Origin of the sequence: Pseudoalteromonas sp. 0802 (assembly GCF_013350085.1) — a bacterium.
GTDB lineage: Bacteria > Pseudomonadota > Gammaproteobacteria > Enterobacterales > Alteromonadaceae > Pseudoalteromonas.
The window spans coordinates 1-57,671 of record NZ_JABVXE010000003.1 but is presented as its reverse complement, the minus strand read 5'-3'; the positions used below and the strand labels follow the sequence as shown (position 1 = coordinate 57,671).

General features: G+C 41.6%; 54 protein-coding genes, 2 rRNA genes, 1 pseudogene and 1 riboswitch (1 of these 58 running past the window's edge). Of the genes and pseudogenes, 19 read left to right on the top strand and 38 right to left on the bottom strand.

The features are described 5' to 3' along the window. Positions 1-726: the 3' portion of a M14 metallopeptidase family protein gene (locus tag HUS61_RS07910; protein ID WP_175082296.1), read on the top strand. The gene continues 630 nt to the left of window position 1, outside the view; the window shows 726 of its 1,356 coding nt (coding positions 631-1,356); the start codon falls outside the window, past its left edge; its stop codon occupies positions 724-726. Between the two features lie 213 nt (positions 727-939). Here the strand turns inward: HUS61_RS07910 and HUS61_RS07905 are convergent. Beyond that, positions 940-1,916 (bottom strand): annotated as a pseudogene (locus HUS61_RS07905) (transposase). Positions 1,917-2,192: 276 nt separating this feature from the next. Here HUS61_RS07905 and HUS61_RS07900 point away from each other — a divergent pair. Further along, complete coding sequence (locus HUS61_RS07900; RefSeq protein ID WP_220094657.1) at positions 2,193-3,521, top strand: alpha-L-fucosidase; 1,329 nt, start codon at positions 2,193-2,195, stop codon at positions 3,519-3,521. Positions 3,522-3,709: 188 nt separating this feature from the next. Here HUS61_RS07900 and nqrM read toward each other — a convergent pair whose 3' ends face one another. The 11 genes from nqrM to HUS61_RS07845 form a co-directional block, all read right to left on the bottom strand. Continuing rightward, positions 3,710-3,922: a (Na+)-NQR maturation NqrM gene (nqrM, locus tag HUS61_RS07895; protein WP_036966498.1), complete on the bottom strand. Its 213-nt coding sequence runs from the start codon at positions 3,920-3,922 to the stop codon at positions 3,710-3,712. 340 nt (positions 3,923-4,262) lie between these two features. Beyond that, a complete protein-coding gene (locus HUS61_RS07890) occupies positions 4,263-5,294 on the bottom strand; it encodes an FAD:protein FMN transferase (RefSeq protein WP_175082295.1) in 1,032 nt (343 codons plus the stop codon). Between the two features lie 112 nt (positions 5,295-5,406). Beyond that, complete coding sequence (nqrF, locus tag HUS61_RS07885; protein WP_054562303.1) at positions 5,407-6,633, bottom strand: NADH:ubiquinone reductase (Na(+)-transporting) subunit F; 1,227 nt, start codon at positions 6,631-6,633, stop codon at positions 5,407-5,409. A gap of 19 nt (positions 6,634-6,652) precedes the next feature. Then, positions 6,653-7,261: an NADH:ubiquinone reductase (Na(+)-transporting) subunit E gene (gene nqrE, locus HUS61_RS07880; protein WP_016708692.1), complete on the bottom strand. Its 609-nt coding sequence runs from the start codon at positions 7,259-7,261 to the stop codon at positions 6,653-6,655. Positions 7,262-7,271: 10 nt separating this feature from the next. After that, on the bottom strand, positions 7,272-7,904 hold the full coding sequence (locus HUS61_RS07875) for an NADH:ubiquinone reductase (Na(+)-transporting) subunit D (protein WP_054554281.1): 633 nt from the start codon (positions 7,902-7,904) through the stop codon (positions 7,272-7,274). Further along, a complete protein-coding gene (locus tag HUS61_RS07870; protein ID WP_054562304.1) occupies positions 7,904-8,656 on the bottom strand; it encodes a Na(+)-translocating NADH-quinone reductase subunit C in 753 nt (250 codons plus the stop codon). The genes HUS61_RS07875 and HUS61_RS07870 overlap by 1 nt, the downstream gene beginning before the upstream one ends. Continuing rightward, positions 8,649-9,851 carry an NADH:ubiquinone reductase (Na(+)-transporting) subunit B gene (locus HUS61_RS07865; RefSeq protein WP_062566711.1) on the bottom strand — a complete coding sequence of 401 codons (1,203 nt, stop codon included), beginning with the start codon at positions 9,849-9,851 and terminating at the stop codon, positions 8,649-8,651. The genes HUS61_RS07870 and HUS61_RS07865 overlap by 8 nt, the downstream gene beginning before the upstream one ends. A 4-nt stretch (positions 9,852-9,855) precedes the next feature. Further along, positions 9,856-11,199: a Na(+)-translocating NADH-quinone reductase subunit A gene (locus HUS61_RS07860; protein WP_054562348.1), complete on the bottom strand. Its 1,344-nt coding sequence runs from the start codon at positions 11,197-11,199 to the stop codon at positions 9,856-9,858. A 348-nt stretch (positions 11,200-11,547) separates the two neighbouring features. After that, on the bottom strand, positions 11,548-12,741 hold the full coding sequence (gene fabV / locus HUS61_RS07855; protein WP_054562305.1) for an enoyl-ACP reductase FabV: 1,194 nt from the start codon (positions 12,739-12,741) through the stop codon (positions 11,548-11,550). Positions 12,742-12,940: 199 nt separating this feature from the next. After that, positions 12,941-13,252, bottom strand: coding sequence for a BolA family transcriptional regulator (locus HUS61_RS07850; protein ID WP_054554277.1), 312 nt, complete (start codon positions 13,250-13,252; stop codon positions 12,941-12,943). Between the two features lie 72 nt (positions 13,253-13,324). Next, complete coding sequence (locus HUS61_RS07845; RefSeq protein ID WP_175082294.1) at positions 13,325-13,912, bottom strand: alpha-ketoglutarate-dependent dioxygenase AlkB; 588 nt, start codon at positions 13,910-13,912, stop codon at positions 13,325-13,327. Positions 13,913-13,953: 41 nt separating this feature from the next. Here HUS61_RS07845 and HUS61_RS07840 point away from each other — a divergent pair, with 41 nt between their 5' ends. Genes HUS61_RS07840 through HUS61_RS07825 form a run of 4 tightly spaced genes read left to right on the top strand, consistent with a single transcriptional unit; the run spans position 13,954 to position 17,688 of the window. Then, a complete protein-coding gene (locus HUS61_RS07840) occupies positions 13,954-15,087 on the top strand; it encodes a methyltransferase (protein ID WP_175082400.1) in 1,134 nt (377 codons plus the stop codon). A 13-nt stretch (positions 15,088-15,100) separates the two neighbouring features. Further along, entirely contained in the window at positions 15,101-15,652 is a 552-nt protein-coding gene (locus tag HUS61_RS07835; protein WP_054562307.1) for a YajG family lipoprotein, read from the top strand. A 2-nt stretch (positions 15,653-15,654) separates the two neighbouring features. Continuing rightward, positions 15,655-16,272, top strand: coding sequence for a peptidylprolyl isomerase (locus tag HUS61_RS07830; RefSeq protein WP_054562308.1), 618 nt, complete (start codon positions 15,655-15,657; stop codon positions 16,270-16,272). 36 nt (positions 16,273-16,308) lie between these two features. Then, positions 16,309-17,688, top strand: coding sequence for an AmpG family muropeptide MFS transporter (locus HUS61_RS07825; RefSeq protein ID WP_054562309.1), 1,380 nt, complete (start codon positions 16,309-16,311; stop codon positions 17,686-17,688). Positions 17,689-17,806: 118 nt separating this feature from the next. Here HUS61_RS07825 and HUS61_RS07820 read toward each other — a convergent pair whose 3' ends face one another. From HUS61_RS07820 to erpA, 4 genes are all read right to left on the bottom strand, one after another. After that, complete coding sequence (locus HUS61_RS07820) at positions 17,807-18,046, bottom strand: helix-turn-helix transcriptional regulator (protein ID WP_054562310.1); 240 nt, start codon at positions 18,044-18,046, stop codon at positions 17,807-17,809. Between the two features lie 524 nt (positions 18,047-18,570). Next, a complete protein-coding gene (locus HUS61_RS07815; RefSeq protein ID WP_175082293.1) occupies positions 18,571-21,645 on the bottom strand; it encodes an efflux RND transporter permease subunit in 3,075 nt (1,024 codons plus the stop codon). Between the two features lie 2 nt (positions 21,646-21,647). After that, positions 21,648-22,739: an efflux RND transporter periplasmic adaptor subunit gene (locus HUS61_RS07810; RefSeq protein ID WP_252949125.1), complete on the bottom strand. Its 1,092-nt coding sequence runs from the start codon at positions 22,737-22,739 to the stop codon at positions 21,648-21,650. Positions 22,740-22,843: 104 nt separating this feature from the next. Continuing rightward, a complete protein-coding gene (erpA, locus tag HUS61_RS07805) occupies positions 22,844-23,182 on the bottom strand; it encodes an iron-sulfur cluster insertion protein ErpA (RefSeq protein WP_054562313.1) in 339 nt (112 codons plus the stop codon). Positions 23,183-23,554: 372 nt separating this feature from the next. On the opposite strand from erpA, the gene HUS61_RS07800 reads away from it, so the two are divergent. From HUS61_RS07800 to hemL, 6 genes are all read left to right on the top strand, one after another. Further along, on the top strand, positions 23,555-25,738 hold the full coding sequence (locus HUS61_RS07800) for a diguanylate cyclase domain-containing protein (RefSeq protein WP_258535983.1): 2,184 nt from the start codon (positions 23,555-23,557) through the stop codon (positions 25,736-25,738). A 71-nt stretch (positions 25,739-25,809) separates the two neighbouring features. After that, positions 25,810-27,141, top strand: a complete 1,332-nt coding sequence (locus HUS61_RS07795) for a transporter substrate-binding domain-containing protein (protein WP_175082291.1) — start codon at positions 25,810-25,812, stop codon at positions 27,139-27,141. Between the two features lie 99 nt (positions 27,142-27,240). Next, positions 27,241-28,923 (top strand): chloride channel protein, encoded by a 1,683-nt coding sequence (locus HUS61_RS07790; protein ID WP_175082290.1) that lies wholly within the window; start codon positions 27,241-27,243, stop codon positions 28,921-28,923. 20 nt (positions 28,924-28,943) lie between these two features. Beyond that, complete coding sequence (locus HUS61_RS07785; RefSeq protein WP_054562318.1) at positions 28,944-29,378, top strand: CopD family protein; 435 nt, start codon at positions 28,944-28,946, stop codon at positions 29,376-29,378. 104 nt (positions 29,379-29,482) lie between these two features. Beyond that, entirely contained in the window at positions 29,483-30,499 is a 1,017-nt protein-coding gene (locus tag HUS61_RS07780; protein ID WP_054554265.1) for an aspartate carbamoyltransferase, read from the top strand. 71 nt (positions 30,500-30,570) lie between these two features. After that, the gene (hemL, locus tag HUS61_RS07775) at positions 30,571-31,851 is read left to right on the top strand and encodes a glutamate-1-semialdehyde 2,1-aminomutase (protein ID WP_054562319.1); all 1,281 of its coding nucleotides are present in this window, start codon (positions 30,571-30,573) and stop codon (positions 31,849-31,851) included. A gap of 105 nt (positions 31,852-31,956) precedes the next feature. On the opposite strand, the gene mrcB is transcribed toward hemL, so the two are convergent. From mrcB to HUS61_RS07750, 5 genes are all read right to left on the bottom strand, one after another. Next, positions 31,957-34,284: a penicillin-binding protein 1B gene (mrcB, locus tag HUS61_RS07770; RefSeq protein ID WP_175082289.1), complete on the bottom strand. Its 2,328-nt coding sequence runs from the start codon at positions 34,282-34,284 to the stop codon at positions 31,957-31,959. A gap of 91 nt (positions 34,285-34,375) precedes the next feature. Continuing rightward, complete coding sequence (locus tag HUS61_RS07765; protein ID WP_082401591.1) at positions 34,376-34,537, bottom strand: YqaE/Pmp3 family membrane protein; 162 nt, start codon at positions 34,535-34,537, stop codon at positions 34,376-34,378. A gap of 161 nt (positions 34,538-34,698) precedes the next feature. Continuing rightward, a complete protein-coding gene (locus HUS61_RS07760) occupies positions 34,699-35,928 on the bottom strand; it encodes an ammonium transporter (protein WP_054562321.1) in 1,230 nt (409 codons plus the stop codon). 9 nt (positions 35,929-35,937) lie between these two features. Continuing rightward, a complete protein-coding gene (locus tag HUS61_RS07755) occupies positions 35,938-36,276 on the bottom strand; it encodes a P-II family nitrogen regulator (protein ID WP_054554260.1) in 339 nt (112 codons plus the stop codon). Positions 36,277-36,457: 181 nt separating this feature from the next. Then, positions 36,458-37,687: a diguanylate cyclase gene (locus tag HUS61_RS07750; protein WP_175082288.1), complete on the bottom strand. Its 1,230-nt coding sequence runs from the start codon at positions 37,685-37,687 to the stop codon at positions 36,458-36,460. A 244-nt stretch (positions 37,688-37,931) separates the two neighbouring features. Between HUS61_RS07750 and HUS61_RS07745 the strand changes: the two genes are divergently transcribed. From HUS61_RS07745 to serA, 5 genes are all read left to right on the top strand, one after another. Then, positions 37,932-39,449, top strand: a complete 1,518-nt coding sequence (locus tag HUS61_RS07745) for a S10 family peptidase (RefSeq protein ID WP_054562323.1) — start codon at positions 37,932-37,934, stop codon at positions 39,447-39,449. Positions 39,450-39,567: 118 nt separating this feature from the next. Further along, a complete protein-coding gene (locus HUS61_RS07740) occupies positions 39,568-40,137 on the top strand; it encodes a hypothetical protein (RefSeq protein WP_175082287.1) in 570 nt (189 codons plus the stop codon). Between the two features lie 13 nt (positions 40,138-40,150). Further along, on the top strand, positions 40,151-40,747 hold the full coding sequence (locus tag HUS61_RS07735) for a 5-formyltetrahydrofolate cyclo-ligase (RefSeq protein ID WP_175082286.1): 597 nt from the start codon (positions 40,151-40,153) through the stop codon (positions 40,745-40,747). A 54-nt stretch (positions 40,748-40,801) separates the two neighbouring features. Next, entirely contained in the window at positions 40,802-41,455 is a 654-nt protein-coding gene (gene rpiA / locus HUS61_RS07730) for a ribose-5-phosphate isomerase RpiA (RefSeq protein WP_054554255.1), read from the top strand. Positions 41,456-41,469: 14 nt separating this feature from the next. Then, entirely contained in the window at positions 41,470-42,699 is a 1,230-nt protein-coding gene (gene serA, locus HUS61_RS07725; RefSeq protein WP_167659130.1) for a phosphoglycerate dehydrogenase, read from the top strand. A 238-nt stretch (positions 42,700-42,937) separates the two neighbouring features. On the opposite strand, the gene HUS61_RS07720 is transcribed toward serA, so the two are convergent. From HUS61_RS07720 to yaaA, 4 genes are all read right to left on the bottom strand, one after another. Beyond that, a complete protein-coding gene (locus HUS61_RS07720; protein ID WP_054554253.1) occupies positions 42,938-43,231 on the bottom strand; it encodes a HigA family addiction module antitoxin in 294 nt (97 codons plus the stop codon). After that, on the bottom strand, positions 43,231-43,509 hold the full coding sequence (locus HUS61_RS07715) for a type II toxin-antitoxin system RelE/ParE family toxin (RefSeq protein ID WP_175082285.1): 279 nt from the start codon (positions 43,507-43,509) through the stop codon (positions 43,231-43,233). Before HUS61_RS07715 ends, HUS61_RS07720 begins: the two co-directional genes overlap by 1 nt. A gap of 370 nt (positions 43,510-43,879) precedes the next feature. Further along, positions 43,880-44,815, bottom strand: coding sequence for a mechanosensitive ion channel family protein (locus HUS61_RS07710; protein ID WP_175082284.1), 936 nt, complete (start codon positions 44,813-44,815; stop codon positions 43,880-43,882). A gap of 117 nt (positions 44,816-44,932) precedes the next feature. Then, complete coding sequence (gene yaaA / locus HUS61_RS07705) at positions 44,933-45,712, bottom strand: peroxide stress protein YaaA (protein WP_175082283.1); 780 nt, start codon at positions 45,710-45,712, stop codon at positions 44,933-44,935. Between the two features lie 222 nt (positions 45,713-45,934). On the opposite strand from yaaA, the gene tal reads away from it, so the two are divergent. Both tal and HUS61_RS07695 read left to right on the top strand, forming a co-directional pair. Then, a complete protein-coding gene (tal, locus tag HUS61_RS07700; RefSeq protein ID WP_063530158.1) occupies positions 45,935-46,885 on the top strand; it encodes a transaldolase in 951 nt (316 codons plus the stop codon). Positions 46,886-47,071: 186 nt separating this feature from the next. Beyond that, entirely contained in the window at positions 47,072-47,260 is a 189-nt protein-coding gene (locus HUS61_RS07695) for a DUF3545 family protein (RefSeq protein ID WP_054562330.1), read from the top strand. Here the strand turns inward: HUS61_RS07695 and ung are convergent, their stop codons facing one another. From ung to rrf (HUS61_RS07630), 13 genes are all read right to left on the bottom strand, one after another. After that, positions 47,261-47,953: a uracil-DNA glycosylase gene (ung, locus tag HUS61_RS07690; protein WP_175082282.1), complete on the bottom strand. Its 693-nt coding sequence runs from the start codon at positions 47,951-47,953 to the stop codon at positions 47,261-47,263. It abuts the gene before it with no gap. Next, positions 47,950-48,807, bottom strand: coding sequence for a cobalamin-binding protein (locus HUS61_RS07685; RefSeq protein ID WP_175082281.1), 858 nt, complete (start codon positions 48,805-48,807; stop codon positions 47,950-47,952). Before HUS61_RS07685 ends, ung begins: the two co-directional genes overlap by 4 nt. 1 nt (position 48,808) lies before the next feature. Further along, entirely contained in the window at positions 48,809-49,408 is a 600-nt protein-coding gene (gene cobO, locus HUS61_RS07680) for a cob(I)yrinic acid a,c-diamide adenosyltransferase (protein WP_063527779.1), read from the bottom strand. Positions 49,409-49,417: 9 nt separating this feature from the next. Next, on the bottom strand, positions 49,418-50,902 hold the full coding sequence (locus HUS61_RS07675) for a cobyric acid synthase (RefSeq protein WP_175082398.1): 1,485 nt from the start codon (positions 50,900-50,902) through the stop codon (positions 49,418-49,420). Continuing rightward, positions 50,902-51,429 (bottom strand): bifunctional adenosylcobinamide kinase/adenosylcobinamide-phosphate guanylyltransferase, encoded by a 528-nt coding sequence (gene cobU / locus HUS61_RS07670; RefSeq protein WP_175082280.1) that lies wholly within the window; start codon positions 51,427-51,429, stop codon positions 50,902-50,904. The genes HUS61_RS07675 and cobU overlap by 1 nt, the downstream gene beginning before the upstream one ends. After that, positions 51,426-52,232, bottom strand: coding sequence for an adenosylcobinamide-GDP ribazoletransferase (locus HUS61_RS07665; protein ID WP_175082279.1), 807 nt, complete (start codon positions 52,230-52,232; stop codon positions 51,426-51,428). Before HUS61_RS07665 ends, cobU begins: the two co-directional genes overlap by 4 nt. Before the next feature lies 1 nt (position 52,233). Beyond that, positions 52,234-53,295 carry a nicotinate-nucleotide--dimethylbenzimidazole phosphoribosyltransferase gene (gene cobT / locus HUS61_RS07660; protein WP_175082278.1) on the bottom strand — a complete coding sequence of 354 codons (1,062 nt, stop codon included), beginning with the start codon at positions 53,293-53,295 and terminating at the stop codon, positions 52,234-52,236. Between the two features lie 3 nt (positions 53,296-53,298). After that, a complete protein-coding gene (locus HUS61_RS07655) occupies positions 53,299-54,288 on the bottom strand; it encodes an iron ABC transporter permease (protein ID WP_175080471.1) in 990 nt (329 codons plus the stop codon). Further along, positions 54,281-55,111: an ABC transporter ATP-binding protein gene (locus tag HUS61_RS07650; protein ID WP_058586526.1), complete on the bottom strand. Its 831-nt coding sequence runs from the start codon at positions 55,109-55,111 to the stop codon at positions 54,281-54,283. The genes HUS61_RS07655 and HUS61_RS07650 overlap by 8 nt, the downstream gene beginning before the upstream one ends. Before the next feature lie 103 nt (positions 55,112-55,214). Next, positions 55,215-55,282, bottom strand: a riboswitch (cobalamin riboswitch). A gap of 60 nt (positions 55,283-55,342) precedes the next feature. Continuing rightward, positions 55,343-55,960 carry a histidine phosphatase family protein gene (locus HUS61_RS07645; RefSeq protein ID WP_175082277.1) on the bottom strand — a complete coding sequence of 206 codons (618 nt, stop codon included), beginning with the start codon at positions 55,958-55,960 and terminating at the stop codon, positions 55,343-55,345. Between the two features lie 84 nt (positions 55,961-56,044). Further along, complete coding sequence (locus HUS61_RS07640) at positions 56,045-56,473, bottom strand: FKBP-type peptidyl-prolyl cis-trans isomerase (protein ID WP_054562340.1); 429 nt, start codon at positions 56,471-56,473, stop codon at positions 56,045-56,047. 819 nt (positions 56,474-57,292) lie between these two features. Then, positions 57,293-57,407, bottom strand: a 5S ribosomal RNA gene (rrf, locus tag HUS61_RS07635). 137 nt (positions 57,408-57,544) lie between these two features. Beyond that, a 5S ribosomal RNA gene (gene rrf / locus HUS61_RS07630) occupies positions 57,545-57,659 on the bottom strand. Positions 57,660-57,671 lie beyond the last annotated feature (12 nt).

Below are 57,671 nucleotides of genomic sequence, written 5' to 3'. Positions count from 1 at the left end.
GGTGAGGCTATGCAGTTTATTGCCCACTTAGCCAAAACGGTTGAAACCATGATCCCGGGGCACTTAGGCAAGTACAACGACAGTTACTCTTACCGTAGTTTTGGAGATACTTTTTCGGAAAAAGGTATCCGAACTATATTAATTGAATCAGGCGCTTACCCAAACGACCCAAATCGCCAAATAGCACGTAAGGTTAACCGTGTTTTATATAAAAAGGCTATTGATTCAATAACTTCACAGGAATGGAAAAGCGCTAAAATGGCCCAGTACCACGCTATTCCATTTAATACTAAAGACAATTGGGTAGACTTACTAATAGACGATGTAACAGTAAAGAGTGAACTTGGTGATTACCAGATAGATATTGCAATAAACAACAAAGGACAGTCACCCATTATTAAAGAGTTGGGGGATATAAGCAGTATCCGCCAAGGTTACACCAGTTTAGATGCAAGCAGCCTGAACTTTAAGGTAGGTAACAGCTTTGTTTTAAATGAGTCGTTAACGCTTACCGTAAATAAATATAAAGAGCTTTTAATACAAGGATATAGTTGCTTTTCTGGCGATATTAATATGCTAGAAAACGCCACAAATTGGCCAGTTTACGCATGCAAAAGTGTATTTACATCAATACCTTCACTTCATGCACCTGCCGCCTTTTTCTTACAAGCAAATGGCAAAAATAAGTACGCAGTTTTAGGAGCTGAGCTAATTAATTTAGATTAAACACGATTTAAAAAGACAGGCACTGTTAAAAGTGCCTGTTAAATCTCCAAATACCTTAAATTTGTTACCTAAAATAATCTTTGTGTAGGCAAACTATCCTATTAGCTTAATTTAACAATAAAAACTAAGATAAAAGATTTGGCTTTATGAGAATTAAAAGCATAAGTTAGCTGCAAGCGTTTGCAAAAAATAAAAGTCGAGAGAAAATTAAGATTAACTAGCAAGTAATAACTTACAGCTTGCTAGGTTACTTCGTCGCTTACGAGCAGTTTTACTGCAATAACTTTCGATAGCCCCCACTCGACCTGCAGCTCCACGAAATAAGTTTTCAAATTGAGTTGTTAGTGTTAACCAGTTTTCAGCTTCGAAATTTAGCCTTTCAAGAATAGGAGGTAAATGATGCTCTATATATCCCGGCTTATCCGCGCTGATACAACGCCCAGTTTGCTCTACCAGTAACAAGTATGACTTTAACTCAAAAGGTATACCCTTTGATTTATACTTACTCATGCCACCAACAAAACGAGCTAGTAACTTAGGTTGTTTTGAATCCTTTACACTTTGGCATCGCTTTTTAAAGCTAGTATAGTCCGATTGCTCCGGCGTGCTCGCGACCTTTGCACGAACAGGGTTTAAATCAACATAGGCCATACATGCTAATAGAGCAGGTTCATCAAGGAGTGCTTGGCTTTTAAAACGCCCTTCCCAAAAGTGGCCTGTACACTCGTCTTCTTTATTTGCCCGTCTGGCTAAATATTCATTTAGCATTCGCATGAACCAACTAATACTCGAAAGGCGCGCTCTGTATTCTGCAACCTCTTTATTTAAGAAGACTTGTTGGCCGTCACTTAAAGGCTGACCATGAAGAAATTTTTGACCTAAAGGCGTTGCTTTACTGAGCTTAAACCAACGCAAAAGAATGGCCTTATCAGATAACCTATTTGCTTTTTTATCATCAACATAAAACACAACATGAGTATGGTTACTCATCACCGCATAAGCACACACATCAATGCAAAATACCTTTGCAAGAAAAAGTAGTCGCTTCTCAACCCACCCTCTGCGGTGTTCATATGATTTACCAGTGAGTACATCTTTCCCACAAAGGTAAGCGCGTCTAACGCAACGGGATACGCAGTGATAATACTTGGTGTTCGAAAGCAGATTTGCCGCTTCCTTGCTAAAGCCATCGTGCACTCCTTGAACTGATAATTTGAAATGCATTAGCTGTAACTAAAGTGTAGACAAAATCCGTTTTGCCGCAAGATAAAGTTAACAGATAAAAGTGACTGTCCATTTAAAAACTTTAGTTAAAGTGACTGTCCGTTTAAGTGAGTTTTACTTTTAACGTCGTATTTCTATGTTTCTGCATATATAAAATTTTCGAATATGCATAATTGCCTTTATTTTTGGGCCAATGATTTCCTGCTACTTTTAAGTAAAGAACCTAGTTTATAAGGTATAAAGTGAATACATTTAACTGCTTACTGATAATAGCTTTGCTTATATTTTCAAGTGTAGGGAATGCTGGGACAGGCGTCGCAATTGACCCAGATAAAGCGCAAGCCTACACACCCGCCCCTGAAAACTTAAAAGCTCGGGAACGTTTTCAAGATAATAAGTTTGGCATCTTTTTACATTGGGGGCTGTATAGCCAGCTTGGTGGTGTAGGAAGCCCATATGGAGCCGAGTGGATCATGGAAGACTTACGAATTTCAGGCCCTAAGTATCAGCGTTTAGCTGAATTTTTTAATCCAACAGGCTTCAATGCAGAGCAATGGGTTAAGGCGTTTAAAGAAGCTGGAGCAAAGTATATTGTTATTACTTCAAAACATCATGATGGGTTTGCTATGTACGACAGTAAAGTTTCTAACTTTGATATTGTCGATAGTACACCTTATAAAAAAGACCCTATAAAAGAGCTTGCTAATTCAGCTCATAAACATGGTTTACAACTTTTCTTTTACTACTCTCAGCTTGATTGGCATCACCCAGATTACTACCCATGGGGCCGAACAGGCCATTACACTAAGCGAGAAAAAAGTGGTGACTGGGAAAAATACCTGCAATTTCAAGATGCACAACTAAAAGAGCTTTTAACTCAATATGGGCCAATTGGTGGTATTTGGTTTGATGGTTGGTGGGATCAAGAAGACTCCCACAATTGGGATAACTGGCAACTACAACGCACTTATAAAATGATCCATGAATTACAACCAGCAACCTTAATCGTAAATAACCATCACAGATTTACTGTTCCGGGAGAGGATTATCAGGGCTTTGAACAACAGCTTCCTACTAACCAAGAACGGTTAGGTGAATTACCATTAGAAATGGCACAAACAATGAACGGTAGCTGGGGATTCAGTCTAACTGATGATAATTACAAAACGACTAAAGAGCTCGTACAAACATTAGTAAGTGCAGCAGGAAGAAACTCTAATTATTTACTAAATACCGGGCCTATGCCTAACGGCAAGATCCAACCTGAAAACCTAAAAACTTTTGCTGAGATTGGTCAGTGGCTTAAGGTGTTCGGTAAAAGTATATACGGTACTCGAGGCGGCCCTATTTCCCCACAAAGCTGGGGAGTTAGTACCCATAATGATGAGAGTATTTTTATTCATATTCTTAACTGGCAAGCAGATACATTAAGCATTGAGCTTGCAACTCCTATCAAGTTTGCAACTAATTTAAGAACCTCAGAACCGGTTAACTTTAAACAACTTGAAGGCGCAATTACTTTAGAAAGTTTGAAGTTTGATAATGACGAGTACGTTCAAGTCATCGAGTAAAAGTTAAAATGATCAACGTCTAAAAGCTGTCAAAAAACTAATTTTAAAATTAAAGATGACTGTCCACATAAAATATATTTAACAATGACTGGGCTTAAAAAGAGAGTGGTTGCCTCAGAAAATTTAACAGTGACTGTCCTTGTAAAATTTAGGTATTAAAAAAGCGCCTTTGGGCGCTTTTTCTGTGGTTAAAGAATTTGATTCTCTTTCCAAGCTTGTTCTTTTGCCATGCGCTTTTTACGCTTGTCACATGGGTCGTCGCAGTCGCAGGCTTTGTCGATACCAACAGCGCCTAGGCCACCACAACTACTGGCCATAGATTTCTTTTGCACAATCATGCCGACAGCCATCGCTGCCACAATTAAAATGAGTAGACCAAATGTAAGAAGAAAAAGTGACATTGCTTTGCCCCTATCGTCAGCAATTAAATCGAGCCCAACTAATTAGGCTGCATGTATTATATACCCAAACCACCTCAAGGTGCGAGTTTCAGTTGGAATTAAAAGCGATTTAGGCAAGGCATTGATTGCAAGCAATAGTGGTTCTATTGTTAAAATCAATAACGCAGTATAAATCGCTTTTAAACCAACCCTTTGGGCGCTTCATAGGCGCTTAGTCTCATAGTTGTTACTTCTTAAAAGGGACTGCCATTGTTGCAAAGTAACGCCTTGATATTAAAAACCTGTGAAACGCTGAATTCTGCATCTTAGATGGCTTGGGTATGCACTGCTTCTTGCCCTGCTACAAATATGGTTTAAATGCAGGGCTTGAATAAGTTACTAAGCCATTGTCTGACTTACCAATTAAATACACTGGCAAATCGTGCTCTTCGGCGTATTTCTGCGCCTTTTCCATGCCCATCACAGTTATTGCCGTCGCTAAGCCATCTGCAGTCATCGCTGATGGGTGTAAAACAGTAACTGATACCAAATCATGACGACTCGGCATACCTGTTACAGGATCAATTAAGTGGCTATAGGTAACACCATCCATTTCGTAAAAAATTCGGTAATCACCTGATGTCGCAATACCATTAGTACCCGGCTCAATTACTTTATGTACTTTACGCACGCCAGGCTCAGCATCAGGCTGTTCAATTGCAATTTTCCAGGTGATGTTGTTTGGCTTAATACCCGATACACGCAGCTCACCGCCAATCTCAACCATATAATTAGTGAAACCATGGCTTTCAATCACTTCTGCGACTTTATCAATACCATAGCCTTTTGCTGTAGCAGAAAACGACAGCTCTAAACCATCAATTGTTTTCATCAGACCCGCATCTGTAAGTTCAAGCTTATCAACACCAATTTTGGCAACCATTGCAGCCAAAGCTTCATCGCTTGGGCGTTTAGTCGGCTTTTTATCTGGACCAAAGCCCCACAAGTCAATAAGTGGCCCCATGGTCACATCTAACGTTTTTGTTGATTCGCCAAGGCGAATTGATTCAGCTACCACGTTTCTAAAATCAGCGCTTATTGGCATTACTTGCCCTGCTGGTAACTGGTTGAACTGGTTAATTTCTGAATCGGGAATGTAAGTCGACATAGATTGATTTACATCTTTAAGCACTTGCTTAATTTCAGGATGTAAATCAACACCTGCAACCTTTGAAGACTCTGCAAACACCTTAATATGATAAGTGGTGCCCATTGTCTTACCTTCAAAATAAAGCTCTTCAGCCTTATCAGCTTGGCTGCAGCCAGCCATGAGTAAAGTCATAGTTAATAGAAAAAAGGCCATCAAGCCTTGGCGATAAAACACTCTATTCATAGCATTCACCTTGTAGATACCACGGAGTTCGGTATAGAAATAAAAAAGCCTCGTAACACTAAGTGCTACGAGGCCTGTATTCTAACCAAAACTAATTGTTTTGTGTATGGTGTTAGCCACCGAAGTCATCTAATAAGATGTTTTCGTCTTCTACACCAAGATCTTTAAGCATGTTGATAACAGCCGCGTTCATCATTGGAGGACCACACATGTAGAACTCACAATCTTCTGGCGCTTCATGATCTTTCAAGTAGTTTTCATAAAGTACGTTATGGATGAAGCCTGTGTAACCTTCCCAGTTATCTTCTGGTTGTGGATCAGACAGTGCTGTATGCCATACGAAGTTATCGTTTTCTGCTGCTAAGCCGTCGAAATCTTCTACGTAGAACATTTCACGCTTAGAACGCGCACCATACCAGAAGCTCATCTTACGCTTAGATTTTAAACGCTTAAGTTGGTCAAAGATATGTGAACGCATTGGTGCCATACCTGCACCACCACCTACGAATACCATTTCTGCATCAGTGTCTTTCGCGAAGAACTCACCGAATGGGCCAGAGATAGTTACTTTATCACCTTCTTTTAATGACCAAATGTACGAAGACATTTTACCACATGGAAGGCTTAGGTCTCTTGGCGGCGGCGTAGCGATACGCACGTTAAGCATGATGATGCCTTCTTCTTCTGGATAGTTAGCCATTGAGTATGCACGAATTGTTTCGTCGTCTACTTTAGACTCCAGATCGAAGAAACCGAAGTGGTTCCAGTCGCCACGATACTCTTCTGGAATATCGAAATCAGCGTATTTAACGTGGTGAGCTGGTGCTTCAATTTGAATATAACCACCGGCACGGAAAGGTACTGACTCACCATCAGGAATTTGTAACTTAAGTTCCTTGATGAACGTTGCCTTGTTATCGTTAGAGATAACAGTACAGTCCCACTTCTTAACACCGAAAATTGACTCTTCAAGTTCAATTTCCATGTCGTTCTTAACATTTACCTGACACGCTAAACGGCACCCTTCACGAGCTTCACCTTTAGAGATGTGATCAAGTTCTGTTGGTAAGATATCGCCGCCACCTTCTTTGATGTGTACACGACACTGACCACAAGAGCCACCGCCACCACATGCAGATGAAACGAAGATACCTGAATCAGCTAGCGCGCCTAATAGCTTGCTACCTGCAGATGTTTTAATAGCTTTTTCTGGGTCGCCATTAATTCCGATGATGATATCGCCGCTTGCTACTAATTTAGATTTAGCACCAATGATAACTAAAACTAAAATAACAACGATAGCGATGAAAACACCAACGCCTAAGAAAATCTCATTCATGATTTATCCTCGCTACCTATTAAAGTGAAATACCAGAGAATGACATAAAGCCAAGACCCATAAGACCAACAGTGATGAAAGTAATACCTAAACCACGTAAGCCATCAGGAACGTCTGAGTACTTCATTTTTTCACGGATACCAGCAAGTAAAGTAATTGCTAGTGCCCAGCCCACACCTGAACCGATACCATAAACAACAGACTCGCCGAAGTTATAGTTACGCTCAACCATGAAAGATACCGCACCGAAGATCGCACAGTTAACTGTGATCAGTGGTAAGAAGATACCTAACGCGTTGTAAAGTGCAGGGAAGAACTTATCTAATGCCATTTCAAGAATTTGTACAAGTGCTGCAATAACACCGATGAAAGTCAAGAAACGTAAGAAGCTAAGGTCTGCTTCTGGGTAGCCAAGCCACTCTAATGCACCAGGTGCAAGAACAGCGTGATAAACCAAGTTATTTACAGGTACTGAGATACCTAGTACCACGATAACTGCCACACCTAGGCCGATTGACGTTGTTACTTTCTTTGATACAGCAAGGAAAGTACACATACCTAGGAAGAAGGCTAAAGCTAAGTTTTCAATGAAAACTGCTTTTACAAATAAACTAATATAATGTTCCACTGCTCGCCCCTTACGCTTTTGCTTCTACTTGGTCTTTCTTGAAGGTACGAAGTACCCAGATGAATAAACCAATAATGAAGAATGCACTCGGTGGTAAAATCAATAGACCCATTGGTTGATACCAGCCACCATTTTGTACTAATGGAATAATATCAACACCGAATAGTGAACCTTTACCGAATAACTCACGGATGAAACCAACAGTTAGTAGTACTACTGAGTAGCCTAAACCGTTACCGATACCATCTAAGAAAGACATTAACGGTGGTGACTTCATTGCGTATGCTTCAGCACGACCCATTACGATACAGTTTGTAATGATTAGACCAACGAATACTGAAAGCTCTTTAGCAGTTGCATAAGAGAATGCTTGCAGTACTTGGTCAACAACGATTACAAGTGATGCGATGATCGTCATTTGCACGATGATACGTACAGATGATGGGATGTGGTTACGAATTGACGAAATAAACAAGCTAGAAAACGCAGTTACTAGTGTCAATGCGATTGACATGATTAGTGCATTTTTTAAGCTTGATGTTACCGCTAGCGCAGAACAAATACCTAGTACTTGTAATGCGATCGGGTTATTTGCGAATACCGGGCCAAATAGGACCGACTTCATTTCTTTAGTATCAGCCATTATTTCAACGCTCCTTCACGTACTTTCGCAAGGAATGGACCAAAGCCATGCTCGCCAGTCCAGAAGTCAACTGTGTGATCAACACCGTTTGAAGTTAATGTTGCACCAGAAAGACCATCGATTTGATGTTCGTTCTTCGCACCGCTCTTCATGATATTGATTGGTAACTCTTTACCTTGCCATTTAGCAGTCCATTGTGGATTTTGAATTTCACCACCTAGACCTGGCGTTTCGTTGTGCTTGAAGAAGTTGATGTTTTTAACTGTTTCACCATCGCTTTCAAGCGCTAAGAAGCCGTACATTACACCCCAAAGGCCGTAACCTTGGATTGGTAGAATGATTGCGTCTGTAGAACCATCAGGTTTCTTCGAAATATATACAGGTGAATTTTTTGTCATACGCTGAATACCAGCGATGTCTTTAATTCCTTCCGCTTTCAACGCAAAGCTACGAGCTTGGTCGAATTTTGTTTTCTCGAAGTCAAATGAGTTAGGATCAGCACCTTCAACAAACTCACCTGTGTTCATGTCTACAACACGTGCTTCAATTTTTGAGTTAAAGGTATCTGACACAGTACCTGATACTTCAATGCCTGCAGCCGCTAAGATATTGCGTTGAATATCTTGTGTTTTGTTAGCTTGCTGTAAAGGACGAAGCTGAACTGAAGCAAACGATACGATGATTGCACACACTAAACATAGTGCAACAACAACGGTTAGCGTTTTGCCGATTGATTCGTTATTACTAGACATTACGTGCCAACCTCCGCTTGATATTAGCTTGCACTACAAAGTGATCGAATAATGGTGCAAATAAGTTAGCAAATAAGATTGCTAGCATCATACCTTCTGGGAATGCCGGGTTAACAACACGGATCATTACAACCATAAAGCCGATTAACGCACCGTAAGCGAACTTACCTTTGTCTGTGAATGATGCAGATACTGGGTCTGTTGCCATGAAGAACATACCAAATGCAAAACCACCAAGAACTAAGTGCCAGTGCCAAGGCATAGCAAATACAGCATTGGTTTCTGAACCAATTGTATTTAGTAAGAATGCCGTTGCAACCATACCTAGGAATACACCTAGTACGATACGCCAAGAAGCGATACGCACATAAATTAGGAATAAACCACCGATTAATAGTGCTAGTGTTGACGTTTCACCTACAGAACCTTGAATGAAACCGTAGAACGCATTCCACCATAGCTCCATGTTGCTGTAATCAAGTGAACCAACAACAGCTTGGCCAAGCATAGTTGCACCAGAGAATGAATCTACTGCAGTCCATACTGTGTCACCTGAGATTTGCGCTGGGTATGCGAAGAATAAGAATGCACGACCGGCAAGAGCAGGGTTAAGGAAGTTACGACCTGTACCACCAAAGATTTCTTTAGCGATTACAACACCAAACGTAATACCTAGTGCAACTTGCCATAAAGGAATCGTTGCAGGCAGGATTAGTGCGAATAATACAGATGTTACGAAGAAACCTTCATTTACTTCGTGCTTACGCACTGAAGCAAATAGCACTTCCCAGAAACCACCCACAGCAAATGTTACTGCGTATATTGGTAGGAAGAAGCAGGCACCGTAAAACATTTTCGCGCCCCAACCAGAGTCAGCAGTTAATTCACCACCGAATAATTGGAACAGACCAACTTGCCATGTGTTTGCTAGTTCAAAACCTTGCGCTAAAGCACCAGCGGCCTGATGACCGATGTTGAACATACCAAAGAACATTGCAGGGAACGTCGCCATCCACACTAAAATCATCATACGTTTTAGATCGATGTTATCGCGAACGTGCGTTTTGCCTTTATTTACATAACCTGGCGTGTAGAAAATAGTCGCTGCAGCTTCGTAAAGCGCATACCATTTTTCGTGTTTACCACCCGGTTCAAAATGCGGCTCAATATCTTCTAGAAATTTCTTTAAACCCATCTCTCTAGCCTTCCTTCTCGATCGTAGTCAAGCAATCGCGTAGGATTGAACCGTACTCGTATTTACCTGGACAAACGAAGGTACATAATGCTAAATCTTCTTCATCAAGCTCTAGCGCACCTAACGAAATAGCACCATCAAGATCACGTGCGATTAAATCACGTAACAATAGTGTAGGTAGGATGTCTAAAGGCATAACACGCTCATAGCTACCAATTGGAACCATTGCACGCTTCGAACCACCTGTTGAAGTCGTCATGTTAAATAGACGGCTAGGAGCAAGGTGAGATAAGAAGGTACGTGTTACTGAGAACTTGTTAGCACCTGGTGCGATCCAACCGAATAGCTCTTTTTCGCGACCTTCAAGTAAAACAGATACTTGAACATGGTAACGACCTAAGAACGCGTGTGGACCTTGAGAGATAGCGCCTGATAATACAGAACCAGAAATTACACGGTTATCACCGTCTTCTAATTCACCAGCAACTAAATCATCTAAAGATGCACCTAGCTGAGTTTTCACTAAGCGTGGGTTTTTAACACGTGGACCAGCAAGAGAAACAACACGGTCTGTGAAGATTTCACCTGTTAGGAATAAATTACCAAACGCGATTACGTCTTGGTAACCTAAGTGCCAAACCTGCTTGCTTGCAGAAACTGGGTCTAAGTTATGAATGTGTGTACCAACAAGACCTGCCGGATGCTTGCCACCAAACTCATGTACTTCTACTTGAGGGATTGATGAACTAGGCACTTGGCTACCAGCTTGTTTACAAACAAATACTTTGCCGTCAGTTAAACGAGATACCACAGCTAAACCAGCTTCAAATGCTTGAGTGTTTTCAGCAATGATTACTGCAGGATCTGCAGCTAGCGGGTTAGTGTCGATAGCCGTTACAAAGATAGAGCTAGGATTTGCATCCAAAGCAGCTACTCTGCTGAATGGGCGAGCACGTAGTGCTGTCCATTGACCTGACTGAACTAGTACTTCTTTAACTTTTTCACGGTCTAAGCCCGAAAGCTCGTCGGCCTTGAAAGAGTCAAAGGTGATTTGCTCACTGCCATTAACTTCAATAACAACAGATTGCAGCACACGTTTAGCACCACGATTGATTTCTTTAACTACCCCAGAAGCTGGTGCAGTAAATAAGACGCCTGGGTTCTTTTTGTCTTCAAAAAGTACCTGGCCTTTTTTGACTTGGTCATCCACGCGAACATGCATGGTTGGACGCATACCAATATATTCTTCACCTAGCACAGCTACACGTTTGACGGCAGAACCATCGTGAATAACTTGCTGAGGTGCGCCCTCTATCGGTAAATCCAGACCTTTTTTTATGTTGATCATACGCACTTGCATTACATTAACGGAAAGAAACTGAAAAATCGTACCAACCACGTCGCCATTTGATATGCTCAAGTTAAACTCTAAGTATCAAAGAATAGCCTGTTTAACACCCCAAACAAGCAACGCAGTAAACTCCTCACATATATTGCCCGAATTTTAACATCAATCAGGGTGACTATGCGAGAGCAAATATGAAATTTATACGACAGATACGGTTATTTAGACTACAAAAACCTTTTGAATAAAATTCAATATAGACCAAAGTGCTATTGATGATGTTTTATTTTCACCCATAAACAAAAAAGTCGCTTAAAAAAGCGACTTTACAAAATCAAGTTTGTTCAGTGATTAATCGATCAGCTGTGAAATCGCAACATCAGGATTCACATCTTGCTCGTAATCTACGCTGTCGATACCAAAGCCGAATAAACGTAAAAATTCATTGTGGTAACCCACGTAGTCCGTTAATTCGTCAATCGTATCTGTATCTACTGTATCCCAAACATGTTGTACACGAGCTTGAACATCATCTTCTAACTCTTTGTAGTTTTGGAATAAATGACCACCTTCGTCAAAACGTGGGGTTTCACCGTAAAGGTTTTCAGTAAATAGTGAGTGAATTTGCTCAATGGTACCTTCGTAAGTCCCGTCTGCTTTCATTACTTTGAATAAAGCAGAGATATATAAAGGCATAATTGGAATTGCCGAGCTTGCTTGTGTCACAACCGCATTTAATGAAGAAACATACGCTTCACCATTTAAGCCTTTTGTAGACTCTTTGATTGCTTGAGTTGCACGGTCAAGATCTTCTTTCGCTTTACCAATTGTCGCATGACCGTAAATTGGCCACGTTAACTCTTTACCGATATAAGTGTAAGCGGTTGTTTTGAAGTTATCAGCGAGCACATCCGCTTCTTTTAATGCGTCAATCCACATTTCCCAATCTTCACCGCCCATTACTTTAATTGTATTGTCGATGTCTTCTTGGCTTGCTGCTTCAACGGTTACTTCATCAATCACACGTTTTGAAGTGTTTAGGTTCTTCGTAGTGATATCTGAGCCAATAGGCTTAAGTGTTGATGAGTAAGTTTCGCCTGTATTTGGATCAGTACGACGAGGTGACGCAAGGCTGTAGATAACTAAATCAATTTTACCTAAATCAGCTTTGATAGTATCAATTGCTTTTTGCTTGATTTCGTTAGAAAACGCATCGCCATTGATATTTTTAGACCATAAGCCTGCTTCTTCAGCGGCTGTTTGGAATGCTGCTGTGTTGTACCAACCTGCAGAACCCGTTTTGCGTTCGCTACCTTCTTTTTCAAAGAAAATACCTAACGTTTTAGCACCGCCACCAAATGCAGCCGTGATACGTGATGCTAGGCCGTAACCTGTAGACGCACCAATCACTAATACATTCTTAGGTGCATTGCTCAGTGGTCCTTGCGCTTTCACATAATTAATTTGTTCTTGTACGTGCTCAGCACACCCTACTGGATGCGCGTTAGTGCAGATAAATCCACGAATTTTCGGCTTAATGACCATTGATCATCCTATATCTATCACAATAAAAATTAGCGCTAGTTTAAAGGCTAATAGTTAAAATACAGGTCTGATCAGTAAAACTTTTCAGACCCACTTAAATCTTTCGAGCTTAAAACCCCAAGTGACAAGCAGTTTAGAGTGACTGTCCTGCTAACTTTAGGTGACTGTCCTTCTAACTTTGAGTGACTGTCCTGCTAATTTAGTCGAACTTTGAGCCACCTAAGCATTTTGGTGATTCAGGTGCCTGTCCATGTTGTTCACTAAACTCTTCTGGAGTAAATGTGTGAATCGCTAATGCATGAATGTGGTTTGCTAATTCATCTTTTAATAGCTCATTAATTTGACGGTGACGGGCAAGCAAACGTTTACCTGCAAATTCTTCGCTCACAACCACCACTTTAAAATGCGATTCAGTTCCACGGCTATGCATATGGCTTTCATTGACAACATTCAGGTGTTTACATTCGATACCCGCAGCAAGCTTTTGCTCTATTTGTTGTTGCATTGACATGTGTCATAGACCTTTAATAAGAAAATAATGCCAGCTACTATATCAAGGGCATGAGTCATTTTGCCAATGATTTTATATGATTGAACGAAAGGTAAGGTTAATTCGAGGGTGTTTAAGTCTTTGCTGCTTTGGCAAACTATGCTGGTAATCGCGCTGGCTAAAACCATTCATGATTAAACAGCTACCACTTTGCAGCACAATGCTATGTTGTTCATTATTATGTTTGTGCTTTATTTTAAATATCCGTTCGGCCCCTAGTGATACAGAAGCGATTGTCGGTTGCTCCCCAAGTTCTTTCTCATCGTCACTATGCCAGCCCATACAATCATGACCATCTCGATACAAATTAACTAAAAGCGCATTGAATGGTATCTGCAAAGTTCTTGATAAGCGTACACGCATGGCATCAAGCACCTCTGGCCATGGCTCAACGATTAACTGTGAACCCGAGTAGCCATAACTTACGTTCTGATCAGCAATAAAGCATTGCAAACGTGGGATCACATGGCTTTTTCCGTACACCTTTATAGTTGGTTGTTGCCAATTAAGCTGTTGCTGAAGATAGTAAAATAATTCGAGGCTTTTTTGTGCACTCAATGCATTGGCTTGGTAAGAAAACCCATCAGGTAAATGATTAGGGTTGGCGTTTGGCTGTTGCATGTTAGAATTTACCTATACATTAATACATTCGTAAAATCATGATGACCACCCAAGCACAGCTCGGTGATAACACCTATACCCTAGAACGCTTTCCGTTAGATCAAAAGAATCGCAGTCTTCAAGCGTGGGACTCAGGCGATGAGTACCTTGTCAATTATGTACAAGAGCACTATCCAGATGCAAATTCAATCCTGATACTCAATGACAGTTTTGGCGCTTTAGCCTGTGCCTTTAATACGTTAACAGTTTATTCAGTTAACGACTCGTATATTAGTCATCAAGCTACCCGTTATAATTTACAAGCCAATGAGTTATCAACAGATTCTTTAACGCAACTGGACTCATTAGCTGCGTTACCTAGTCAGGTTGATTTAGTGATATTAAAAGTGCCACGCAATTTAGGCTACCTTCAGCATCAACTTGCCGCAATCAGTGCAGCTTTACCTGCCGACATTGATGTTATTGCAGCTGGAAAAACAAAAGACATTCATAACTCAACAATTAAGGCTTTTAGTCAGTATATCGGTGAAACCTCAACCAGCTTAGCGGTTAAAAAGTCCCGCTTAATTATCAGTAAAACCAGTGGTCTTAATAAAGTTGCCCCCTTCCCTGTTAACTGGCCACTTGAAGGAAGTGAGTTTGAAATTCAAAATCATGCTAATGTTTTTTCTCGAGATTCACTCGATATTGGCGCGCGTTTTTTCTTTAACTATTTGCCACAAACTAGCAAAGCTCGCAGCATCATTGATTTAGGCTGTGGCAATGGTGTTGTTGGCTTAATGACCTTAAAGCGCTGCCCTAAAGCCCATGTAACCTTCGTTGATGAGTCGTATATGGCCGTTGAATCAGCCAAGTTAAATATCACTCACAATCTACCTGAGCAATTAGAACAGTGTGAGTTTGTCCAAAACGATTGCTTAACCGATTTTCAACCTAATAGTGTTGATCTTGTTTTATGTAACCCACCATTCCACCAAGCACAAGCGGTTACTGATCATATTGCTTGGCAAATGTTCAAACAGGCAAAACACACATTAAAGCACGGTGGTGAATTAAGAATTATTGGTAATCGTCATCTAGACTATCATGAAAAGTTAAAACGCATGTTCGGCAATTGTAAGTTGTTAGGGTCTAACAAAAAGTTTGTCGTACTAAGTGCAACAAAGAATAATTAATGGAGCTAACTAAATGAAAAAAATACTTCCTTTATGTGCGGTGCTTGCGCTTGCGGCATGTAGCAACCAACCCAATCAATTAATTTTGAATCCAGTCTATCAAGGCGGCAAAATTTCAAACCTTAGTACTAGCGTTAGTACTAGCGTAATTGATTTACGCGGCGACAACGTGACCCTAAAAATTATTGAATCAGATAAAACTAAAACGCTTGCCAGCCCAGGTATAACTGATTCAGTTAAAAGCGCTCTAGACAGTGCATTAAGCCGAAATGGAGCAAGTATCTCAAACCTGGCGACAACACGCTTTGAATTAGATATTCATAAGCTACAAGCAGTTGTTACTGAAAAGATGATGACTCACACAAGTGACGCAACTATTGAATTAGGCTTAAGAGTAATCAGAAATTCAAGCACTTTCAGCAAGATATACCGTGGTAATGCAAACTTAGAAGGGCCACTCAGCCATGACCGTGCAAAAGTAGAAGGTCAGCTTAATAAGTTGACTGAGCAAATAATTACCCGCATTGTATCTGACCCAGAATTAATCGCCTATTTAGAAGGTTAACTATGAAGCGTATTTTATTACTTAGTTTTATATTGTTTTTTGCTCACAGTTCATTCGCAGCGACTGAGGGAAAATTTATTCAAAAAGATAATATGTTTCCACGCGTAGAAATTGTCACTACGCTTGGCAGTATTGTGGTCGAAATGGATCGTTCACGCGCACCAATAACCGTAAATAACTTTCTAACTTACGTTGCCGACGGTAGCTATCAAGGTAGTGTGTTTCACCGTGTAGAACGTGATGAAGACAACGAACGTGATTTTGTTATTCAAGGCGGTGGTTACGATAAAGACTATGATGGTCTGTACGAAGGTGACCCTATTTTTAATGAAAGTGGCAACGGGTTAAAAAACGATATGTATAGCATCGCAATGGCATATCAAGACCGTAAACCTCACTCAGGTACTCGTCAGTTTTTCTTTAATATGGACGATAACGATCATCTTAATCCTGGTCGCGACTGGGGCTTTGCCGTATTCGGTATGGTCATGGATGGCTATGACACACTAGACAAAATCATGCGTGTCGAAACCGCTTTTAACGAAAAAATCGGTTACAGCTTTGTACCCAAAGATCCTGTTGTTATCTTAAACGTAAAAGTGCTTGACGCTAATCAATAATAAATAGGGGCGCACGCCCCTTAAACTGGCAACACTATGACAAAACCCCTTTCTATTTCAGAGTATTTCTCGTACTTCAAAGATAAACGTTTAATCAATATATTCATCTTTGGTATCAGTAGTGGCTTTCCTTGGGTATTGATTGGCTCAGTCATGTCGGCTTGGCTAAAAGATGAAGGTCTAAGCCGCAGTATGATTGGGTTATTTGGCATCGTGTTTGGTGCGTATAGCATTAACTTTTTATGGTCACCGCTCGTTGACCGTGTAAAGTTACCTGTTTTATTTAACTGGCTAGGCCAGCGCCGTAGCTGGATTTTACTTTGCCAGTCAGTGATTTTTATTGGCACCTTTTCACTTGCTGGGCTCGATATCAAGGCCAACCTCTGGTTTGCTGCCGCGCTGTGTTTAGTTATTGCTATCGCTTCTGCGACTCAAGATATTGCTATTGATGCATTTCGTATCGACACTTTAGCCGAAAACGAAAGCCACAAAGCCACCGCAGCAGCTGCAATGGCCACTTCAGGTTGGTGGAGCGGTTACGCCCTATTAGGCGCCCTGCCATTTTATATGGCCGACATCCCTTCAATTGATTGGCCACAAGTTTACTTTTTCTTATCTGTGGTAATGCTACTATTAATGAGCAGCGTATTGTGGGCAAAAGAACCCGAATCAAACCGTGACGCTGTTCAAGCTGAGCTTGAACAAACCTATCAACAAAAGCTGGCTGGTAGTACGCAGACTCGCTTTGCTAAAGTTATTGCATGGCTTGCTGTAACCGTTTTTGACCCTTTCAGAACCTTCTTTGCCCGTAATGGCGTAAAAACAGCATTGGCATTATTGGCCTTTATTTTCTTATTTAAAATCGGTGAAGCCTTTTTAGGGCGAATGTCTATCGTGTTTTATAAAGAAGTGGGCTTTTCAAATAGTGACATAGCGACCTTCTCAAAAGTGGGTACTGCAGTGCTCACCATTGCTTTTACTTTTTTAGGAAGCTTATTCAATCAACGCTATGGCATTGTAAAAGGCTTGTTTATTAGTGGTATTGCGATGGCAGCCTCAAACCTTGCCTTTGCTTGGATTGCGATTGCAGGTCCTAAACTAAGCCTGTACGCGTTTGCTATTATTATTGATGGTTTTACCCAAGCTTGGTCACTCGTTGCCATGGTGGCGTTTATATCCATGTTATGTGATAGAGCATTTAGTGCGACCCACTATGCACTACTTGCTTCATTGGGTAATTTAGGCAGAACCTTACTGTCGAGCTACAGTGGCGTGGTTATTGATGACTGGTTAGGTGGAAACTGGGCGATGTTCTTTGTGCTAACTGCATTGATGGTGATCCCATCACTGGTATTTTTATTCTTAATCCGCCATAAGCTTTATGCGTTAGAAAACAACTATCATCAAAACAATTAACAAATTTGATACGTATGTGATTAGTATGATGAAAATGCAAGGGAGGGGCTTTAAATAGCGCTTCCTTGCACTATTTGTATTACTTTAAAAGCGGCGTTTCGCTTTTAGTAATGAATAATTAAGCGTCTTTAAGTAAGTTAAGACCTTCGTATGGGTCAACTTCTAAAGCATCGCAATAACGCATGAATTCAATTACATCTAAACGACGTTCTTGGTTTTCAATTTTACCAATAAAAGAATGTGGCGTACCTAAAACCTGTGCAAGGCTACGCATTGTGTGACCTTTTTCATGACGCTTAGTTTTAAGCCATTTCGTTAATTTCGAGTTTTCTTCAGAAGAAACTGTTTTACCCATCATAAAATACATCTCCTACTAGATGATTCAAGTTAATAATTTAAGAGTGAAATTTGCCCGTCTCACTCTTGGACACATTATATACTAATAATTTTCAGTTTGAATGATTAATTATACAAATGTCCACCTTTTAGGTATGGACCGTTTTAGTATACAAGCTTAAGTGTAGCTAAAATTAAAGCATGTGCTCTATAGTTAACTGGTTAACTGTACCAAAAAATTAATCAATTGGAAGTGTAACAAGATGAAAGTATCACTTTAAAATCTGCATATTTATGCTTAAAGTGTATGTAAATACTGAAAAAGGCTAGGAAATGTTTCGTATATTATTTTTGTTGCCAATTGTACTGTGTGTAGCGTGGTACCTTTTTTTAAAACAAAATCGTGTACCAATTAAGCAAGGCAAGAAGGGGTTTGTGTATATTTTAATCGCCTCTGCGTTAGTTTTAGGCTTCTTTTTACTGATGATTAAAGTGACCCAACACTAGGGTCACTCATTTTTAATTAATCAGTAACGAATTTACCGATTACCGACGACGATCTCGCATCATTAACAAGCAAGGCGTAAGTACCAGTGTCAATACAGTAGCAAATGTTAATCCACCCGCAACAGCCGTGGCCAATTGCACCCACCACTGAGTAGATGGCGCACCAAAATCAATATGACGGTTAAATAAGTCAATATTCACTTGCAGTACCATCGGCATTAATCCCAATATGGTGGTTACGGTAGTTAATAGTACTGGCCTTAAACGCTGAGCACCAGTTCGTAAAATCGCATCTTTTGCAGCAAGACCTTGGCTACGTAAAACATTATAGGTATCAATCAATACAATATTGTTATTAACCACAATACCTGCAAGCGAGATAACCCCGATGCCTGACATCACGATACCAAACGGTTGCTGTAATACGATTAAGCCTAAGAACACACCCACAGTTGAAAACAGTACAGCACTTAAAATCAAAAATGCCTGATAAAAGCTATTAAATTGCGTTACCAGAATGATCCCCATCACAAACAGGGCAACCACAAAAGCCTGCTCAAGGAAGGCTTCTGATTCATCTTGATCTTCAGTTTCACCGCGCACTTTAATTTTCACGCGCGGATCTAACCCTTGCTCCTCTAGTTGCGCTTGTAAGCGTGGCAACGCTTTAGCAAGTTGTTCACCCGGTTTCATGTCTGCATTAACGGTAACAACGCGCTGAGAATCAACACGGCGAATAGTATCAACTTTAGGAGCTGCTTGACGCTCAACAAAGTGACTAATTGGCACTTGCCCGTGCATAGTTTTTACACGCAACGTTTCAAGACGTCCTAAATCTCGCTTGTCATGAGGAAAGCGTACGCGAATATCAATCTCGTCATCAACATCATCAGGGCGGTATTCCCCTAGTTTTAAACCATTAGTAATAAGCTGAACATTCGCCCCTAGCATACTGGCATCCGCACCAAAACGAGCCGCATCCGAACGATTCAATTTAAGTTGCCACTCAATGCCCGGTTTTGAAGCACTGTCATCAACATTTCGGAACGCGCCATCATTTTCGATGGCTTGCCTTACTCGTTTAGCTTCACTGTTAAGCACATCAACAAATCGAGAGCTCAGCTCAATACTTAGCGCTTTACCACCACCTGGGCCGTTTTCATCTTTACGAAGTTCAATTTCTACACCAGCATAACTTGCCGTGATTTCGTTAACTTGACTGATTATATCTTCTGCAGGTGGGCGCTCATCCCAATCTTTTAGATTCATTCTAAACGTGCCTACCTGATCTTTACCGCCAGTACGGGCATACAAGGTTTTAATACCTTCCACTTTTAAAATGCGTGACTCGATGTCTTTCATGATCACGTCTTTTTCAAAAATAGATAAGTCACTGTAAGAACGTACTTTGATATTAACGCCATTTGGCTCAACATCAGGAAAGAACTCAACCCCTAGTTTAGAAACCGCAAATGCAAAGAACACCAAAATAGAAAACACGATTGCAGCAGCTAGGCTCCACCAAGGGCGCTCTGTTGCATAATCAAGCACTCGAATATAACGCCCAAGCATCCCTTTGATTTGCGTTAAATCGCCGCACTCTGCTAACTCTAAATCCTGTTTTTGCTGTTCAGAGAGCGGCCGTGACTTTCCTATTAATCCACCAATAGTTGGCACAAACACCAATGCCATAAGTAATGACGCAGACAAGGTGGCAATAAGCGTAATCGGCAAGTATTTCATAAACTCGCCCATCATTCCCGGCCAAAATATCAATGGTGCAAAGGCCGCTAATGTCGTTGCCGTAGAAGCGATGATTGGCCACGCCATGCGCTCAGCAGCCAATTTATAAGCAGCCTTGCGCGGTTTGCCTTCACTCATTGCTCTATCTGCAAACTCACTAACAACAATTGCGCCATCCACCAGCATACCGACAGCCATGATGAGTGCAAAAAGCACCACGATATTCACCGTTAAACCAAACACAGAGATCACTAAAATCCCGGTTAAGAATGAGCCTGGAATGGCAATCCCCACTAAGAAGGCGGTGCGCGCGCCAAGTACCGCCACAATAACGATAACTACCAACAATACAGCAGACAGCACATTATTTTGCAGATCAGAGAGCATCATTTTCACGTCTTTTGACATGTCGCCGGTGTAATCAACTCGTATATGCTCAGGCCAAATTGTCTTGGCCTCATTAACCACTTTTTTAACTTGATCGACCGTATCAATAATATTTTCGCCAGCACGTTTTTTCACTTCCAGCGAAACCGCATGACGGCCATTAATACGTGCGATTGAGGTTGGGTCTTTATATGCTCGGCGAATTTTTGCTACGTCCATAAAACGCACCACCCTATCGCCAACAACTTTCACAGGTTGCTCCATCACATCTTGAATAGTCTCAAATACCGACGGAATTTTTACAGCAAAGCGGCCTTTACCAGTATCAAGGGTACCGGCAGCAACTAAGCGGTTGTTATTTGATAGCAGTTGAATAATATCATTCGGTTCAAGGCCATAAGAAATCATCGCCAATGGTTCGACCTCAATTTCGACCATATCTTCGCGGTCACCACCTACATCAACTTCTAATACGCTAGAAATGCTTTCTAGTTCATCTTTAAGATTACGGGCAAGAGTGAGTAAACCTCGCTCTGGCGCATCACCTGACAAGGTTAATGTAATGGTTGGCTGCTCATCTTCCATCAAGATTTCATGAACTTCTGGCTCTTCTGATTCAGAAGGCAGTTTTGCCTTAGCTAAACTAACTTTATCTCGTACATCAGCTAAGGCTTCTTTTGGGTCCATACCCGCGATAAACTCAAGGGTCACAGAGGCATGCCCTTCACTTGCCACCGCTGACATTTCTTTTACGCCTTCAATCGAGCGGAGCTCAATCTCCATTGGCCTAACTAATAGCCGCTCTGCATCTTCAGGGGAAATACCGTCATGAATAATCGACACATAAATAAAAGGAATGGTGACATCAGGATTCGCTTCTTTAGGGATGGTTTGATATGTCACCCAGCCCGAGATCAGCAACAAGATAAAAATAGATAAAACTGTACGCGTGTGAGTCAACGACGCTTCAATTAAGTTTTTCATACTTAGTTGCTCGTTGCTTCAGTAAACACAGGCTCAACTTTATCACCAGCACGTACAAAGCCTTGACCAAGGGTAATAACATTCGCTTGCTCACCTAAGCCCCAAAGCCAAACGCCTTGCTCGGTGCTTTTAGCTAGATTTACCGACTTAAACTCTACAATATTGTCGTCATTCACGACTTTTACGCCGATATTACCTTGTTCATCTAGGGCCATAAAAGCCGGGCTTAATAACATGGCAGGCTCAGTTGGCAACTCAATATTAAGCTGAGTCGAAAAACCTGCTTTATATTTCATACCTGGGTTTTCAAACGCCGCTTCGATGCGAAATGTATTGGTGCTGTCATCAGCAACAGAGGCAATATAACGAATTCGACCCGGATAGGTTTTGTCATTTAACACATGAGCAAAGGTAGCTTGCCCAACTTCTAAGCCTTGCACTTCTTTTTGAGTCGCATCGGCTCTGACAATTAACGGGTCTAAATCAGCGAGCTGCAAAATAGGGTCGCCTATGCCAACATAATCACCAATTTCGACTAAACGTTTGTTGATAACGCCATCAAAAGCAGCACGTACTTCAGTGCGCTCTAGCTTTAATTCAAGGCTTGCCAAAGTTGCTTTTGCTTGTTGCAACATAGCTTGTGCTTGCATGGTCAATACTTTGTTTTGTAAACCTTGCTGATTAAGCTTAAGCGCGCCTTCGTATTCAGTTTGATACTGGGCAACTAAGGCTTCTGCTGATGTGATTTGGGCGGCTAAATCAGATTTGTCGAGACGTAAAATAACCTGATCTTGTTTTACAAACTGACCTTCTTCAACCAAAATTTCGAGTACTTGCCCTGCTTGCCTAGCGCTAATGTTCGCGATTTTGTCAGGCTCTGATTTTCCATAAAAAGTTAGGTTTTTATTAATATTCTTAGCGACCAAGGGCATCACTTGCACTTTAGGCAAGCGCTCTTGAACTTGCTCATCACTTTGCTGTGCTTTTTGATCTGCTTTGCTATCCCCAGATAGCATCCACAGTACAATCACCAAAACAATGGCGATAGCTAAAATATAGGGTTTCTTTTCTATTGTTGTAGTTATATTTGGCAACGCAAAATTCCTTCTAATAATGCGTAAAATTTAGCAGAGGCAAGATATTATGAGACATTAAAGCAATAAAAAAGCCACATAAAGTGGCTTTTTTAAATAATTCGTTAAACGCTGAAGCTGGCTCCGCAACCACAGGTTGTTGTTGCATTCGGGTTATTAACAAAAAAGCGTGCGCCTTCAAGCCCTTCGGTGTAATCCACGGTACCATCAACTAAATATTGAATACTCATAGGGTCAATTACTAGCGTTACACCATTTTTAACAATTTCTAAATCGCCAGGGTTAGCTTTTTCATCAAAAGTAAAACCATATTGGAAACCTGAGCAACCACCACCTGTTACATAAACACGTAGTTTAAGATCTGGATTCTCTTCTTCTTCGATTAACTGTTTAACACGAACAGCTGCTGCATCGCTGAACTTGATTGGCAACTCATCTGACATACCAAAACCCTCATAACCTATATTGGCCGCAATTATCTAATACCCGAGTGTTTTAATCAAGTATCACCAGAAGAGCATCTCAATTATGGTGAGGGTAACTGGCTAACCCATTCGCCTTGGACTAAAGTTTATTTGTACTACATTTGGGTTGGCATGAGTTTGCACTGAGGGAAGATAATTGTGATAGAGCATTTCAAGCTGCATTTTATAACTGATAATTTAAGCAGTGCGCAGGTCATTCCAGCTGAATACGATTTGCTCCTTGTGTTTGCTTCTATTTTCACAGCCGTATTTGCTTCGTACATCTCTTTTTTATTATCAGCTCGTATCAAACACTCTTATCTAAAAAATGAAAGTCAGATATGGACCATCATGGCTTCGTGTTTTTTAGGTATAGGTATTTGGGGTATGCATTTTGTAGGTATGCTTGCCTATACCTTACCCATCCCTATTGAATACAACATTAGCATTACCTTGATATCAATTTTGCCAAGTGTGTTTGCCAGTTACATCGTACTCTCACCAGCACTGCAAACCGACAAAGGGCTACTATTTAGAAGTGTGTTAATGGGTGCTGGGATTGGCTCGATGCATTTTGTTGGCATGATGGCGATGGTGATGCCCGCAAAAATGGCTTATGAGCCTTGGTTGTTCTCTTTATCTATTATCGTCGCTATTGTGCTGTCTGGTATCGCATTAAAAATTAATGATTTTCGACTTGCCAAAGGGGTTCATCAAACACGGATGAACTTGGTGGTGGCCTTAATAATGGGCAGTGCAATTTCGGGAATGCATTACATTGGCATGATTTCGATGTCGGTTTTTGAAACTGAGTACACCACCTATGTTACAACCCACGACTACTCGACGTTAGCACAACTTATTATTTTTATTCTGGTGGCATTAAGTCTGATTGTTTTGGGTGCTGTTGAGCTCAGAGCAAGGAGCTTATTATCAGCGAAATTAAAAGCTGTACTTAATACCGTACAAGATGTGGTTATTAGCTTTAATAATGAAGGAAAAATTGAATTTGCAAACCCGGCTGTTATCCATGTTTTTGGCTATCAGCCGCATGATTTAATAGGCAAACATATTCGCACCCTGATCCCTGAAAGATCGTTAGAACTTGATGAAATCCTCCGGGATTCACAACTCAGCAAAAGAACGGCGGGTAAAAGTAGCAGTCGGCTCTTAAAAGGACAACGAGCCAATAAAAAACGATTTCCTATTACATTAACAATCAGCTCAATTGGTAAAAAAGAGTCAGGTCCTTATGTGGCGACAATAAAAGATCTCTCTGATATTCGAAACCAAGAAGCCTTTACACAAACTATTTTCGATAATTTACCCATCATGTTGTTTGTAAAAGAAGCTGAGCATCTAACATTTAGCCATGTAAATAAAGCGGGTGAGCAACTACTAGGTAAAAATAAAGACCAACTAATCGGTTTAAATGACTTTGATATTTTCAGTAATGAACAAGCAGTCAGTTTCGTGCAAACCGATCGCGATGTATTGAAAAGTGATGACACTCTCACTATAGAGGAAAAGCCGGTTACTATTGATGACAATACTCATTACTTAAGAACACGGAAACTCACAATTAAAGATAGTAATGGTAAAGCGCAATATTTATTGGACGTTTCTGAAGATGTTACTGAATTAAAACAAGCAAAAACCGAGCTTGAAAGCTTACACCAACGCATGTCTATGGCTGCAGATGCGGCTCATATTGGTATATGGGAGTGGAATTTTGACACTAATGAACTGATTTGGGATGACTGGATGCATACCTTATTTGAAATTCCAAAATCAGAATTTAAAGGGGACTATTCAGCATGGGCAAATAGCTTGCACCCAGATGAATATGAAGACGTAACTAACAAGCTAAAACTCGCAATTTTAAATGGCGAAGAGTTTCACGCAGAGTTTCAGATTGTTCTGCCCTCTGGCAAAACGCGCTATATCAATGCAGATGGAAGAATATACGGCAACCGCATGATTGGTGTTAATTTCGATATCACGAAACGCGTCATGGCAGAGAAGAAAATTAGGCAATTAGCACAAACAGACCACCTTACTGGTTTAGCAAATCGTAGCGCGCTTGAGCGATTCATCAAGCAAGAATTTGCCCGTGTTGAGCGCACAGGCTCTAAGGTAGGTTGCCTGTATTTTGATCTTGATAAGTTTAAGCCGATTAACGACACCTATGGCCATGCGATGGGTGATAAAGTACTGATAGAAGTTGCTAAACGCTTACAAGACACCGCTCAAAAAACCGATTGCGTTGCTCGCATTGGTGGTGATGAGTTTGTAGTTATTGTTACCGACATAGAAAATCAAGTACAAATAAACCGTGCACTATCACGATTGATCTGTGCGGTTAAAGCGCCGATAAAATCAGATTCCGGTGACTTGCACGTAGAAGCGAGTGTTGGCTTTGCCTTATATCCAGATGATGCGCAATCATTTGATGAATTACTTAGCATGGCCGATAAGCGTATGTATGACCAAAAACATCACTGCTTTAGTTGTAATATTATGAACTGCAAATAAGCAAATTAATAATGCTAAAAAGTCTAATTTAGACGTATACTTATTAAACAATTAATAATGATTCTTTTTCCATGCTCACTCGCTTTTATTATTTTATGGTTCTTGTTTTCAGCTCATTGGCAGCTGCTAATACTACGTACCAAGAAACATGGAAAATCACCTCTTTAGAAGCCCCGCCGTATGCAAGTAGTACAATGGCAAATGGCGGTGATGCTATTGCACTATTAAGAGACACGCTTGCCAAAAAATCGATAAACCTCGAAGTTGAGTATTTACCTTGGCAAGATGCAATAAAAAAAGCCCGGTTAAGCGGCTACCTGGGTTATTACCCTGCTTGGCCATCTGAAATGATGCCCGGCTTTGTTGCTTCACCCACTATTTTAAATTCTCAATTAGCTGTCATTACCACGCAATCTAATCCACAAGATTTTGAAAATCTTGAACAGCTTTTTAATGAGCACAAAGTCGGCGTTGTTGAGCCTTATATTTATCCGGGTGTGGTCGAACAAGTAATTCAATCCTATGCAGGCAACATAGTGCAAACAGCAAACGATGAAGAGCTATTCCACTTAATGCAATCTGGGCAGATTAATTTTGCGATTACTGCACCAAAGGTGCTTAACTATTTTGCTGAGCAGCAAAACTTTCCTGAGCCGAAAATAGTGACTCAGTTTACCGACTCCCCATTAGTGATTGGCATACGAAATGATGCTGAAAACCAGGCTAAAATAGCCTTACTCAATGATTTATTTGCCAGTACAAAGTCATCTGAGACAAATTACTCTCGGCCAAAAAAGGTGTTATTAACCTATATAGATATTCCCCGTATAGCGCCATTTAAAGCGTTTATGAGTGATGTCTATAATGATTTAAATATCAAGGCTCAAATGCAACCCACACCATCTCGAAGAGGTGTGTTATTACTTAATGCAGGCATTGTCGATGGCGATATCGTGCGTTCAAAAAGCAACCTAAAAAAATTCGAGAATATCATTGTCGAAGAACCAAACCTTGGCATTATTAACTTAGTGCTCCTATGTCGAAAATCGCTGCAATGTGATCGGGATAACTTATACGATCCAAACAACCGAATTATAAGTTCGATTGGTGATATCGAAATTCTTAATGAGTTTGATATTAAAGCCGAGATCATTCATAACGAAGACTTGAGCCATACGCTTACTATGCTAAAAAAAGGACGTGTCGATTACGCCATCTACCCTGCGCTCAATAATGATATTAATACCTTTAAAAAAGACTTTTCTGTGGTTGTTTTAAGACAGATGGCTATCAACACGGTTATTCATAAAAAACATGCCCCGTTGGTAGATGAAATATCAAAAGCCATTACAGCTCGCTTACCTGAATTAACGCAGCAAATTAATAATGCCAGCAAAGATTAGCTAGATTTACCCAAAATGCAGATAAAATTATAAAATCCCAACGACTTAGTTAATTTGATTTGCTAAACTGCGGCTCAAAAGTGCTGTGAGGAAATATGCATGTGGCTTGAGAGACTAAGACGTCGCCTAGCAAAGCCTAAAACATCTGTGCAATTGTGCTTACTTGGTGTAAGTGCAGGGTTAATTGCGGCAGTGTTGATCATACTTTTTCGCCTCACAATCATGTTTTTTCAAAGCTTATTTTTAGATAAGCCCGATGACTTCACCACTTTACCAACCTATGAGCGAATGATACTGCCAGTTGGTGCAGCCCTATTAATTGCCTTATTCGCCGCCCTAACAGGCTTTAAGCATTATCGTCTTGGCATTCCATTTGTAATTCACCGTATTAAAAAACACTATGGTCATATGCCGCTTTATAACACGGTGAACCAATTTGTTGGTGGCGCATTAGCTCTTATTAGTGGCTTTTCGGTCGGTCGAGAAGGCCCCTCAGTACATATGGGTGCAACGGGTGCCAGTTTACTGGCCGATAAACTACACCTTCCACACAATGCAATGCGTACCCTCACCGGTTGTGGTGTTGCAGCTGGTATTGCTGCTTCATTTAACACCCCACTTGCAGCCGTTATCTTTGTCATGGAGGTGGTACTGAGGGAGTATAAGGTGCATATTTTCGTGCCCATTATGCTCGCTGCAGTTACCGGTGCATTAGCCACTCAATTTGTCTTTGGTGACGCTTCAGAGCTAGCACTTATCACCATGAACCCATTAAGTGGTTGGCATTACCCATTTTTAATCATTTTTGGTATGGCACTTGGTGCTGTTGCCTATGCATTTAACCAAAACTTGATGCTTATAATCCGTACTTTTAAACCACTAAGTATGTTCCCTCGTCTATTACTCGCAGGATTAATAGCGGGCCTAATTGCTTATATGGTTCCTCATGCAATGGGCTCAGGTATGAGTGCTATCACTATTGCTATTGAATCACCAGATGATGTGCAGTTTTTAACAACCATCTTGATTGCCAAATTACTCGCCACTTTATTTGCCATTGGTTTAGGTATTCCTGGTGGGATCATCGGCCCTGTTATTGGTCTAGGTGTATTAATGGGCACCTTGATGGCCTTTTTCGCACAGTTTATTAGTCCGGGTGTTGATATCACAGGTACCTATAGCATGCTTGGCATGGCGGGGTTATTGGCTGCAACATTACACGCACCACTGGCAGCTCTCACTACGGTTATGGAGTTAACTTCAAGTCCTGAGATTATTGTGCCAGCTATGCTGGTGATCTCAACGGCTTATGTTACAGCACTGCAGTTTTTTGGTAACCGCTCTATTTTTATGCAACAACTTGATTTCCAAGGGCTTGAGTATCAAATATCGCCAGCTACCGAAGCATTACAAAAAGTGGGGGTGATGGATGAAATGGATGAGCAGTTCAAGCTGCTTTACAGTGACGACAAACAACAAATTAAAGAGTCGCTCGATGCCCTTGATAGCCAAACCCCGCTGATTGTTCATGATGAAGAGAATGGCTATCGTCTTGCTGAGTATGATTTAAGCCTGATGTCTGACCAAAACAGTAACATCAAATATGTCAGCCTTGCCGGCCTTAGTAGCCAAGCAACTTTAGCCGATGCTTTTGACTTATTAAAAGATAAACGCAGCGGTGCTGTGTATATTTACAACCTGCTTGATAACCAACAGATTATGGGCCTTTTGCGTTGGGACCAAATCAGACATATCCTTACCATACGCAACAGTTTGTTATAACAATTAAAATGGATGCTTAAATGACTGCGCTATTAGTTTATAAAACCTTCCACGTATTTTTTATGATTGCTTGGTTTGCCGGTATTTTTTACCTGCCACGTCTTTTTGTTTACCACGCAATGAGTGAAGAAAAAGCCTGTAACTCAATGCTGAAAGTAATGGAGCGCCGTTTATTGTTTTTTGTAACGCCGTTTGCCGTTTTAACATTGGTGTTTGGCGTACTGACCATTTTTGAATATGGTCGAGACTGGTTTAGATATAGCATGTGGCTGCACTACAAACTGGTGTTAGTGATTATTCTCTATATCTACCACGGCTATTGCTTTAAATTACTGGCTGACTTTAAGCATGATCGCAATACACGTAGCGATCGCTTTTACCGTATTTTTAATGAAGTTCCGGTACTCATCCTTTTAGCTATAGTGGCACTGGCAATTATTAAACCTAACTTATAATTTGCTGCTGTGAACGCTAAAAATTTGCTATAGTACTGCGCAAATTTATGCGGCCTCCCATACCGAGTGCCAGCGCCCTATAAATGTGATTAGGAACAAACCCCATGCTAAGTTTCCAAGGTGAAAATATCCTGTCGGTCAATCAGCTTGATCGAGATTGTATTGAACGTATTTTTGCAGTTGCTAAGAAAATGGAGCCTTATGCTAAAAAGCAAAAGCGCACCAATGTTTTAGAAGGTGCTATTTTAGCAAACTTGTTCTTTGAACCAAGCACGCGTACTCGCGTAAGTTTTGGTACAGCATTTAACTTACTAGGTGGCTTAGTTCGTGAAACAACGGGTATGCAAAGCTCGGCGCTTGCAAAAGGTGAATCTTTGTATGATACCGCACGCGTGATCTCAGCGTATGCAGATGCAGTCGCAATGCGCCACCCTGACGCAGGCTCTGTTGCTGAATTTGCCACCGGGTGTGACGTGCCAGTGATTAATGGCGGTGACGGCCCGAATGAGCACCCAACACAAGCCTTACTAGACTTACTAACGATTGAACGTGAGCTAGGTCGTTTCAACCAAAGCATCGACGGTATGCACATTGCCCTAGTAGGTGATTTAAAATACGGCCGTACCGTGCACTCTTTATCTAAATTACTTTGTCATTATAAAGACGTTAAATTCTCTATGGTGGCACCTGATGGCTTACAAATGCCAGACTACATTTTAGATGCTGTTGATAACGCGGGTCATAAAATTCAAGTAGTAGATAAAATGGAAGGCAACTTGGCCGCAGATATTGTTTATCAAACCCGTATCCAAGAAGAGCGCTTCCCTTCACAAGAAGAAGCTAACAAATACCGTGGTGGTTTCCGTATCAGTCAGGCAATTTACAACGCACACTGTAAGCCTAACTCAGTACTGATGCACCCTCTTCCTCGTGACAGCCGTTTGGAAGCAAACGAGCTAGATAACGATTTAAATAGCAACGACAACCTAGCAATTTTCCGTCAAGTACAAAATGGCGTGTTAATTCGCATGGCGTTGTTTGCTCTAACCTTAGATGTTGCCGACAAAGTTGAGCAATATGAAGTCGACGTGCCTTGGTTTAGCCGTAAACGTAATAGCTAAGCTACTTCGTTTGGGCTCTTTGAGCCCTTGCAAACCAACTCATTTAACGTGACAACCCAATAGGACTATTCATGACAATTAGCCAAGATCTTTTTAATCGCGCGCAAGAATCAATCCCAGGCGGTGTTAACTCACCAGTTCGTGCCTTCAATGGCGTTGGCGGTACTCCTTTATTCATCACTAAAGCTGAAGGCCCTTTTACCTTTGATGCTGATGGTAACCGTTATATCGATTACGTTGGTTCATGGGGACCAATGATCATGGGTCACAACCACCCAGCTATTAAGCAAGCGGTATTAGAAGCCGTAGAAAATGGCTTAAGTTATGGTGCACCAACCGAAACTGAAATCTTAATGGCCGAAAAAGTAAAAGAGCTAGTACCATCAATCGAAAAAGTACGTATGGTAAGCTCAGGTACTGAAGCAACAATGAGTGCAATTCGCTTAGCACGTGGTTTCACTGGCCGTGACAAAATCTTAAAGTTTGAAGGCTGTTACCACGGTCATGCTGACTCACTACTAGTAAAAGCAGGCTCAGGCGCACTGACTATGGGTGTACCAAACTCACCGGGTATTCCTGAAGACTTTGCTAAGCACACATTAACTGTGTCGTTTAACAACCTTGATGAAGTAAAAGCAATTTTCGCAAAATACGCTGACGAAATCGCTTGTATCATCGTTGAGCCAGTTGCTGGCAACATGAACTGTATTCCACCTGTACCAGGCTTCTTAGAAGGTTTACGTGAGGTGTGTGATGAATACAAATCTGTACTTATTTTTGATGAAGTAATGACAGGTTTCCGTGTTGCTTTAGGCGGCGCACAAGCTTACTACAACATCAAGCCAGACCTAACTTGTTTAGGTAAAGTGATCGGTGGCGGTATGCCAGTAGGTGCTTTTGGTGGTAAGAAAGAAATCATGGATTACATCGCACCTGTTGGCCCAGTTTATCAAGCAGGTACATTATCAGGTAACCCAATTGCCATGGCAGCCGGCTTAAAATCTTTAGAGCTATTAAGTGCTGAAGGCCTGCACGATGAGCTTGAAGCAAAGAGCAAAGCAATTTGTGAAGGCTTTGAAGCAGCAGCGAAAAAAGCAGGCATTGCACTTACAACAAACTACGCAGGTGGTATGTACGGTTTCTTCTTTACTGATAAAGAAAAAGTAACTAGCTACCAACAAGCGACTGAGTGTGATTTAGAGCGCTTCAAAAAGTTCTTCCACTTAATGCTAGAAGAAGGTGTTTACTTAGCTCCTTCGGCGTTTGAAGCAGGCTTTGTGTGCGCTGAACACTCTGAGAAAGAGATCAACGACACCATTGCCGCCGCAGAGCGCGCATTCGCGAAGCTTTAATAAGCGTAAAGCAAGTTAATAAAAAGCCCCAGCATTTTTCAATGCTGGGGCTTTTTTTATTCTTTGCCAATTCGTTTATTTAAGTATTAATGCGAGTTAGTGTTGTTAATCTCTAACGCAAGTTGGTCTGGGTTCAAACTCGCTGGCACGAATGGGTAGCTGCACTACTTTGCCGCAACCCGGAGGCGCTTGCAGACCGGTTTCTTCATTAATAAATGCCCAACGAATAGAAGCAGGACGAGTATCCGCTATGGCTTCAGGGTTGAGTGGTTTAAGGTAGCGAATGTAAGCTTCTAATGCGCCAACACTGCCCGTTAAACCTGTGCTCTTGTTATCGTCGCGACCTATCCATGCAACAGTTACGGTATTTTGGTCAAAACCTGCAAACCAGCTATCGCGTAAATCATTACTAGTGCCTGTTTTACCTGCTAGTTGGATTGATGGGAAATGAGCATTTAGGCGTTTAGCCGTGCCATCTTTAGTCACTCGCTTCATTGCGTATTTGGTCATGTAGATTGATGCATCATCAAAACGCTTTTGTGAGCTGACATCATGTTTATAAAGCACCTTACCTACTGAGTCAGTCAGTGCTGAAATAGACGTTAATTCTCGGTACTGACCATCAGCAGCAAGGGTTGTATAAAGCTGTGCTACCTCAAAGCTTGAAAGCTCAAGTGCACCTAAAAGCAACGACGGGTATTGATCAATACGCCCTTCTACACCTAAACGCTTTAAGGTATCAGCTACTTTATCTACACCGACATCAAGGCCCGTATTAACCGCAGGAATATTAATACTGTTACTGAATGCTTTGTATAGTGGCATAGGGCCGCGAAACTGCTTGTCGAAATTCTCTGGTTGCCAAACTTTCCCCTGCTCATTAGTCACTTGTAGCGGTGAGTCATCCACCAAGGTGGCAACATTAAACTGATCACTTTCAAATGCCGTTAAATAAACGGCAGGCTTAACGAGTGAACCAATATTACGTTTGGTATCAAGTACACGGTTAAAACCAAAATAACGTACGTCACGGCCTGCTACCAACGCCGACACCCCACCCTTTTCAACGTTGACAGAGATCATCGCCGCTTCAAGCTCTTCTGTTTTAGGGCGTCTTTCTAGATAAGGTAGGCTTGCCTCAACCGACTCTTCCATGGCCGTTTGCTTTTGTAAGTCAAAATAGGTGAATACACGCACCCCGGCATCTAACACTTGCTGATCAGGTAGTAGGCGCTTTAATTCTCGGTTAACTAATTCTAAGTAACCCGGATACGACTTTTGCAGACTGTCTTTCATTGGTGCAATATCAATTGGACGCTTTAATGCCGCACGGTATTCACGGGTATCAATCAATTTATTTTCAACCATTAAGCGCAGTACTAGATCACGACGCTCCATTGCCCGCTCACTATAACGACGTGGGTTGTAATATGAAGGACCTTTTACCATAGCCACTAATAGCGCAATTTGGTCGTATTCAAGCTCATCCACAGGCTTTGAAAAATAAAACTCAGCGGCAAGACCCATACCGTGAACGCCTTGATTGTACGACTGACCTAAATACACTTCATTGAGGTAAGCTTCTAAAATGTCATCTTTGCTGTAGCGGTAATCTAATATCAAGGCGATAAGCGCTTCATTAAACTTACGCACCAGAGAACGCTCACGGGTAAGGTATATATTCTTTGCTAATTGCTGAGTTAAGGTACTGCCCCCTTGCACTGTACGTCCGGCTTTAATATTGCTGTATAAAGCGCGCATAATTGACCACACAGATACGCCATGGTGTTGATAGAAATTACGATCTTCAACAACCAGTAAAGTGTCTTTTAGCATCGGCGGAAATTTATCTAGCGGCACAAACTCGCGGTCTTGTTTTGAATCATTACCAATGCGAGCTATTTGAACCGGCTCTAATCGAGCGCTGTTTAAACGACGACCAAATTTATCTTTGATGGTTGCTAATTTCTGCCCTGAAAAACGCAGCTCAATCACTTGTGAGTCTTCAAGGCCGTCATAAAATTCAAATTCACGGCGGTACACTTTAATACTGTTAGCTGATTTAACATACTGGCCTGTACGGCTTAGCTTATTTACAGATGAATAATTTAAACGGTTTAACTCCCAAATAACCTCTTGCTGAGACAAATACTGCCCAGGATAAAAGCTCATTGCACGAGCATACACTTGTGCAGGTAACTGCCATTTATTGCCTTCAAATTGGCGAGTAATTTTTGCATCTAAATAAATTAGATACAGCACCATGGCAACAATCACAGCAAGTGAAAGCTTCCAAAAAATTGACCAAAGTTTTCTTAATACACTAGCTTTAGCTGGCCCTTGAGGTGCGCGTGAGCGCTTAGCGGTAGTTTTTTTTGATGTCGCCTTCGGTTTACTAGACGATTTTTTTGCAGGAGTTTTTTTATCAGCCATTGAGTTCGCTATTGGTCAGTTAATTTTACAGGATTACGCCTTGAACAGCGCAATATTAACACCTGTAAAATTAACAGTCACTTAAACTCGTTTAGCGTGTACACAACCAGAGTGAGTGGATCACAGCAGGTATAAAGAAGATAAAGCATAGAATAATGTTAATCACTAAGTCTTTACCTGCGCCCGCTTTTAAAAATACCGCAACAGGCGGTAAAAACAGCGAAATAATTATAAGCAAGAGTTTGTTATCCATCGTTTTTCCTTGTTAGAAATGAGCATTAAGCATAGTCAAAAAATAGCGATTTCGCCTATCAGAAAAGACTTATTTAAACGCAAAAAAGCCCTACCTAAGTAGAGCTTTGATTTGAACACACAATGATATTGTTATGGGCGTGCTATTTGCACGCACCAAGATTAGTTACTGCGAACTGATACAAACTCAGGGTAAGCATCAATACCACAGTCATGTTGATCCATACCGTTTAGTTCTTCTTCTTCGGTAACACGGATACCCATGGTATTTTTCAGGATTGCCCATACGATTGATGACGCGATGAACACAAATCCTAAGATACATACTAAGCCAATTAATTGGTTAACAAAGGTTGCATCAGAGTTTGAAAGTGGTACTAACATGATACCTAATGCACCACATACACCGTGTACAGAGATAGCACCTACAGGGTCATCGATTTTCGCTTTATCAAGAGCAACGATGCTAAATACAACCAGTGAACCACCTAATAGACCAAGTAAACAAGCAAGTAATGGCGTTGGAGATGCAGGCTCTGCAGTAATCGTTACTAGACCTGCTAGTGCACCATTAAGAACCATAGTTAAATCAGCTTTACCCCATAACACTTTACATACAAATAGTGCTGCAATTGCGCCACACGCTGCTGCTGCGTTAGTGTTTAAGAAGATTTTACCAACCGCTGTTGCGTTTTCAGCGTCAGAAACAAGTAGCTGTGAACCACCGTTAAAGCCGAACCAACCCATCCAAAGGATTAATGTACCTAGCGTTGCTAACGGTAAGTTAGAACCAGGAATTGGGTAGATTTCACCGTTTTTACCGTATTTCCCCTTACGAGCACCTAGGAAAAGTACACCAGCTAGCGCTGCCGCAGCACCTGCACCGTGAACGATTGCAGAACCAGCGAAGTCAACAAAGCCCATTTCAGATAAGAAACCTGCGCCCCAAGTCCAGTAACCTTCGATTGGGTAGATGAAACCAGTTAAAACAACAGTGAAAATTAAGAATGCCCATAACTTCATACGCTCAGCAACCGCACCAGATACGATTGACATAGCTGTTGCTACGAACACAACTTGGAAGAAGAAATCAGACTCTAAAGAGTGATCCGCATCAGCAGCTTGAGTGCCGATTAATGCGCCAAATGAAGGGATGAAACCACCTTCTGCGTTATCAACATACATGATGTTGTAACCCACTAATAAGAACATAGTGCAGGCAATAGAAAATAGTGCAACGTTTTTAGTTAGGATTTCTGTTGTATTTTTTGCACGAACTAAACCTGCTTCAAGCATAGCGAAACCAGCCGCCATCCACATTACTAAAACACCCGACATTAAAAAGTAAAAAGTGTCGAGTGAGAACTTCAACTCTACGATAGTGTTTTCCATAATTCCCCCTTAAATTGCTTCTTCATCAAGTTCGCCCGTACGGATACGAACGATTTGGTCTAAGTCGTAAACAAAAATTTTGCCGTCACCAATTTTGCCTGTTGAAGCAATTTTTGTGATGGTTTCAACAACGCGTTGACAATTTTCGCTACGAGTTGCAATTTCAAGTTTGATTTTTGGAATAAAATCGACTTGGTATTCAGCTCCACGATATAACTCAGTATGACCACGTTGACGGCCAAAGCCTTTAACGTCGACAACTGTCATCCCCTCAATGCCTAAATCAGCCAATGCTTCACGTACATCATCAAGTTTGAATGGCTTTATTATTGCACTAATCATTTTCATAGTGGCCCCCTTCGGACGCTTATTGTTATCCTGTTGGCTTATACAATCCAACCTTTGTGCCACTATTTTTTGTTATTTAATTTCAATAACTTAAAAACAAAACTTGGTTTTTTCACAAAAAAAATGCACCCTATTGGTGCATTTTTTTAACAATTAATCAGCGCTGGTGCAATTAGCACAACTATAGTTGAACTAAGCAGTTCCGATCTTGCTGTTTAGCTTGATATAAGGCCTTGTCAGCAATGCGCATTGCAGCTGTAAGCGATACTTTTTGGAATTGGGTCATACCAATACTCATGGTTAATGAGTAAGGCTCACCGTTAATAGAAAAGGCATGGCTTGCTAACTGCTCTCTAAAGGTATTGAGCCTTGATTCGGCCTTAGCTAAGTCCATATTATGCAGTACCACGGCAAATTCTTCGCCGCCGATTCTCGCGATAGTGAAGTCATCAAACTTAGTCTTTAAAAATGAAGACACTTGTTTTAGCGCCTGATCACCCGCTTCGTGACCAAACTGGTCATTCACATTTTTAAAGAAGTCGATATCAAGCAAGGCCAATACGTTTTCTTGCTCAACATTTTTAAGCAGTTTTTCTGCGTATTGATAAAAATAACGACGGTTATGTAAACCTGTTAAGTGGTCGCGGTATGCACTTTCTTTTATATCGGCTATTAAAGCAAGCTGCTCCATGGTTTGCATAACACGGCAATGAAACTCTTCATTCATAAACGGCTTAGTTAAAAAGTCGTTAGCGCCGTATTTAATAAAACGCGCCGATAAACCATGCTTACCGGCACCTGATAAACCGATAATTGCTAAATCATCACGGCCGCGGAAATTACGTACCGCTTTAACGAGCTCAAAACCATCCATTGTTGGCATTGCATAGTCAGTAAGTAGTAGCTTGATTTCAGGATCGTCTTTAAGCATTTGTAATGCTTGTTCACCATCTTGAGCATCGCGTACATCAAACAACTGCTTTTCGAGCATTTGCTTCATTAAAGTGCGACTTAGTACTGAGTCATCAGCCACCAGCGCTTTACTACCATCGTTTCTAAGTAATTGTGCAACAAGTTTGATCGCATAATGGTATGAGTCACGGTTATCTTTAACCACGTAATCAACCACACCAAGCTCTAACATTTGCTGGCGAATGTATTCATCAATTTTTGATGTTAGAACAACGGTCGGGATGTTTTTTGATAAGGTGTATTTAGCTACTTCGCCATTCATCGCATCAGGTAGCGTTAAATCGACTAAAGCTAAAGTGTAATCGTGCTCAGAAATTAAAGAGACGCCCTCTTTTAAAGACCACGCAAAGTCGACAGCCACATCTAAATAGTGAGCAGCGAGGTGACGTAACACTTGCTGTACTACTTTACTGTCTTCAACTACTAATACTCTTTGCATTGCAACTTCTCTTTCTTAAGCACGTGTACACAGATTATAAACACGCTAAATATACGCCATTTTTTAATCTAGCTAAATAATTAAGCAAAATATCTTTGCTAAAAAAATGCACTTTTTTGTAACCAGCTCAGCATTTTCGGTTATTTTTCTGTTTAACAGCTAATATTGGTCACTAGTCTCATTAGTTTGTCATCGAGTTTGCTTTACTTTTTAATAGCTGCAATTCGAATAATAAGGAATCAACATGAAACTAGTTAGTTTTATTGGCTTGTCAGTGACAGCACTAACACTGACCTTCAGTACTCCAAGCTTTGCTGATAACGGACGTCGCATCGACGTTGACAGCAAAGTGGTAACAGAGCACAAAGCCCGCATTAATGGTGAGCGCTTTTCATATACCGCAACCACAGGCACGCAACCAGTTTGGAATGAACAAGGCGATGCCGTTGCAACGCTGCAATATACTTATTATACCCGCGATAAAGTAGACGATAGAACAAAACGCCCTTTAGTCTTTTCGTTTAATGGTGGCCCAGGTTCTGCGTCAGTATGGATGCACCTTGCCTATACTGGACCACGTGTATTAAAAATTGATGACGAAGGTTACCCTGTTCAACCTTATGGCGTAAAAGATAACCCTTACTCAATTTTAGACGTGGCTGATATTGTTTATATCAACCCAGTTAACACCGGTTACTCGCGCGTTCTTGAAAACGAAAAAGGTGAGTTGCCAAGTAAGTCAGACCAACAAAAAATGTTCTTTGGTGTTAACGCTGACATAAAATACTTAGCTGAATGGTTAAATACCTTTGTTTCTCGCAACGAGCGCTGGCGTTCACCTAAGTTCTTAATTGGTGAGAGCTATGGTACGACTCGTGTTTCTGGTCTTGCTCACGAATTACAAAATCGCCAATGGATGTATATCAACGGCGTTATTTTAGTATCACCAACTGAAATTGGTATTAAACGTGAAGGCCCGGTAGAAGCTGCTAATCGCCTACCTTACTTTGCAGCAACCGCTTGGTACCACAAAGCCCTTAGCGCAGACTTACAAGCAAAAGACTTAGACGAGTTATTACCTGAAGTTGAACAGTTCACCGTTAATAAGTTCTTACCTGCAATTGCTAAAGGTGGTTTTTTACCTGCTGATGAAAAACGTGCCATCATCAAGCAAGCAGCAAAATACGCAGGATTATCTGAAAAGTTTGTTGAGCAAAATAACCTTGATATTCCAAATAACTTCTTCTGGAAAGAGCTATTACGCGAGCGCGGCCAAACTGTGGGCCGTTTAGATTCTCGTTATCTAGGTATCGACAAACGTGATGCAGGTGAGTCACCTGATTACTGGGCTGAGCTTACTTCATGGTTACACTCATTCACGCCAGCGATTAACTATTACCTACGTGAAGAGCTTAACTACAAAACCGATATCAAATATAACCTATTTGGTAATGTTCACCCTTGGGATCGCTCAGGCAACAACACAGGTGAAAACTTACGTTTAGCAATGGCACAAAACCCATACTTAAACGTGATGATTCAATCTGGCTACTACGATGGTGCAACAAACTACTTTGATGCTAAATACACAATGTGGCAGTTAGATCCAAGTGGCAAAATGAAAGATCGCTTAAGCTTTAAAGGCTATCGCAGTGGTCACATGATGTATTTACGTCATGCTGATCTTGAGTCATCAAATAATGACTTACGTGATTTTATCCTTAAATCACTACCAGCCGAAGGTAAAGCTGCAAAATACTAAACAGCGTATTTGCAAAACCATAACAGAAAAAGCCCGTTTTATACGGGCTTTTGTTTTTCCACTAATCTTTTTGGGTATATACTCAAGTCATTGATTTAAGGATTTGGATAATCAGCAAATGGCAGAAAAATTTCGCGTTATGTTTGCAGGGCTTGAAGCCGGTGTCGACCAAGCACAAGCAACAGAGCAACTCGCTGCAAAACTAAAAACAACAACCGATAAAGTTGCGACCCTGTTTGAGCATAAGCCATTATTTGCACCAAGCGAGCAAGATAAAGCACTAAAACAAGCAAAGTTACTCGCCAGTGTTGGCATTAAAGCCAAGCTCCAACCGATTAACCAAGCAGCCACCAGCAGCAGCCAATCAAGCAATACAGCCGCACAGACTAAAGAGCGTGAAGAACGTATTTTTGATGCCCTCGATTACATCACTAGTAGTCTTATTCGCCTAGAAGAAAAACTGGATGACTTAGAGCAGCGTTTACCTGAGCTTGAAAATAACAGCGTTGCTGATAGCGACGATAGCTGGCAAGAAGATGACTTGCTACTTGAAGACGAATTAACAGAGCCTGTTAAAAAACGCTCAAACACCCTACTCTATTCGCTTATTGCAATGGTCATTGTGTTATTGATCATTTTGGGTGTAGTGGAGCTTTTTCCTGAACTTTTCTCCTTTTTAGAAAGTTAACACTAATATTGACATGAGCAACACACGAGCAGAAATCAGACAATCTATTCGAAAAAAACGCAATTCACTGACTGTTGAACAACAAAAAAATGCAGCAATTGCGCTAAAAGTGAATTTTACTCAACACTTAAAATCGCTAAAAACACCTAAAAACGCCCATATTGGCATTTATTTCAGCAATGATGGCGAATTAGACACTTCGTTGTTAATTAAAGAATTATGGATGAAAGAGCAGCATTTATATCTGCCTATCATCCACCCCTTCAATGGCACAACTTTATACTTTCAGAGGTATGAAGAAAATTCACCCATGACTGCAAACCGCTATGGTATCTTGGAGCCCAAGTTAAATTGCAGTCAAATATGTCCTTTAGATAAGCTTGATATTTTACTTATGCCATTAGTGGCATTTGATGATCAAGGTAACCGTTTAGGAATGGGCGGTGGGTTTTATGACAAAACATTGGCTCGGTATTACCAAGAAAACTGGCAAAAACCGATTTTGATAGGCCTTGCCCATCAATGTCAGCATGTTTCAGCATTGCCAATTGAATCGTGGGATGTACCGTTAAAACACATTATAACCCCAGAGAAAATCTACCAATGGTAAGCAAACTGTTTGTATACTATAGGCCCTCTCTGACAGCTAACTGAGCACATAATTATGACGCAAGATGAATTAAAAAAAGCCGCTGCCTGGGCAGCCCTAGAGTTTGTAAATGAAAATACCATCGTTGGTGTAGGTACAGGCTCTACAGTGAATCACTTTATTGATGCACTTGATACAGTAAAAGACACCATTACTGGTGCGGTTTCAAGCTCTGAGGCTTCAACTGAAAAGTTAAAAGCACTGGGTATTGAAGTATTCGAACTAAACGATGTATCAAGCCTTGATGTGTATGTTGATGGCGCAGACGAAATCAACCCACACAATGAGATGATCAAAGGCGGTGGTGCAGCGCTGACACGCGAGAAAATCGTTTCAGCGGTAGCAAAACAATTTGTTTGTATTGTTGATGAATCTAAAGAAGTTACAACATTAGGCGCATTTCCACTGCCGGTTGAAGTGATCCCAATGGCACGCAGCTATGTAGCGCGTGAACTAGTAAAACTAGGCGGTGACCCTGTTTACCGTGAGGGTGTTGTAACAGATAACGGTAACGTCATTTTAGACGTGCACAATTTAGATATCAGCAACGCCAAAGAATTAGAACTAACAATCAACCAGATTGTTGGTGTAGTAACAAACGGCTTATTTGCCCATCGCGGCGCAGATAAAGTCATTATCGGCACCAAAAACGGGCCGCAAATAAAGTAAATAGGAATGAGGATATGAGTAAGGTATCGTTAGCAAAAGACAAAATTAAAATTCTCTTGCTGGAAGGCGTGCACCAAAGTGCTGTAGAAACGCTTAAGCGTAATGGCTACAGTAATATTGATTACGTAAAAACATCCTTACCTGAAGACGAGCTCATTGAGCGCATTAAAGATGTGCACTTTGTAGGCCTTCGTTCTCGCACTCATATTAATGAAGCGGTATTAGAAGCAGCTGAAAAGCTAGTCGCAATCGGCTGCTTCTGTATCGGTACTAACCAAGTCGACCTGCAAGGTGCTCGCGAACGTGGTATTGCAGTATTTAACGCACCATTCTCAAATACCCGCTCTGTAGCAGAATTAGTACTTGGTGAAATCTTATTATTACTTCGTGGTATTCCGGAGCGTAATGCCCTAGCACATCGTGGTGGTTGGTTAAAATCAGCCAACGGTTCATTTGAAGCACGTGGTAAAACGTTAGGTATTATTGGTTACGGCCACATTGGTACACAGCTAGGTATCATGGCTGAAAATATCGGTATGAACGTTGAGTTTTACGATATCGAAGACAAGCTAACGCTGGGTAATGCAACACAAGTTCATAACCTAACTCAGTTACTACAACGTGCTGACGTTATTAGCTTACACGTACCAGAAACACCGCAAACGAAAAACCTAATAGGTATGGCTGAGCTTGAAGTAATGAAGCAAGGCGCGATCTTGATCAATGCTTCTCGCGGCACTGTTGTTGATATCGATGCATTAGCAGAATCACTGCGTGATAAAAAGCTGAGCGGCGCTGCAATCGACGTGTTCCCTGTAGAACCAAAATCAAATGATGAAGAGTTCGTATCACCGCTTCGCGAGTTCGATAACGTGATTCTGACTCCGCATATTGGTGGTTCAACTCAAGAAGCACAAGAAAATATCGGTATTGAAGTAGCAGGCAAACTTGCTAAGTACTCAGATAATGGCTCAACCATTACGGCGGTTAACTTCCCTGAAGTATCACTGCCTGAGCTTGCAAACCGCAGCCGTTTATTACACGTACACCACAACCGCCCAGGTGTTCTAACGCAAATTAACCAAGCGTTTGCACAGCACGGCATTAATATCGCAGCCCAGTACTTACAAACTGACGAAGCGATTGGTTACGTAGTAATTGATGTAGATACAGACCAATCAGAAGTCGCTCTTAAAGAGCTAAGTGCTGTTGAAGGGACGATCAGAGCACGTATCCTTCACTAATCGTTGGCATATCGAATAGATAAAAAGCGCAACCAGTTAAACTGCTTGCGCTTTTTTTGTAGGACAAAAACTTTAAGGTAGGTTGGTTTGAGTATAAGCCGGAAATTTTAAACTCTAAGTCAAAATAACTCACCGTAGTCGTGAAATTTATTTCGCGCGATGGCTTATTTCTTATAAATAACACACAAGAAATTTCAGGTGAACAGCCAAAGTAGCAGCAAGCTTGTGATTATTCTCATTACGCTACTGCAAAACTAATAGGGTGTACCTTGGTTAGGTTAACATTTTGTTTAGCTTGCCAAAGATTGTAATTATCTTGCATCGATAGCCAACTTTCAGGGCTTCTACCCAAAGCCTTAGATAATCTTAATGCCATTTCAGGAGTAATAGAGCTCTGCCCCTTAAGGACTCTGTTAAGAGTTGAAGGTGAGACATCCAATTGTTTCGCGACAAATCTACAGCTGTAACCGAACGGCTCCATATATACATCGGAAATAAATTCACCCGGATGCGGTGGATTATGCATAGTCATTAGTGATAATCCTCGTAGTTTAATATGTAGGCGTTACCATCTTTGAATTCAAATGTTACTCGCCAATTACCATTTACAGTTATTGACCAAACACCATCACGATTGCCTTTTAATGGATGCAACTTAAATCCAGGTAAGTCGATATCTTCAATAATCGAAGCGGTATCTATAGCGGCTAGTTGCATTCTCAAACGGCGCTCGTGTTTAGCTTGAATCCCTGCTTTGTTTCCAGTCTCGAAGAATTTTTTCAAGCCTTTATGTTTGAATGTCTTGATCATTGCCAAAGTGTAGCGTGCTGCGCAACAGGTGTCTACTTTAATTATAATCCCCACACTTAGGGGGAATAACCGTAGACTAAAATTTGAAGCGGAGCAAAAACCAACACGGGACCCCAGCTTAAAATCGGAAATTTTAAGCTCTAAGTCAAAAATGGCTCACCGTAGGCGTGAAATTTATTTCGCGCGAGGGTTTATTTCTCACAAATAAAACACCTATCATTTCTAATAAACAGTAAAAGTGAGAGCAAGCTTGTATTTGGACAAAAAGGTTTTAGAGTCAAAAACGATTCACTCTGTCTAGTCAAAAATAAACTCTCCCCCACCTCAAACACACTTCCCTGTGTAAATCACGCCGATGAGTCAGTAAATTTTACTCATCGGCTTGCGGTGCCTCAGCGCCTTTATCTTGCTGTTTTTCGCTTATCATGGCATTTAATTTCTCGCCGCCTTTGATGCCAAAATCTAGCGTGCGGATTGGGAATGGGATGGTCATATTAGCTTCGCTTAGGGCGTTTCTAACTGCCACAACAGCCTTGTGACGAACGGTCATGAAATCCGCTTCGCCGGGGTATTTAATCCAAAACCAAACTAGTAAGTTAACGCTGCTATCACCAAAGCTTTCGGCGTAAACTGCGGTTTCTTCTTGTTTAATCACAAAATCAAACTCATTGATTTTTTTAACAATCACCTCAGCGGCTTGCTCTGGATCGTCAGCATACGAAATCCCCACTGGCACTTCGATACGACGCACACCTAATGTACTGTAGTTACTGAGTATATTTCTAAATAGAATCTTGTTAGGCACTAATATAAGTTGCCCATAAAAGTTCTCAATGAGGGTATTTCTAAGGTTAATCGCCCGTACAGTACCAAACACGCTTTCGGTGCGAATCACATCACCTGTTTTAAATGGTTTGCGAATACCCATAGCAATACCCGCTATAAGGTTCTCTGTCATGTCCTGAAAGGCAAAACCAATTGCAAGACCGACGATACCCGCACCAGCAAGTAATGAGGTGACAGTGCCTCTGAGCCCCAAGAAATCAAGGGCTACAAATAAGCCAACGCATAACACGATGACTTTCACTATCGATGACATTAAGTCTGCGATTTGCGAAGACTCTAACGAGCGGCGTAATAGCTTTCTAAGCATTGACCCAACGATACGCGCCAGCAATGAAAATACAATGGTGATGATCACTGCGACAATGAAGTTTGGAATATGGCTTATGATGATATCAACCCAGCCACCGAGCTTTTCTTCTATAAGTTTTTCGGCCTCACCGACGGTTGGTATTTTTAACATGCGACTACCTGATACATTAAGAAACATAACAGGTGTTTTGCAAAATAAGCGCCAGTTTCATACAAGCACAAAAAAGCCGTGCTTCGCACGGCTGTTCTAAATCATTTTACTAAAAATTTAGTTCTGCTCTTCTCGTAAGAAAACAGGCTCTAATTCTTTTGCTGTTGCATCGCTACTAAAGTAATAACCTGCAACGGTGAAATCTTTTAATTCACTTAATTGAGTGATTTTATTTTCAATGATGTAACGTGCCATCATGCCGCGGGCTTTTTTCGCATAAAAGCTGATCACTTTATATTGGCCGTTTTTACAGTCTTTAAAATGTGGAGTGACGATTTGTGCATTTAATGCTTTTTTATCAACCGCTTTAAAATACTCATTCGAAGCAAGGTTTACCAAGTATTTGCTATCTTGCTCAGCAAGCACTGTATTAAGCTTCTCGGCGATAACACTGCCCCAAAACTCATATAAGTTTTTACCACGTGGGTTTTCTAACTTAGTGCCCATTTCAAGGCGGTAAGCTTGCATTAAGTCTAATGGTTTAAGCACACCATAAAGGCCAGACAAAATACGTAAGTGCGACTGTGCGTAATCAAGATCAGCATCGCTTAACGTTTGCGCATCTAAGCCACCGTATACATCACCATTAAAGGCTAGCACGGCTTGTTTTGCGTTGTCTTGGGTAAATGGCTGTGACCACTCGGAGAAGCGTGCCGCATTCAAACCAGCTAGTTTATCGCTGATTTTCATTAGGCTACCAATTTGCGCTGGTGTTAAATCACGGCAAACTGACATTAACTCTTCGCTGTGCTCGAGTAATTCAGGTTGAGTGAATTTATCGGTCGTGGCTGGTGTTTCGTAATCTAAATTTTTTGCAGGTGAAATAACAGTGATCATACTTAGCTATTGACTTGTAATTTATTTGATGTCAATTTCAACATTAATTGAATCAAAATGCACGTTTTGTTTCGTCCTGCCTTTATCCGCTGTTCTTTTCATACATAATGTTCTAGTTTTCTGTATTAAGGACATTTGACCTATTAAACACTGTCATAGTGTTGCAGCATAAAGGCCGCTATAATGGATTTTCTTTTAACTTGCTTGGAATGAGGAAAGCAAATGACTTCAGCACTACAAAGGCTTAAACAGCATTCATCTATTGTTGCAGATACAGGTGATATCGAAGCTATCAAAAAGCACCAACCAGAAGATGCAACAACAAACCCGTCTCTACTTTTAAAAGCCAGTGAAATTGAAGCGTATAAGCCTTATTTAGATAAAGCGTGGCAATATGCCAAAGAAACCGAGCAAGATGCAGCTAAACAACTTGAGTTAGCATGTGATTACTTTGCTGTATTAATTGGTAAAGAAATTAGCGAAATAGTACCGGGCTATATCTCTACAGAGGTAGACGCACGTTTATCATTTGATACCCAAGCGACTATCGACAAAGCCCACACTTTACTGAGTCTTTACGAAAAAGAAGGCGTTAGCAAAGATAAAATCTTAATCAAAGTTGCATCAACCTGGGAAGGTATCAAAGCCGCTGAGCAGCTTGAAAAAGAAGGCACTAAGTGTAACTTAACGCTGTTATTCTCTGAAGCACAAGCACGCGCTTGTGCCGATGCAAATGTATTTTTAATTTCACCATTCGTTGGCCGTATCTTAGACTGGCACGTTGCTAACGGTATGGAAAAACCAACTGATCCGCTAAACGATCCTGGTGTGCAATCTGTACGTAGCATTTACGAATTCTACAAACGCCACGACTACAAAACAGTTGTTATGGGCGCAAGCTTCCGTAACACAGGCGAGATCATCGCACTGACTGGCTGTGATAAGTTAACGATTAGCCCTGGTCTTTTAGAAGAGTTAGGCCAATTAACGGATGCACAAGAGTACCTACTAGAGAGCAACTTTACTGTTGAAGAAAAACCAGCACCACTAACTGAAAGCCAGTTCCGTTGGTTACATAACCAAGATGCTATGGCGACAGAAAAACTTGCTGAGGGTATTCGTTCTTTTGCACAAGCACAGCTTGAATTAGAAGCACGCTTTAAAGCAATGTAATTCAAATTACAGCATTTTTTGAAACGCCACCGCTAGGTGGCGTTTTTGTTTCTAAAATAACTAAACCTTTGATCTATTCATCTATCAATCACACTTCTGTAACAGTATTGTCACTTTTTTATTCTATTTTTGAGCAGCCTGTGGTATAGGTATTTCCGAGGTTCAAAAAATCAATAGGAGAAGTTCATGGATAGCCTAGACGATATTTTAGAAATATTAGAAGGTCCTAGTAAAACAAAAAAGACCTCTACAAAAAATAAAAAGAGAAAATGGCGCGAAATCGAAGCTTTGAAAGACAAGCATAGACTTCGCAAAGAACTACAGGAGTTAGACTATTTCACAGACAGCATTGAGCTTGATGAATTAGACTTTTAATTAAAGGCCCGCAAGGGCCTTTTGCATTTGTGGCAACGACCAATTTACTGGCGCTTTATTTTGATCAGTAAGTAGCTGGTTTGTCTTTGAAAAATGCTGACAACCAAAAAAGCCACGATGTGCAGAAAGCGGTGATGGATGCGGGCCTTGGATCACATGATGACGCGAGGTATCAATGTGTTTACCTTTTTTCTGAGCATGCGCGCCCCATAACACAAACACCACACCGTCACAGTGCTGATTAATAAGCGCAATTACTGCATCGGTAAATTGCTCCCAACCAAGGTGCTTATGAGAATGAGCTTGCCCTTGCTCAACCGTTAATACTGTGTTGAGTAAGAACACGCCTTGTTCGGCCCAGCTTTGCAAATAGCCATGATGAGGTATCTCAAAACCTTCGATATCTGTTGCCAATTCTTTGTACATGTTTTTCAAAGACGGCGGCAGCTTTTTAACTTCAGGCAATACCGAAAAACACAAACCATGGGCTTGGCCTTCTCCGTGGTAAGGATCTTGCCCTAAAATAACCACCTTAACTTCATTCAGAGGTGTGGCTTCAAAAGCTGAGAATACCTGTTCGTCTTTCGGATAAACGGTAACGCCTGCTGCGCGTCTATCGGCCACATATTGCAAGGTTTCTTGCATGTAGGGCTTAGCAAGCTCGGTATCTAGAAATGTTTGCCAATCGATCATTTTGAAGCCTGTATTTGCTGTCGAGAAACGTCTATTTTACCACACATGTCGGTCAAACCATCAAGCATTCGGGTTGTAAAACGGTGCAATAAGTCTGCGTTTACACTAATAAACTGGTTATGTTGCACCGCTGGCAATTCAGGCCATTGTCGCCAATCAATTTTAGGCTGAGGCTTTTTCGATTTTTCATCTGGAATAATCACTACCTCTGGATTGGCGACCAATACATTTTCAATACTAATGCGCGGGTAGTCTGTATCACTATTAGCGAACACATTATCCGCATGACAAATAGTTAATAGCTGATTGATCCAAGTGTTTCCGCCAACTGTCATCATTGGCTCAGGCCATAATTGATAAAACACTGACACTTTCGGCTTGCCTTCTTGCGCAGTACGAATAGCATTGAGTTTAGTTTCAAACTCTTTAGCTACTTTATTCGCCTTGGTTTGCAAGTGCGTAAGCGTGCCTAGTTTACGCAGCTCATCAGCCACATTATCAACCTGATTTGGGTTGCTGTACGCTACCGGAATACCTAATTTTTCAATGTAAGCGAGATCTTCGGCTTTGTTACCCGTTTTCCAAGCCAGAACTAGGTCTGGTTTTAACGACAACAGCTTTTCCATGTTAATTCCGTAATAGCCGCCTACTCGTTCGATATCATTCGCTTGCTGAGGAAAGTCTGCATAGTCAACGGTACCGACAATGCGCTCTCCTGCTCCAATGGCAAATAGGTTTTCAACGATGTGCGGTGCTAAGGCAACGATACGCTGCGGCTCTTTAATTTCATGAGCCTGAGCCAATGCAGGTAAATAAAATAAAACCCCTAAGAGTGCAAACTTGATGGTTCTCATGTTAAAAATCGAACCCTTTTTGCGCTTTTATTCCTGCATCAAAAGCGTGTTTTACGTTTCTGACTTCACTGACTGTATCAGCTAAGTCGGTCAGTTTACGGTGCGCACCACGACCTGTAATAATCACCGATTGCATAGCAGGGCGAGAGCTAACGGCTTCTAGCACTTCGTCTAAATCAATATAACCGTAGGTAATCATATAGGTTATTTCATCTAGCATAACGAGATTAATCGACTCATCCTTCAGCATTCTTTTTGCTTCTTGCCATGTCACTTGCGCAGCAGCTGTATCTGACTCTTTATTTTGTGTTTCCCAAGTAAAACCGGTGTTCATAATAACAAATTCAACCCCTGCTTTTTCCAGTAGGTTGCGTTCACCGCACTCCCATGTGCCTTTAATAAACTGACACACAGCGGCTTTCATTCCGTGACCTACCGCACGTGCAACAGTACCAAAACCAGAAGTCGATTTACCCTTACCGTTGCCAGTTATAACCTGAAAAATACCCTGCTCTTTTTGTGCAGCAGCAATCCGTTCGTCGACTTTTTGTTTTACTTTTTGTTGGCGTTGTTGGTGCTTATCTTGATTCTGTTCGCTCATTGTTGTTCCTTATGTCTCTAAATTGAAGTTCTCATAAATATTGATGATTTGTTCAATATCGAGATTATCTGCTACTACACTAGCTAAACGGCTTAACTGCTGTTCACGGTTTAAGTTAATATCAATTGGCTTAATTTGGCTATTTGGTGCAAGCCAAGTTATTAGCTCAGATACGCCCTCAGGGGTATCGAACAAGCCATGTAAGTAAGTACCTGCTACTTGGTTATCATCACTAATAAAACCATCTAATTTGAATCCACTTGGGTGATCATTAAAGCTCAAAAATGGCTTTTCAAGTGCTGGACCTTGACTAATCCCGGCGTGAACTTCATAACCTGAAATTACTTTATCGCTATTGTTTAAATGAAGAATGCCGGAGACTTGGCTTAGTACTTTTTGTTGCCCTAATTGCGTTTCAAAGTCAGCAAGCCCTAGCCCTGCTGCGCTGCCTAAATTAGACTCCACAGCATGTGGATCAGCAAGGTAGTTGCCTAACATCTGCAGCCCACCACATACTCCAAGCACTTTACCGCCATAACGCAGGTGACGTGTTATTTGATTATGCCAGCCTTCATTTTTTAAAAACGCTAAATCGCCGAGTACATTTTTACTACCCGGAATAATAATCAGATCAACACTTGGAATAGCCTGAGTATGACGTACATACTGTAAATCGATTTCGGGTTGTAATCGCAGTGCATCAAAGTCTGTGTGATTACTAATATGAGGAAGTAGCAGCACCGCTATGCGTAATTGCGGTTTATCGACCTGATTAGTTATAGCAACGGCATCTTCAGCATCGAGTGCTAAGTCATGTAAATAAGGTAATACCCCAAGTACTGGCTTATTGGTGTATTGCTCTAACCAATCAAGGCCACCTTGCAATAACGCAATATCGCCCCGAAAACGATTAATCACAAAGCCTTTAACGCGCGCTTGCTCCGACTCAGACAACAAGGCTAACGTTCCGACTAAATGGGCAAACACACCGCCTTTATCGATATCTGCAATAATGATCACTGGGCAATCTACCGCCTCGGCGTAACCCATATTGGCAATATCGTTTTCGCGCAGGTTAATTTCTGCAGGGCTACCTGCACCTTCAACAACCAGTAATTCAAAACGCTCACTTAAGCGCTGCTGCGAAGTAAGAACTGCATCCATCGCCACTTTTTTGTAGTCATGATAACTACCCGCTTCCATATTCGACAGCGCTTTGCCATGAACGATTACCTGCGCTCCAGTATCGCTGTTAGGTTTTAATAAGATAGGATTAAAATCGACTTCTGCGGGCACTTTTGCCGCTACAGCTTGCAAAGCTTGTGCGCGACCTATCTCGCCACCATCTGCGGTTACAGCGCTATTTAACGCCATATTTTGTGGCTTAAAGGGCGCAACCTTTATGCCTCGCTCAGCAAAGATTCGGCAAAGTGCTGCTACAAGAGTACTTTTACCTGCATCTGAGGTCGTGCCTTGCACCATTATTGTTTCCATCATTGTTCTCTTTTTAAGGTTTGTGCAAGACCAGCAATCACAAACTCAACACGTGCAACTTGCTGTGCTAAGGCTTGATGCAACCAACCTGAATGATCAACAAACTGACGGCTTAACTCACCCAGCGGCACAATACCATGACCCACTTCATTGCTGACAAAAATCACCTCACCCGGCAATTGCGATAGCACATCGAGTAAGGCCGCTTTTTGCTCAAGCCAAAATGCTTCACCCTGCTGGCATAAGCAATTACTCAACCATAGGGTTAAACAGTCCACTAAAATACAGTTTCCAGCTCGGCTATGTTGTTGTAGTGCTTTAGCCAAATACAAAGGCTCTTCAACAAGCTGCCAATGCTTAGCGCGCTCTGCTTGATGCCTGTTAATTCGGGCTGTCATTTCTTCATCACCCGCATTTGCTGTGGCAATGTAGATAAGCGGCTTGTTTGAACTTATTGCCTGCTGCTCTGCAAAACGGCTTTTACCGCTGCGAGCACCGCCTAAAATTAAAGTATGTTGCTGGCTCATAATAAGCTCACCAAGCAAAGGTAAGTAACAAGCTCAGATACTTGCTGGGCTGAACCTAAGCAATCGCCGGTGTAGCCAGATAACTGTTTTTCAAACCAGCGCTTTAATAGTAAACGAGTAACAAACAGCACACTGACGAGTATTAATAATTGCCCTAGAGTGAAGCTAAAAAACAACCATGCAATTGCTAATACCGCACCGCCAGTTGCTAACAGTATTTGATAACTTTGCGTGCTTAAATGCATCGCAATGGGTTTTACTTTAGATGTGGCGTCCTGACTTACATAGTCCATATCTGCAATTAAGCTTGTTGCAACAACCCGGCTCAAGCTTTGCCCTAAAACAAGTGCAATAATCACAGTACTGGTTACTTCACTAAGTGCAACGAGTGTTTGGTACTTAATTAATAAGGCCATCACTAACGCCGCAGCACCATAGGTACCTAAGCGACTGTCTTTCATAATGCTCAGCTTATCTGCAACGTGCCAACCACCACCAAAGCCATCCCAGACATCAGCAAGGCCATCTTCATGAAGTGCCCCTGTGATTATCAAGCTAAACGCCATAACTAACGCGACTGCAATGGCTGCAGGGAATAACCAACTTAACAGTAAAAAACTCAGCGCTAAAAGTGCACCTAATATCACACCGACCAATGCAAAATAGCGGCTGGCCTGATTGAGTGCCTGACTCGATACTGCAAAGTTTAATTTAACGGGGATACGCGTTAAAAAACTAAGCGCTAGCAAAAATAGCTGAAGCTGACTTGGGGTAGAATCAGAAGTGTGTTGTTCAGCGCTCATATCAGACAACTTGCTCAACATTAGCATCGGCAAAACTTGCCATGTCATTATAAAACGCCAAAGATGCTTGCAGTAAAGGTAAGGTAAGCGCAGCCCCAGTGCCCTCTCCTAAACGTAAATCAAGCTGCAATAAAGGTGCTGCATGCAAGGCATTGAGCATTGCTTTGTGCCCTTGTTCATCAGAGGCATGAGCAAATATCATGTAATCGCGAGCGTTTGCATTAATCCGAGTTGCAACAAGCGCTGCTGCTGTACAAATAAAGCCATCCACGATCACCGCCATGCCAAGCTCGGCAGCAGCTAAAATAGCACCGGTGATCTGAACAATTTCAAAACCACCTAATGCCGCAAGCGTCATTAATGGGTCGTCAAAATGAGTTTGGTGTAATTGAAGGGCTTGCTCAACAACTTTAATTTTTTTAGCGATAACCTCGTCGCTCACACCTGTGCCTTTACCAACACATTGGCTGGCAGGTAAAGACAAAATGGCAGCCATTAATGCCGCAGCACTTGTGGTATTGCCAATGCCCATCTCACCAAAGGCGATGGTATTGCAGCCTTGCTCATAGAGTGAATGAACTCGCTGCTTAGCTAATTCAAACCCTTTTTCAACCTGATTAAGAGACATAGCCATTTCAGTATTCAGTGGTGCAGTGATGTCACCTAAACGCTGGTTATGCACACTTTTATCATGTGAAGTACTGAGTGTTCCGGCGTCAACAACTTCTAGCTGCCAGCCCAGCTGACGGCAAAACACGTTGATCGCTGCGCCTCCTGCTGCAAAGTTTGCCACCATTTGCGATGTAACGCTGCTAGGAGCAATCGACACACCTTGGCTTGCCACACCATGATCGCCCGCAAATACAACGAGAGAAGGGTTTGAAATAACCGGTTTAAAGGCAACTAGCGCCTGCTCATTATCAAGCTGCTTTGAAAAAATAAGCGTTAATTGTTTGGCACAACTTTCAAGCTGACCTAAAGCGCCTAGCGGCTTTGTTTTAAGGTCTATTTTTTGTTGAATTACAGCCGAAAATTGCTGATTAAGAGGCATGATATTAAACATTAGCTACCTGCTCTGTTTACGAAAATAAAGTAAGAATAAAAAGAACACACTACCGATAGCGGCTGTGATCACACCAACAGGTAGTTCTTGGTTATTCAATAGGGTTCGGCATAACACATCGACCCACACCATAAAAATACCTCCGACCAATGAGGTCATAACTAAGTTATGGCTGCTGCCTTGCGGCGAAAAGTAGCGCACAATATGTGGGATCATCAGGCCGACAAAACCAACGCCACCGCACATAGCAACAAGCACCGCTGTTATTAATGAACTTAGCAGCAGCATCATGATCCGAAAGCGTTGCACATGAATCCCCAAAGTCGCAGCACTTTCATCACCAAGCAGCATTGCATTTAGCTGACGACGAAATGCAACCATCAGTGTCATGCAGGCAATAATAACGGTAAATGGCAGCCAAAGAGTGTCCCACTGGGCACGAGAAAAACTGCCCATCGTCCAAAACAAAATGGCGGTGATGGCTTGTGGATCGCTAAAATAAAGCAGCAGACTAGTCAGAGCACTAAATAAGAAAGATAGAGCAACACCTGCGAGTAACATGGCTTCAACTTGGCCAACATGACGACGCCCTGCAATAGCAATAAGCAACAGCATAGAAAGTAAGCTTCCGGCAAATGCTGCAACTGACATACTAAAGCCAAAACTCACACCGGTTAGGGCAATAAAGCACACCACACCAAATGAAGCTCCAGAAGAAATACCAAACAAGTAAGGGTCAGCAAGCGGGTTTCGGGTTACGGTCTGCAAAATTAGTCCTGCCAGAGCAAGCCCTGAGCCTGCTAAGAATGCCAGCACCGTTCTTGGCATACGCAACTGCCAAATTATACGCTGCACAAATTCATCGCTACCTTGGCTAAACAAACCATTAAAAACATCACTCAGTGGCGTATTTGCAGCACCAAAGCTCAATGCTAAAAAACAACTAATAAGCCCTACGACAACACAGATACTTAAACGCATTGCATCAGTCATTTTGATGCTCCTGTGTCTGATAGCCATAAAAATAAGTGATGTGCGGAATAAACTTATCAGTGCTTGATTGCGGGTGAGCAGATACCGCTGCGCAGACACCAAATACATCACTCAACAGCTGCTCTGTTAGCACCGCTTTTGGTTGCCCCTGGCAAACCAAACGCCCTTCATCAATCACCAATAATTCATCACATAAACTCGCCGCGAGATTTAAATCATGGAAAGAGGCAAGCACAGTCACATCGAGGGACTTTGCTAATTCCATTATTTGAATTTGGTATTTAACGTCAAGGTGACTGGTAGGTTCATCCATGATGAGCAACTTAGGTTGTTGTACGATTGAGCGTGCAATAAGCGCTCTTTGCTTTTCGCCACCTGAGAGCGAATCAAATGCTTGCTCACTGTGATGAGACAAACCAACCTGCTCTATAGCTTGATATATTCGCTGCTTATCATTGGCAGACGTGCCGCTGAAAAGTCGCTTATGAGGTGTTAAGCCTAAACTCACTACATCGAACAAAGACAAATTAAACTGCGATGGAGACTCTTGTAAAACCACTGCAACCTGCTTTGCATATTCATCAGCACTGATTTGCCAAATATCTTGACCGCTTAGCAGCACAACCCCTTGCTGAGGTTTCAAGTAACGATAAAGGCAACGCAGCAAGCTTGATTTACCCGCACCATTAGGGCCGAGTAGACCGATAAATTGCCCTGCTTTTAACTCAAGGTTAATTGATTTAAGTATAGTTTTATTCGCAGTACCCCAACTTAAATCAGACACTGATATTAATGGCGCAGCGCTAAGGCTATTTTGTTGCAAGCTTATTCTCTCTTGGCGAGTAATCACAACGCACAAGAAAGCACTGGTAAGTACCAGAAAATGATGTGAGTTGACCCGCTCGATGATTAGTTTTTAGTGCTAAGTATCTGGCTGACCATTATTTAGATGGATTACAGTTGCGGGAACAGCTGGAGAATTTCACTCCATTCCATAGCATATGAGTATTATGGCGGGCTAAGTAAATAATTCAATGAATATCGCTCTAGATGGCTAAAAAACAATTTTGGGCCAAGCCTGTCCTTGTTCATCTATATATACATCGAGTGTAATAAGCCCCGCATAAGGAAGGTGAAAAACATTTAAATGCGTGGCTGATTGTTTTGGCATCTGACAAACAATAGCGAGGATTTGTTTAATCACACCTGCATGACTTATTACCAATGACTGTTCATGCTTGGATTCACATAGTGATTGTAAAAATGTTTGCCACCATGCCTCCACTCGTGCGTAAAAGTCTGCCATAGATTCACCATTGGGCACTTTTACTTGCCAAGGATGCTGCCAAAAATCACCAATATGAGGTTTACTCGTTTGCTGCCAAAGCTGTTGGTAGTCTTGGCCATCCCAATCACCAAAATTAAACTCTTTTAGCGCGTTATAATAGTGTACATGCAGTGAGTGTTGATTTGCTAAATAATCAGCGTGGACTGAGCAACGCTTGAGCGGAGAGCTATATATGGCATTTAAATGTATGAGATCGGCAGAAGCTTGGCGCATTTGTTCAAGGCCTTGCTCAGATAAACCGACATCGATTTGCCCAGAAAGAATTCCGGGCCTAGCGATTTCACCATGGCGAAGAAAGTAAACTCGTGAAGTAAATGCGTCCATAATGTTCCTCAGTAAACCAATAGTGAACGTTAACGCGTTTTAAGTCCTCTGTCGACTTATGCTAAGGGACACATCCGAAGAGAGTTAAGCTAAACGCATTAAACGAACGTCAAAATGTAGCACTGCATTTGCGCCAATCTTGCCACCGTTACCTTTTTTACCCCAAGCAAGCTCTGGAGGGATCACAAATTCATAGCGAGAGCCGATATTCATTAATAACAATCCTTCTCTTAACCCTTCTATAGCTTCGCTTAAAGCGAACACCTCAGGCATACCCGCTTTATAACTGTCGGCAATCACATTGCCATCAGCAAGCATAATACGTTGGTTAATAACCACTGTATCGAATTCTGATATGCGTTCTCCTTCTACATCATCAATCACTTTATACATTAAGCCCGACGGGCATAGATGTGTATCTGGATGCGATGAGAACTTAGCAATAAATGCTTCACTATTTTTACGATTTAAACCTGAAGAGCCTTTTGACTTGGTCGTTTTCTTACGAGACACAGCAAACCTCAATTGTATTACAAATATAAAACGCTTTATCGCATAACAAGGTAAGGGAAGCAAGTTTGCGAGAGTAAAGTTGCAAGTTAGAAGGGGAAATAAAGGGGAAGGATATGAGTTAGAAAGAGTAAAGTTTGAGGATCTGGCGTAGGTTGGGTAGAGTGCAGCGAAACCCAACACAGAGCTATCAGCTTTCAGCCGTCAGCGATCAGCCACGCGGTGGGGTTGTTTGGTGCTGCGTCTCCCTCTGCCGGAGGCTCTAGGCTCTAGGCTCTAGGCTCTAGGCTCTAGGCTCTAGGCTCTAGGCAAAGTGTGCTTGTAGGAATGGCTTCAGCCATGAATGTGTTTGTTATGGTCTAGATTCGGCACTGAAGTACCTACTACGGGGATATTGCTGAGGGAGTCTCTATTACTAAATTCCCTGTAGATCAACTAACCTCTAATATCTAACGCCTAACCTTCTCATCACTTAGGAATGGCTTTAGCCATGAATGTGTTTGTTTAATTTATTCGGCAGAGAAGTAGCCCGACGGGGGTTGCAGAGGGTGACTCTGTGCTAATCAACCACACAGTTCAACTTTACCCTTGCAAACTAGCAACTCGCTAACTCATGTTGGGTTTCGCTACGCTCTACCCAACCTACCTAGAGAATGAATAGGGTGAATGCTGAGGGAGTCTCTGTACTAAACAACCACACAGTTCAACTGACATCTAACCTCTGATATCTCTGTGTTTCAGCTGACGTCTGACGGCTGAAAGCTGACAGCTCCCAGACGCAAAAAAGCCCGACTCTTTCGAATCGGGCTTTCTTTAATAGGATCCTGGCGATGACCTACTTTCACATGGCAAATGCCACACTATCATCGGCGCTGTTTCGTTTCACTACTGAGTTCGGCATGGGGTCAGGTGGGTCCAAAACGCTATTGTCACCAAGAAAATTCTTTTCAATTTTCTTATTATTTTTAATTTAAAGTCTTGCGACTGAATTTGGAGCCTGGATATGACCAAGTGCCCACAGCGGTAGAGAGACACATAGCAGCTGCTATGAGAAACCTAACACTTTAATTTGGAGCCTGGCGATGACCTACTTTCACATAGCAGCTGCTACACTATCATCGGCGCTGTTTCGTTTCACTACTGAGTTCGGCATGGGGTCAGGTGGGTCCAAAACGCTATTGTCACCAAGCAAATTTGGTTT

Coding starts and splice junctions, on each gene's coding strand:
- HUS61_RS07715 (WP_175082285.1), bottom strand. CDS start 43,509: ATGATCAAGACATTCAAACATAAAGGCTTGAAAAAATTCTTCGAGACT.
- HUS61_RS07665 (WP_175082279.1), bottom strand. CDS start 52,232: ATGAGCGCTGAACAACACACTTCTGATTCTACCCCAAGTCAGCTTCAG.
- HUS61_RS07740 (WP_175082287.1), top strand. CDS start 39,568: ATGGCAGAAAAATTTCGCGTTATGTTTGCAGGGCTTGAAGCCGGTGTC.
- HUS61_RS07845 (WP_175082294.1), bottom strand. CDS start 13,912: ATGCAACAGCCAAACGCCAACCCTAATCATTTACCTGATGGGTTTTCT.
- HUS61_RS07890 (WP_175082295.1), bottom strand. CDS start 5,294: ATGAATAGAGTGTTTTATCGCCAAGGCTTGATGGCCTTTTTTCTATTA.
- HUS61_RS07745 (WP_054562323.1), top strand. CDS start 37,932: ATGAAACTAGTTAGTTTTATTGGCTTGTCAGTGACAGCACTAACACTG.
- fabV (WP_054562305.1), bottom strand. CDS start 12,741: ATGGTCATTAAGCCGAAAATTCGTGGATTTATCTGCACTAACGCGCAT.
- HUS61_RS07695 (WP_054562330.1), top strand. CDS start 47,072: ATGGATAGCCTAGACGATATTTTAGAAATATTAGAAGGTCCTAGTAAA.
- HUS61_RS07815 (WP_175082293.1), bottom strand. CDS start 21,645: ATGAAAAACTTAATTGAAGCGTCGTTGACTCACACGCGTACAGTTTTA.
- HUS61_RS07760 (WP_054562321.1), bottom strand. CDS start 35,928: ATGGAAAACACTATCGTAGAGTTGAAGTTCTCACTCGACACTTTTTAC.
- HUS61_RS07800 (WP_258535983.1), top strand. CDS start 23,555: ATGGCTTCGTGTTTTTTAGGTATAGGTATTTGGGGTATGCATTTTGTA.
- hemL (WP_054562319.1), top strand. CDS start 30,571: ATGACAATTAGCCAAGATCTTTTTAATCGCGCGCAAGAATCAATCCCA.
- mrcB (WP_175082289.1), bottom strand. CDS start 34,284: ATGGCTGATAAAAAAACTCCTGCAAAAAAATCGTCTAGTAAACCGAAG.
- ung (WP_175082282.1), bottom strand. CDS start 47,953: ATGATCGATTGGCAAACATTTCTAGATACCGAGCTTGCTAAGCCCTAC.
- HUS61_RS07655 (WP_175080471.1), bottom strand. CDS start 54,288: ATGACTGATGCAATGCGTTTAAGTATCTGTGTTGTCGTAGGGCTTATT.
- HUS61_RS07645 (WP_175082277.1), bottom strand. CDS start 55,960: ATGGACGCATTTACTTCACGAGTTTACTTTCTTCGCCATGGTGAAATC.
- nqrM (WP_036966498.1), bottom strand. CDS start 3,922: ATGTCACTTTTTCTTCTTACATTTGGTCTACTCATTTTAATTGTGGCA.
- tal (WP_063530158.1), top strand. CDS start 45,935: ATGACTTCAGCACTACAAAGGCTTAAACAGCATTCATCTATTGTTGCA.
- HUS61_RS07755 (WP_054554260.1), bottom strand. CDS start 36,276: ATGAAAATGATTAGTGCAATAATAAAGCCATTCAAACTTGATGATGTA.
- HUS61_RS07710 (WP_175082284.1), bottom strand. CDS start 44,815: ATGTTAAAAATACCAACCGTCGGTGAGGCCGAAAAACTTATAGAAGAA.
- HUS61_RS07780 (WP_054554265.1), top strand. CDS start 29,483: ATGCTAAGTTTCCAAGGTGAAAATATCCTGTCGGTCAATCAGCTTGAT.
- HUS61_RS07870 (WP_054562304.1), bottom strand. CDS start 8,656: ATGTCTAGTAATAACGAATCAATCGGCAAAACGCTAACCGTTGTTGTT.
- cobO (WP_063527779.1), bottom strand. CDS start 49,408: ATGAGCGAACAGAATCAAGATAAGCACCAACAACGCCAACAAAAAGTA.
- HUS61_RS07820 (WP_054562310.1), bottom strand. CDS start 18,046: ATGATGGGTAAAACAGTTTCTTCTGAAGAAAACTCGAAATTAACGAAA.
- rpiA (WP_054554255.1), top strand. CDS start 40,802: ATGACGCAAGATGAATTAAAAAAAGCCGCTGCCTGGGCAGCCCTAGAG.
- HUS61_RS07785 (WP_054562318.1), top strand. CDS start 28,944: ATGACTGCGCTATTAGTTTATAAAACCTTCCACGTATTTTTTATGATT.
- HUS61_RS07790 (WP_175082290.1), top strand. CDS start 27,241: ATGTGGCTTGAGAGACTAAGACGTCGCCTAGCAAAGCCTAAAACATCT.
- HUS61_RS07795 (WP_175082291.1), top strand. CDS start 25,810: ATGCTCACTCGCTTTTATTATTTTATGGTTCTTGTTTTCAGCTCATTG.
- HUS61_RS07750 (WP_175082288.1), bottom strand. CDS start 37,687: ATGCAAAGAGTATTAGTAGTTGAAGACAGTAAAGTAGTACAGCAAGTG.
- HUS61_RS07685 (WP_175082281.1), bottom strand. CDS start 48,807: ATGAGAACCATCAAGTTTGCACTCTTAGGGGTTTTATTTTATTTACCT.
- HUS61_RS07860 (WP_054562348.1), bottom strand. CDS start 11,199: ATGATCAACATAAAAAAAGGTCTGGATTTACCGATAGAGGGCGCACCT.
- HUS61_RS07840 (WP_175082400.1), top strand. CDS start 13,954: ATGACCACCCAAGCACAGCTCGGTGATAACACCTATACCCTAGAACGC.
- nqrF (WP_054562303.1), bottom strand. CDS start 6,633: ATGAATGAGATTTTCTTAGGCGTTGGTGTTTTCATCGCTATCGTTGTT.
- yaaA (WP_175082283.1), bottom strand. CDS start 45,712: ATGATCACTGTTATTTCACCTGCAAAAAATTTAGATTACGAAACACCA.
- HUS61_RS07835 (WP_054562307.1), top strand. CDS start 15,101: ATGAAAAAAATACTTCCTTTATGTGCGGTGCTTGCGCTTGCGGCATGT.
- HUS61_RS07830 (WP_054562308.1), top strand. CDS start 15,655: ATGAAGCGTATTTTATTACTTAGTTTTATATTGTTTTTTGCTCACAGT.
- HUS61_RS07675 (WP_175082398.1), bottom strand. CDS start 50,902: ATGGAAACAATAATGGTGCAAGGCACGACCTCAGATGCAGGTAAAAGT.
- HUS61_RS07865 (WP_062566711.1), bottom strand. CDS start 9,851: ATGGGTTTAAAGAAATTTCTAGAAGATATTGAGCCGCATTTTGAACCG.
- HUS61_RS07825 (WP_054562309.1), top strand. CDS start 16,309: ATGACAAAACCCCTTTCTATTTCAGAGTATTTCTCGTACTTCAAAGAT.
- serA (WP_167659130.1), top strand. CDS start 41,470: ATGAGTAAGGTATCGTTAGCAAAAGACAAAATTAAAATTCTCTTGCTG.
- HUS61_RS07720 (WP_054554253.1), bottom strand. CDS start 43,231: ATGACTATGCATAATCCACCGCATCCGGGTGAATTTATTTCCGATGTA.
- cobT (WP_175082278.1), bottom strand. CDS start 53,295: ATGTTTAATATCATGCCTCTTAATCAGCAATTTTCGGCTGTAATTCAA.
- HUS61_RS07735 (WP_175082286.1), top strand. CDS start 40,151: ATGAGCAACACACGAGCAGAAATCAGACAATCTATTCGAAAAAAACGC.
- HUS61_RS07875 (WP_054554281.1), bottom strand. CDS start 7,904: ATGGCTGATACTAAAGAAATGAAGTCGGTCCTATTTGGCCCGGTATTC.
- cobU (WP_175082280.1), bottom strand. CDS start 51,429: ATGAGCCAGCAACATACTTTAATTTTAGGCGGTGCTCGCAGCGGTAAA.
- HUS61_RS07850 (WP_054554277.1), bottom strand. CDS start 13,252: ATGTCAATGCAACAACAAATAGAGCAAAAGCTTGCTGCGGGTATCGAA.
- HUS61_RS07765 (WP_082401591.1), bottom strand. CDS start 34,537: ATGGATAACAAACTCTTGCTTATAATTATTTCGCTGTTTTTACCGCCT.
- erpA (WP_054562313.1), bottom strand. CDS start 23,182: ATGTCAGATGAGTTGCCAATCAAGTTCAGCGATGCAGCAGCTGTTCGT.